60 protein-coding genes, 1 tRNA gene and 1 riboswitch (2 of these 62 cut by a window edge) are annotated in these 54,177 nt (G+C 65.7%); of the genes, 28 read left to right on the top strand and 33 right to left on the bottom strand.

Annotation, left to right across the window (positions count from 1 at the left end; genetic code table 11):
• The 3 genes in view from QQK63_RS02320 to QQK63_RS02310 are tightly spaced (at most 2 nt apart) and all read left to right on the top strand, a layout consistent with a single transcriptional unit that may run on beyond the window.
• Positions 1-1,090: the 3' portion of a M3 family oligoendopeptidase gene (locus QQK63_RS02320; protein ID WP_277826598.1), read on the top strand. Its footprint begins 737 nt before the window's first position; 1,090 of the gene's 1,827 nt are visible here — the last part of the coding sequence; its start codon lies off the left edge, out of view; the stop codon is at positions 1,088-1,090.
• Position 1,091: 1 nt separating this feature from the next.
• Positions 1,092-1,343 (top strand): hypothetical protein, encoded by a 252-nt coding sequence (locus QQK63_RS02315; RefSeq protein ID WP_277826596.1) that lies wholly within the window; start codon positions 1,092-1,094, stop codon positions 1,341-1,343.
• 2 nt (positions 1,344-1,345) lie between these two features.
• A complete protein-coding gene (locus tag QQK63_RS02310; protein WP_277826594.1) occupies positions 1,346-2,281 on the top strand; it encodes a M28 family metallopeptidase in 936 nt (311 codons plus the stop codon).
• A 4-nt stretch (positions 2,282-2,285) separates the two neighbouring features.
• Here the strand turns inward: QQK63_RS02310 and bfr are convergent, their stop codons facing one another.
• From bfr to rpoH, 7 genes are all read right to left on the bottom strand, one after another.
• Positions 2,286-2,771 (bottom strand): bacterioferritin, encoded by a 486-nt coding sequence (bfr, locus tag QQK63_RS02305; RefSeq protein WP_277826592.1) that lies wholly within the window; start codon positions 2,769-2,771, stop codon positions 2,286-2,288.
• Between the two features lie 99 nt (positions 2,772-2,870).
• Entirely contained in the window at positions 2,871-3,107 is a 237-nt protein-coding gene (locus QQK63_RS02300; RefSeq protein ID WP_277826590.1) for a (2Fe-2S)-binding protein, read from the bottom strand.
• Positions 3,104-3,277 (bottom strand): hypothetical protein, encoded by a 174-nt coding sequence (locus QQK63_RS02295; RefSeq protein ID WP_277826588.1) that lies wholly within the window; start codon positions 3,275-3,277, stop codon positions 3,104-3,106. The genes QQK63_RS02300 and QQK63_RS02295 overlap by 4 nt, the downstream gene beginning before the upstream one ends.
• 93 nt (positions 3,278-3,370) lie before the next feature.
• Positions 3,371-3,616, bottom strand: coding sequence for a CDGSH iron-sulfur domain-containing protein (locus QQK63_RS02290; RefSeq protein ID WP_277826586.1), 246 nt, complete (start codon positions 3,614-3,616; stop codon positions 3,371-3,373).
• 57 nt (positions 3,617-3,673) lie between these two features.
• On the bottom strand, positions 3,674-3,979 hold the full coding sequence (locus tag QQK63_RS02285) for a DUF4389 domain-containing protein (protein WP_277827784.1): 306 nt from the start codon (positions 3,977-3,979) through the stop codon (positions 3,674-3,676).
• Positions 3,979-4,956, bottom strand: a complete 978-nt coding sequence (locus QQK63_RS02280) for a Gfo/Idh/MocA family protein (protein ID WP_277826584.1) — start codon at positions 4,954-4,956, stop codon at positions 3,979-3,981. The genes QQK63_RS02285 and QQK63_RS02280 overlap by 1 nt, the downstream gene beginning before the upstream one ends.
• A 187-nt stretch (positions 4,957-5,143) precedes the next feature.
• Positions 5,144-6,040, bottom strand: a complete 897-nt coding sequence (gene rpoH, locus QQK63_RS02275) for an RNA polymerase sigma factor RpoH (protein ID WP_277826582.1) — start codon at positions 6,038-6,040, stop codon at positions 5,144-5,146.
• A gap of 204 nt (positions 6,041-6,244) precedes the next feature.
• On the opposite strand from rpoH, the gene QQK63_RS02270 reads away from it, so the two are divergent.
• Entirely contained in the window at positions 6,245-6,901 is a 657-nt protein-coding gene (locus tag QQK63_RS02270) for a DUF4386 domain-containing protein (protein ID WP_277826581.1), read from the top strand.
• On the opposite strand, the gene QQK63_RS02265 is transcribed toward QQK63_RS02270, so the two are convergent.
• Positions 6,898-7,917 carry an RluA family pseudouridine synthase gene (locus tag QQK63_RS02265; protein ID WP_277826579.1) on the bottom strand — a complete coding sequence of 340 codons (1,020 nt, stop codon included), beginning with the start codon at positions 7,915-7,917 and terminating at the stop codon, positions 6,898-6,900. The genes QQK63_RS02270 and QQK63_RS02265 overlap by 4 nt on opposite strands.
• Between QQK63_RS02265 and QQK63_RS02260 the strand changes: the two genes are divergently transcribed.
• Positions 7,916-8,236: a DUF6476 family protein gene (locus tag QQK63_RS02260; RefSeq protein WP_277826577.1), complete on the top strand. Its 321-nt coding sequence runs from the start codon at positions 7,916-7,918 to the stop codon at positions 8,234-8,236. The two genes, QQK63_RS02265 and QQK63_RS02260, sit on opposite strands and share 2 nt — an antisense overlap.
• Positions 8,237-8,243: 7 nt before the next feature.
• Here QQK63_RS02260 and QQK63_RS02255 read toward each other — a convergent pair.
• Together QQK63_RS02255 and QQK63_RS02250 are read right to left on the bottom strand one after the other, a co-directional pair.
• Positions 8,244-8,320: transfer RNA gene (locus QQK63_RS02255), tRNA-His, on the bottom strand.
• Positions 8,321-8,385: 65 nt separating this feature from the next.
• On the bottom strand, positions 8,386-8,883 hold the full coding sequence (locus QQK63_RS02250) for a GNAT family N-acetyltransferase (protein ID WP_277826575.1): 498 nt from the start codon (positions 8,881-8,883) through the stop codon (positions 8,386-8,388).
• A gap of 40 nt (positions 8,884-8,923) precedes the next feature.
• Between QQK63_RS02250 and QQK63_RS02245 the strand changes: the two genes are divergently transcribed.
• The gene (locus QQK63_RS02245) at positions 8,924-9,121 is read left to right on the top strand and encodes a DUF6324 family protein (RefSeq protein ID WP_277826574.1); all 198 of its coding nucleotides are present in this window, start codon (positions 8,924-8,926) and stop codon (positions 9,119-9,121) included.
• Between the two features lie 3 nt (positions 9,122-9,124).
• Here the strand turns inward: QQK63_RS02245 and QQK63_RS02240 are convergent, their stop codons facing one another.
• From QQK63_RS02240 to QQK63_RS02195, 10 genes are all read right to left on the bottom strand, one after another.
• Complete coding sequence (locus tag QQK63_RS02240; protein ID WP_277826572.1) at positions 9,125-9,583, bottom strand: MmcB family DNA repair protein; 459 nt, start codon at positions 9,581-9,583, stop codon at positions 9,125-9,127.
• A 309-nt stretch (positions 9,584-9,892) separates the two neighbouring features.
• The gene (locus tag QQK63_RS02235) at positions 9,893-10,183 is read right to left on the bottom strand and encodes a hypothetical protein (RefSeq protein ID WP_277826570.1); all 291 of its coding nucleotides are present in this window, start codon (positions 10,181-10,183) and stop codon (positions 9,893-9,895) included.
• 478 nt (positions 10,184-10,661) lie between these two features.
• Entirely contained in the window at positions 10,662-10,970 is a 309-nt protein-coding gene (locus QQK63_RS02230) for a hypothetical protein (protein WP_277826568.1), read from the bottom strand.
• Between the two features lie 111 nt (positions 10,971-11,081).
• Positions 11,082-11,999 (bottom strand): calcium/sodium antiporter, encoded by a 918-nt coding sequence (locus tag QQK63_RS02225; RefSeq protein ID WP_277826566.1) that lies wholly within the window; start codon positions 11,997-11,999, stop codon positions 11,082-11,084.
• Between the two features lie 95 nt (positions 12,000-12,094).
• Positions 12,095-12,634, bottom strand: a complete 540-nt coding sequence (locus QQK63_RS02220; protein ID WP_277826564.1) for a GNAT family N-acetyltransferase — start codon at positions 12,632-12,634, stop codon at positions 12,095-12,097.
• A 16-nt stretch (positions 12,635-12,650) separates the two neighbouring features.
• Positions 12,651-13,154 (bottom strand): transcription antitermination factor NusB, encoded by a 504-nt coding sequence (gene nusB / locus QQK63_RS02215; protein ID WP_277826562.1) that lies wholly within the window; start codon positions 13,152-13,154, stop codon positions 12,651-12,653.
• Positions 13,151-13,699 carry a 6,7-dimethyl-8-ribityllumazine synthase gene (locus tag QQK63_RS02210; RefSeq protein WP_277826560.1) on the bottom strand — a complete coding sequence of 183 codons (549 nt, stop codon included), beginning with the start codon at positions 13,697-13,699 and terminating at the stop codon, positions 13,151-13,153. The genes nusB and QQK63_RS02210 overlap by 4 nt, the downstream gene beginning before the upstream one ends.
• On the bottom strand, positions 13,699-14,829 hold the full coding sequence (gene ribB / locus QQK63_RS02205; protein ID WP_277826558.1) for a 3,4-dihydroxy-2-butanone-4-phosphate synthase: 1,131 nt from the start codon (positions 14,827-14,829) through the stop codon (positions 13,699-13,701). Before ribB ends, QQK63_RS02210 begins: the two co-directional genes overlap by 1 nt.
• Before the next feature lie 111 nt (positions 14,830-14,940).
• Entirely contained in the window at positions 14,941-15,528 is a 588-nt protein-coding gene (locus QQK63_RS02200; protein WP_277826556.1) for a hypothetical protein, read from the bottom strand.
• Positions 15,529-15,598: 70 nt separating this feature from the next.
• Positions 15,599-16,186 (bottom strand): riboflavin synthase, encoded by a 588-nt coding sequence (locus tag QQK63_RS02195; protein ID WP_277826554.1) that lies wholly within the window; start codon positions 16,184-16,186, stop codon positions 15,599-15,601.
• 170 nt (positions 16,187-16,356) lie between these two features.
• On the opposite strand from QQK63_RS02195, the gene QQK63_RS02190 reads away from it, so the two are divergent.
• The 3 genes from QQK63_RS02190 (at position 16,357) to QQK63_RS02180 (ending at position 20,892) form a co-directional block, all read left to right on the top strand.
• Complete coding sequence (locus QQK63_RS02190) at positions 16,357-17,646, top strand: capsule polysaccharide biogenesis protein (RefSeq protein WP_277826552.1); 1,290 nt, start codon at positions 16,357-16,359, stop codon at positions 17,644-17,646.
• A 93-nt stretch (positions 17,647-17,739) separates the two neighbouring features.
• Positions 17,740-18,864 (top strand): polysaccharide biosynthesis/export family protein, encoded by a 1,125-nt coding sequence (locus QQK63_RS02185; protein WP_277827782.1) that lies wholly within the window; start codon positions 17,740-17,742, stop codon positions 18,862-18,864.
• A 6-nt stretch (positions 18,865-18,870) separates the two neighbouring features.
• Positions 18,871-20,892: a capsule polysaccharide biogenesis protein gene (locus QQK63_RS02180; RefSeq protein ID WP_277826550.1), complete on the top strand. Its 2,022-nt coding sequence runs from the start codon at positions 18,871-18,873 to the stop codon at positions 20,890-20,892.
• Positions 20,893-20,953: 61 nt separating this feature from the next.
• Here QQK63_RS02180 and ribD read toward each other — a convergent pair whose 3' ends face one another.
• The 4 genes from ribD to QQK63_RS02160 all read right to left on the bottom strand — a co-directional run bounded on the left by ribD (position 20,954) and on the right by QQK63_RS02160 (position 23,750).
• On the bottom strand, positions 20,954-22,051 hold the full coding sequence (gene ribD / locus QQK63_RS02175) for a bifunctional diaminohydroxyphosphoribosylaminopyrimidine deaminase/5-amino-6-(5-phosphoribosylamino)uracil reductase RibD (protein WP_277826548.1): 1,098 nt from the start codon (positions 22,049-22,051) through the stop codon (positions 20,954-20,956).
• A 3-nt stretch (positions 22,052-22,054) separates the two neighbouring features.
• Complete coding sequence (nrdR, locus tag QQK63_RS02170; RefSeq protein ID WP_277826545.1) at positions 22,055-22,525, bottom strand: transcriptional regulator NrdR; 471 nt, start codon at positions 22,523-22,525, stop codon at positions 22,055-22,057.
• Positions 22,526-22,683: 158 nt separating this feature from the next.
• Positions 22,684-23,103, bottom strand: coding sequence for a secondary thiamine-phosphate synthase enzyme YjbQ (locus tag QQK63_RS02165; protein ID WP_277826543.1), 420 nt, complete (start codon positions 23,101-23,103; stop codon positions 22,684-22,686).
• Complete coding sequence (locus QQK63_RS02160) at positions 23,085-23,750, bottom strand: DUF2161 domain-containing phosphodiesterase (RefSeq protein ID WP_277826541.1); 666 nt, start codon at positions 23,748-23,750, stop codon at positions 23,085-23,087. Before QQK63_RS02160 ends, QQK63_RS02165 begins: the two co-directional genes overlap by 19 nt.
• A 201-nt stretch (positions 23,751-23,951) precedes the next feature.
• Here QQK63_RS02160 and rpmB point away from each other — a divergent pair, with 201 nt between their 5' ends.
• Positions 23,952-24,242, top strand: a complete 291-nt coding sequence (gene rpmB / locus QQK63_RS02155; protein ID WP_277826539.1) for a 50S ribosomal protein L28 — start codon at positions 23,952-23,954, stop codon at positions 24,240-24,242.
• Positions 24,243-24,400: 158 nt separating this feature from the next.
• On the top strand, positions 24,401-25,717 hold the full coding sequence (locus QQK63_RS02150; protein ID WP_277826537.1) for an acetamidase/formamidase family protein: 1,317 nt from the start codon (positions 24,401-24,403) through the stop codon (positions 25,715-25,717).
• Positions 25,718-25,752: 35 nt separating this feature from the next.
• Here QQK63_RS02150 and QQK63_RS02145 read toward each other — a convergent pair whose 3' ends face one another.
• Positions 25,753-26,697: a DMT family transporter gene (locus QQK63_RS02145; protein ID WP_277826535.1), complete on the bottom strand. Its 945-nt coding sequence runs from the start codon at positions 26,695-26,697 to the stop codon at positions 25,753-25,755.
• A gap of 90 nt (positions 26,698-26,787) precedes the next feature.
• Positions 26,788-26,883: riboswitch (TPP riboswitch) on the top strand.
• A gap of 75 nt (positions 26,884-26,958) precedes the next feature.
• On the opposite strand from QQK63_RS02145, the gene thiM reads away from it, so the two are divergent.
• The 7 genes from thiM to QQK63_RS02110 all read left to right on the top strand — a co-directional run bounded on the left by thiM (position 26,959) and on the right by QQK63_RS02110 (position 35,493).
• Complete coding sequence (gene thiM / locus QQK63_RS02140; protein ID WP_277826533.1) at positions 26,959-27,747, top strand: hydroxyethylthiazole kinase; 789 nt, start codon at positions 26,959-26,961, stop codon at positions 27,745-27,747.
• Positions 27,747-28,355, top strand: coding sequence for a thiamine phosphate synthase (thiE, locus tag QQK63_RS02135; protein WP_277827780.1), 609 nt, complete (start codon positions 27,747-27,749; stop codon positions 28,353-28,355). Before thiM ends, thiE begins: the two co-directional genes overlap by 1 nt.
• Positions 28,352-29,158 carry a bifunctional hydroxymethylpyrimidine kinase/phosphomethylpyrimidine kinase gene (gene thiD, locus QQK63_RS02130; protein WP_277826531.1) on the top strand — a complete coding sequence of 269 codons (807 nt, stop codon included), beginning with the start codon at positions 28,352-28,354 and terminating at the stop codon, positions 29,156-29,158. Before thiE ends, thiD begins: the two co-directional genes overlap by 4 nt.
• Positions 29,155-29,919 carry a 3-oxoacyl-ACP reductase gene (locus QQK63_RS02125; protein ID WP_277826529.1) on the top strand — a complete coding sequence of 255 codons (765 nt, stop codon included), beginning with the start codon at positions 29,155-29,157 and terminating at the stop codon, positions 29,917-29,919. Before thiD ends, QQK63_RS02125 begins: the two co-directional genes overlap by 4 nt.
• Positions 29,920-30,112: 193 nt before the next feature.
• Positions 30,113-34,462, top strand: coding sequence for a Hint domain-containing protein (locus tag QQK63_RS02120; RefSeq protein ID WP_277826527.1), 4,350 nt, complete (start codon positions 30,113-30,115; stop codon positions 34,460-34,462).
• Positions 34,463-34,540: 78 nt separating this feature from the next.
• Positions 34,541-34,957, top strand: coding sequence for a hypothetical protein (locus QQK63_RS02115; protein WP_277826525.1), 417 nt, complete (start codon positions 34,541-34,543; stop codon positions 34,955-34,957).
• Between the two features lie 44 nt (positions 34,958-35,001).
• Positions 35,002-35,493, top strand: coding sequence for a copper chaperone PCu(A)C (locus tag QQK63_RS02110; RefSeq protein WP_277826523.1), 492 nt, complete (start codon positions 35,002-35,004; stop codon positions 35,491-35,493).
• A gap of 25 nt (positions 35,494-35,518) precedes the next feature.
• Here the strand turns inward: QQK63_RS02110 and QQK63_RS02105 are convergent, their stop codons facing one another.
• Positions 35,519-36,202 carry an NAD-dependent deacylase gene (locus QQK63_RS02105; RefSeq protein ID WP_277826521.1) on the bottom strand — a complete coding sequence of 228 codons (684 nt, stop codon included), beginning with the start codon at positions 36,200-36,202 and terminating at the stop codon, positions 35,519-35,521.
• A gap of 110 nt (positions 36,203-36,312) precedes the next feature.
• Here QQK63_RS02105 and QQK63_RS02100 point away from each other — a divergent pair, with 110 nt between their 5' ends.
• Positions 36,313-36,747 (top strand): low molecular weight protein-tyrosine-phosphatase, encoded by a 435-nt coding sequence (locus QQK63_RS02100; protein ID WP_277826519.1) that lies wholly within the window; start codon positions 36,313-36,315, stop codon positions 36,745-36,747.
• Positions 36,748-36,779: 32 nt separating this feature from the next.
• Here the strand turns inward: QQK63_RS02100 and QQK63_RS02095 are convergent, their stop codons facing one another.
• Together QQK63_RS02095 and QQK63_RS02090 are read right to left on the bottom strand one after the other, a co-directional pair.
• Entirely contained in the window at positions 36,780-37,100 is a 321-nt protein-coding gene (locus QQK63_RS02095) for a hypothetical protein (protein WP_277826517.1), read from the bottom strand.
• A 303-nt stretch (positions 37,101-37,403) separates the two neighbouring features.
• On the bottom strand, positions 37,404-38,510 hold the full coding sequence (locus QQK63_RS02090) for a hypothetical protein (protein ID WP_277826515.1): 1,107 nt from the start codon (positions 38,508-38,510) through the stop codon (positions 37,404-37,406).
• A gap of 202 nt (positions 38,511-38,712) precedes the next feature.
• On the opposite strand from QQK63_RS02090, the gene lepA reads away from it, so the two are divergent.
• Complete coding sequence (gene lepA / locus QQK63_RS02085; RefSeq protein WP_277826513.1) at positions 38,713-40,512, top strand: translation elongation factor 4; 1,800 nt, start codon at positions 38,713-38,715, stop codon at positions 40,510-40,512.
• A 210-nt stretch (positions 40,513-40,722) separates the two neighbouring features.
• Here lepA and QQK63_RS02080 read toward each other — a convergent pair whose 3' ends face one another.
• From QQK63_RS02080 to QQK63_RS02070, 3 genes are all read right to left on the bottom strand, one after another.
• Positions 40,723-41,712, bottom strand: coding sequence for a P63C domain-containing protein (locus tag QQK63_RS02080; RefSeq protein ID WP_277826511.1), 990 nt, complete (start codon positions 41,710-41,712; stop codon positions 40,723-40,725).
• A 55-nt stretch (positions 41,713-41,767) separates the two neighbouring features.
• Positions 41,768-42,481 carry a transposase gene (locus QQK63_RS02075; RefSeq protein ID WP_277826509.1) on the bottom strand — a complete coding sequence of 238 codons (714 nt, stop codon included), beginning with the start codon at positions 42,479-42,481 and terminating at the stop codon, positions 41,768-41,770.
• Between the two features lie 140 nt (positions 42,482-42,621).
• A complete protein-coding gene (locus tag QQK63_RS02070) occupies positions 42,622-43,386 on the bottom strand; it encodes an alpha/beta fold hydrolase (protein WP_277827778.1) in 765 nt (254 codons plus the stop codon).
• A 113-nt stretch (positions 43,387-43,499) separates the two neighbouring features.
• Between QQK63_RS02070 and QQK63_RS02065 the strand changes: the two genes are divergently transcribed.
• Positions 43,500-43,871 carry a hypothetical protein gene (locus QQK63_RS02065; RefSeq protein ID WP_277826507.1) on the top strand — a complete coding sequence of 124 codons (372 nt, stop codon included), beginning with the start codon at positions 43,500-43,502 and terminating at the stop codon, positions 43,869-43,871.
• Between the two features lie 9 nt (positions 43,872-43,880).
• On the opposite strand, the gene QQK63_RS02060 is transcribed toward QQK63_RS02065, so the two are convergent.
• Positions 43,881-44,792, bottom strand: a complete 912-nt coding sequence (locus QQK63_RS02060; protein ID WP_277826505.1) for a pirin family protein — start codon at positions 44,790-44,792, stop codon at positions 43,881-43,883.
• A gap of 180 nt (positions 44,793-44,972) precedes the next feature.
• Here QQK63_RS02060 and QQK63_RS02055 point away from each other — a divergent pair, with 180 nt between their 5' ends.
• On the top strand, positions 44,973-45,497 hold the full coding sequence (locus QQK63_RS02055) for a hypothetical protein (protein WP_277826503.1): 525 nt from the start codon (positions 44,973-44,975) through the stop codon (positions 45,495-45,497).
• A gap of 6 nt (positions 45,498-45,503) precedes the next feature.
• Here the strand turns inward: QQK63_RS02055 and QQK63_RS02050 are convergent, their stop codons facing one another.
• Entirely contained in the window at positions 45,504-46,937 is a 1,434-nt protein-coding gene (locus QQK63_RS02050; RefSeq protein WP_277826501.1) for a Glu/Leu/Phe/Val family dehydrogenase, read from the bottom strand.
• A gap of 241 nt (positions 46,938-47,178) precedes the next feature.
• Here QQK63_RS02050 and QQK63_RS02045 point away from each other — a divergent pair, with 241 nt between their 5' ends.
• From QQK63_RS02045 to QQK63_RS02020, 6 genes are all read left to right on the top strand, one after another.
• Positions 47,179-48,843: a TadE/TadG family type IV pilus assembly protein gene (locus QQK63_RS02045; protein WP_277826499.1), complete on the top strand. Its 1,665-nt coding sequence runs from the start codon at positions 47,179-47,181 to the stop codon at positions 48,841-48,843.
• 14 nt (positions 48,844-48,857) lie between these two features.
• Entirely contained in the window at positions 48,858-49,421 is a 564-nt protein-coding gene (locus tag QQK63_RS02040) for a TadE/TadG family type IV pilus assembly protein (RefSeq protein ID WP_277826497.1), read from the top strand.
• Entirely contained in the window at positions 49,418-49,984 is a 567-nt protein-coding gene (locus QQK63_RS02035; RefSeq protein ID WP_277826495.1) for a TadE/TadG family type IV pilus assembly protein, read from the top strand. Before QQK63_RS02040 ends, QQK63_RS02035 begins: the two co-directional genes overlap by 4 nt.
• A 106-nt stretch (positions 49,985-50,090) precedes the next feature.
• Complete coding sequence (locus QQK63_RS02030; RefSeq protein ID WP_277826493.1) at positions 50,091-51,344, top strand: sarcosine oxidase subunit beta family protein; 1,254 nt, start codon at positions 50,091-50,093, stop codon at positions 51,342-51,344.
• Positions 51,345-51,356: 12 nt separating this feature from the next.
• Positions 51,357-51,620, top strand: a complete 264-nt coding sequence (locus tag QQK63_RS02025) for a sarcosine oxidase subunit delta (RefSeq protein ID WP_277826491.1) — start codon at positions 51,357-51,359, stop codon at positions 51,618-51,620.
• Positions 51,617-54,177 carry the 5' portion of a sarcosine oxidase subunit alpha family protein gene (locus tag QQK63_RS02020; protein ID WP_277826489.1) on the top strand. Its footprint extends 373 nt past the window's final position, so only the first 2,561 of its 2,934 coding nucleotides appear in the window; it begins with the start codon at positions 51,617-51,619; its stop codon lies beyond the right edge, outside the window. The genes QQK63_RS02025 and QQK63_RS02020 overlap by 4 nt, the downstream gene beginning before the upstream one ends.

Below are 54,177 nucleotides of genomic sequence, written 5' to 3'. Positions count from 1 at the left end.
GCTGGCCAAGGACAAGGAAATCTCGGACCGCTGGCGAAAGCTGCCCACGCCGCAGATGGGGCGGCACCTGTCCAACCATGTCGAGCCCGAAGTGGTCGAGGCGCTGCGCAATGCCGTCGTTGCCGCCTACCCGCGCCTGTCGCACCGCTATTACGCGCTCAAGGCAAAGTGGCTGGGGCTGGAGCGGTTGCAGGTCTGGGATCGCAACGCGCCGCTGCCCATGGAGGAGAACCGCGTTTTCGGCTGGGAGGAGGCGCGCAAGCTCGTGACCGAGGCCTATGCCGGGTTCGATCCCCGCATGGCGGAGCTGTCGGAGCCGTTTTTCACCCAAGGCTGGATCGATGCCGGCGTGAAGGAGGGCAAGGCGCCCGGTGCCTTTGCCCATCCGACGGTGGCGGAGGTGCATCCCTACGTGATGCTCAACTATCTCGGCAAACCGCGGGACGTCATGACGCTGGCCCATGAGCTGGGCCATGGTGTCCACCAGCGGCTGGCGGCGGGTCAGGGGGAATTGTTGTCCTCCACGCCCCTGACGCTGGCAGAAACGGCGAGCGTGTTCGGCGAGATGCTGACCTTCCGCAAGATGCTGGCCGAGGCCAAGGACGATGCCGCGCGCAAGGTGCTGCTGGCAGGCAAGGTCGAGGACATGATCAACACGGTCGTGCGCCAGATCGCGTTTTACGATTTCGAATGCAAGCTGCACGCCGCCCGCCGCGAGGGCGAACTGACGCCCGAGGATATCAACGCGCTGTGGATGTCGGTGCAGGCGCAAAGCCTCGGGCCGGTGTTCGACTTCATGGACGGATACGAGACCTTCTGGGCCTATATCCCGCATTTCGTGCATTCGCCCTTCTACGTCTATGCCTATGCCTTCGGCGATGGATTGGTGAACGCGCTTTACGCGGTTTATGCGGAAGGCACGCCGGGCTTTCAGGAGAAGTATTTCGAGATGCTGAAGGCAGGCGGGTCCAAGCACCACAAGGACTTGCTCGCGCCCTTCGGGCTTGATGCCAGCGACCCGGCCTTCTGGGACAAGGGCTTGAGCATGATCGAAGGCTTCATCGACGAGTTGGAGGCGATGGAAGACTGAGATGGGCCTTAGCCGCATCCCCTTCGTGTCGGACCAAGAGCTTTTGCGCTGGAAAACGCGTGCGCGGCGGTTTCTGGTCCGCGTTCGGCAGGTCGTGCCACCGGGGGGCCGCCTGATCCTTGGCGTTTTGCTGATGGCGGGCGGGCTATTGGCGTTTTTGCCTGTCCTGGGGCTGTGGATGCTGCCGCTGGGGCTGGCGGTTGCCTCGCTCGATGTGGTGCCGGCGCTGCGATGGCTGCGCGGAGGGCGCTAGACGTGCCTTTGCGCCTGACGCGGCGGGATACCATCGCGGGGGCGCTGGCCTGTCTTGCGCCGCGGCTGGGCAGGGCCGAGGGCGACGGCGTGGCAGAGCTTGTGGCGCAGGTGTCGCAAGAGCGACTGCGCGCCATGGTCGTGGCGCTGGCCGGGTTTCCGACGCGCTACACGCTCCATCCCGATTTCCCGCAGGTCGAGGCGCGCGTGGCCCAAGCTTTTCGCGACATCGGGGTCACCCCCGGCGGGCTGGCGCTTTTGCCGTTCACGATGCCGGGGGGATTGATCCGGCACAACGTGGTCGCGGGATCGCCTGCCGATCCGCGCGGGGTGATTGTGATGGGCGCGCATATGGACAGCCTTTCAGAAACACCGATGCGACTGGCACCCGGCGCCAATGACAATGCGACGGGTGTTGCCGCGATGATCGAGGCGCATCGCATCCTGGCCGGGGCCGGCCTGCCCTGCGGAATTGTCTCGGCGGGCTTTGCAGGCGAGGAACAGGGCCTTCGCGGGTCCACCGCGCTGGCCGCGCTGGCGCGGACCAAGGGGTGGCGGGTGCGGCTGATGGTGAATCTCGACATGCTGGGCCGTAGCCATCCGGGGCCCGGCGCGCCCTTCTGGATCGAGGCGGACGCGGGGAATACGCGGCCCGAGAACGACGCGGCGGCGCAGGCTGCGGGCGACATCGCCGCGCGGATGGCGGCGGCGCACACGGGGCTTTCCATCGCGCGATCCGACATCTGGGGCAGCGATTACATGCCCTTCGAGGCCGAAGGTTTTCCGGCGATCGGGTTCTACGACGGTGCGGCGGTCGAGGGCGCGCCGGGCTATCATTCGACCAGCGACACGGTCGACCGGATCGATTTCGCGCGGTTGACCGAGGCGACGCGGCTGACCGTCGCCACGGTGGCGACGGTCGCGCGTCAGGCGAGGTGACGGATCACTCGGCCTCGTTCGCGGGCTTGGCCTGCAACAGGCCGTAATTGGCCTCACCCAGACGGTCGAAGAGGTCGATCTGGGTTTCGAGAAAGTCGATATGCCCTTCCTCGTCGGCGATCAGCTCTTCGAAGAGCGCCTTGGAGACGTAATCCTTGACGCTTTCGCAATGATCGCGCGCCTCGATGTAGAGGGTGCGGGCATCGTGTTCGGCGGCAAGATCGGCGTCGAGCGTTTCGCGCAAAGTCTGACCGATCCGCAACGGATCGAGCTTTTGCAGGTTCGGGTGGCCGCCCAGAAAGATGATGCGCTCGATCAGGCGGTCAGCGTGGTGCATTTCCTCCACGCTTTCCTCGCGCGACTTGGCGGCGATGCGGCCATAACCCCAGTCTTCCTGAAGCCGGTAGTGGAGCCAATACTGGCTGACCGCCGTCAATTCGCTGCGCAGCGCCGCGTTGAGATATTCGATGACCTTGGCGTCGCCTTTCATGGCTGGAGCCTCCTTCTTTCTGGCCGGGGGCGTTGGCCCCATACGGCTGGTGACGGTGCAAACCTATGTGTTCATGCCCGAAATTGCACGGTTTCCGGGTCAGAAACGCGCTTTTCGGCGGCGCAGACCGCGCAATTCCGCGGGCACGCCCAACGCGGGAGAGGCCTGCATCGTGGAGAGAAAAAGCGGCAGGCACGTGCCGCAATCGGCCTTGTGTCCAAGCGCGCGGTAGACCTTGCCGGGGGTGATGATCGTGTCGGGATCGGCGGCGCGCATCCAGTCGATGGCGCTATGGATGTCGGCGTCGCTGATGCCGGTGCAGGAACAAACGATCATCGGCGCTGTCCCCGGCTTGCGGGATGCGCCTGCCGGTCGATCAGCCGCTCCAGCATGGCCGCAATGGAGGGACAACAGGCCGCGCCGAATTCGGACATGAGGTCTGCCGCAAGCGCAACCGGGGCGGAACCAGTGGCAGGTCGCGGCGCTGAGATCGTGGGACGGGTCATGGGCCACCTCGCAACGGGATGGCCCAAATCTGACAAATTCAGTCGGACGCGTCAATCCTTACTAAAAAGATCGGCTAATTATTGCGCCTGTCCCTACAGCCTGTTATGCGAACCGTCGCAGAGCGGCTGGCGCTGGCTGGCCTTGCAGCCGCAAAAGAAGACCTTTCCGTCCTTTTCGGCGGTCCATTTCTGCGGCTGAAAGCCCGTATCCTTATGGGATCCGTCGCAAAACGGCTGCTTCTGCGATCTGCCGCAGGCGCACCAGAAATAGGTTTTTCCTTCCGTCACCTCGACGGGGAACGGGCCTTTTTGTGCGATGATGGGGGCGTTGTCGGACATCTGGCGGGGTTCCTTGGCTGGATGTTTGACCCCAACGTGGCGCTGTTATGGCCTGCGTCAATCCAGATCGGTCCAGGGCCAGGGTTTCACGTCAGAGGCCGCCGATTGATAGCGCGCGGCCTTGGCCATCCAGATGCCCAGATCGGTACCAAAATCGGCAAGTCTTTGATTTCGTTCGCCGGTATTGATCAGCATCACCACGAATTGCACCACGGTCAAAAGCGTCAGAACCGTCTGACCGAGGCTGAGCATGACGGCGATGATCACCATGTGAACAAGGCGCAAGGCCATGCTTTCACGGGGAGATTCCGGTTGGTCACCGTTCAGGCGGCCAGCGATTCTTTCGTCGTCGTTGCGATCCATCATCGTGACATCCCCAATTTGTCGAACACCGCGTCGATGGCGATCTGGGTGCCGCGCGCGGTTTCCAGAGGATAGGGGAAATCCGCGCCGTCGAGAAGGGTTGCGGCCATCGCCTCGACCTGAAGCGCGTATTGGCGCGTCTCGGGGAAGGAATGGATCTCAACCGGCTGGCCATCGCGGGCGAGGATCAGATCGGCCTGCGCATATTGGCCCGCGTTGAACGGGGCGGTGAGGGTCATGCGGCCCGCGCTGCCCTGAAAAACCATTGATTGATAACGGGTTGCGCGCATCGAGACGTGGAAGGAAAAGCGGATGTCGCCTGCGCGCGCCTGCACCCAAGTTGAGGTGTCGACGCCGTTTTCGACGGTCGCATCGGCCCAGAGAATCGTAGGCTCCTGCCCGGTGGCGAAGCGGAAGGCGCCGATCGGATAGACGCCCACATCGCGCAGCGCGCCGCCCGCAAGATCCGGGGAGAGGCGAATATTTGCAGGATCTTCAAGCCCATAGGTGAAAGCGCCCGTGACAGTATGGAGCCGTCCCAGCGCGCCATTTGCGATCAGGTCGCGCGCCTTGTGCCATTGGGGGTGATGGGCGGGCATCCAGGCTTCGGCGATGATCTGGCCGCTTTTGTCGCGGGCAGCGATCAAGTCTTTGAAATCGCTTGATTTCAGTGCGATGGGCTTTTCGCAGAGCACGGCTTTTCCCGCCTCGGCGGCGCGGATCGACCAGTCCACATGGAGCGCGTTGGGCAGCGGGATATAGACGGCGTCAATCTCAGGATCGGCCAGAAGGGCCTCATAAGATTGATGAATTTTGAGACCGGGCGCGATGGCGGCAAAGGGCGCGGCGCGGGCCGGGTCGCGGGTGGCGATGGCGGCAAGGCGCGACCGGCGCGCCTCGTTGATCGCGGGGGCCATGGTCTTGCGGGCAAAGCCCGAGGCGCCAAGGATGCCCCATCGGATGTGATCGCGTGTCATGGCAACAGGGCTAGCGCGGGGCGGCAGGTGTTGAAAAGGCCCCGAATGTCTTGCCGAAAGGTTAAATTTTCCGGGCAAACATGAACAGTCCCTCAAGACGCTGGTTAATCGTTCACGTCTTGGAAACAAAACCGCCGCCCGCGGGGGGAGGACCCGGGGCGGCGGCATGTCGGGCAGAAGGCGACCGTCAGGCGGTGGCCAACATGCCCTGTTCGCGGGCGAGGTCGCGCATCCGCTTTTGCAGCTTTTCGAAGGCGCGCACTTCGATCTGGCGGATGCGTTCGCGGCTGACGTTGTAGACCGTGGACAGATCCTCAAGCGTGACGGGTTCATCCTGCAAGCGGCGCTGGGTCAGGATATCGCGCTCGCGTTCGTTCAACACATCGAGCGCCTTGGACATGAGCGCCATGCGCTGGTCGTATTCGTCGCGTTCGGCGTAATCGGACGCCTGATTGGCGCCTTCGTCCTCGAGCCAGTCCTGCCATTGGGCCGACCCGTCGTCATCCGACCCGATGGTGGCGTTGAGCGAGGCGTCGCCGCCCGACAGACGCCGGTTCATCGAGATCACCTCGTCCTCGGTCACGCCGAGATCATGGGCGATGCGCGCGACGTTTTCGGGGCGCAGATCGCCCTCTTCCAGCGCGCCGATGCGGGCCTTGGCCTTGCGCAGGTTGAAGAAGAGTTTTTTCTGCGCGGAGGTCGTGCCGAGTTTCACCAAGGACCAGGACCGCAGGATGTATTCCTGGATCGAGGCGCGGATCCACCACATGGCGTAGGTCGCAAGGCGAAAGCCCTTTTCGGGATCGAAACGCTTGACGGCCTGCATCAGGCCCACGTTCGCCTCGGAAATCACCTCGGCCTGCGGTAGGCCGTAGCCGCGGTAGCCCATGGCAAGCTTGGCGGCCAAGCGCAGGTGGCTCGTGACGAGCTGGTGGGCGGCAGCGGTGTCTTGATCCTCGACCCAACGCTTGGCGAGCATGTATTCCTGCTCGGGTTCCAGCATCGGGAACTTGCGGATCTCCTGAAGATAGCGGTTCAGTCCCTGTTCCGGCGACGGGGCCGGGAGATTTGCATAGGTCGACATGGGCATGGACCCCCTGTTAGGCTCCTCTTGCGGATTATGTAAACCGCATTAACTTTTCGTCAAGAGCCGAAGTGAACGTTTCGGTTCAGAATGTGCATCTTGCGGCTGCGAACAGCAAGTCGCGTTACCGTGATTTCACGTGCATGTGTGCACATGTTTCAAGGCCGATGCGAACGGCGCGGCCCGAATGGGAAAGGAGGCAGGATGCCTGCCAAAACCCAAGCGCGCATCGCCGGATGCCTCTATGTCGTCATCATCTTGTGCGGGATGAGCGCGGAACTGGTGTTTCGTGGTCCTCTGCTTGCGCCCGGCACGGCGGAGGGTGTGTTGGACGCGATCCTTGCTGCGCCGGGGCTGTTGCGGGGGGCGATCTTGCTCGATGTCGGGATGATCGTGGCCGATGTGGCGCTGGCGATCTTGCTGTACCGGCTGTTGCGTTTTGTTTCGGAGCCCGTGGCGCTGGGGGCGATGGTGTTCCGGCTGATGCAGGCGGCGGTGATCGCGGCAAGCCTGCTGGCGCTGGTGGCGGTCGATGCGCTGGCCCTGCGCGGCGGTATGGTGGAGGCCGGGTTGATCCGGGCCCTGATGGAGGTGCATGGCATCGGCTATGACCTTGGGCTGATCCTGTTCGCGGTGAACACCGGGCTGACCGCGTGGCTTTTGGCGCGATCGGGATGGGTGCCACGCGCCCTGCCCTATTTGCTGGCGGCGGCGGCGCTGGTCTATGTCGCAGGCAGCGTCACGCGCATCGCGGCACCTGAGTGGAACGCGATGGTGCAGCCCGCCTATGGCGTGGCGCTGATCGCGGAAAGCTGGTTCGCGCTGGTGCTGCTGTTCGGGGCGCGCATCGCGCGGGATTAGAGCGCGCGCAGCGCCTCGATCAGCTCGGCCATGTCGGTGGGCAGATCGGCCTCGAACGACATCTCATCGCCCGTCACGGGATGGACGAATCCCAGACGTGCGGCATGGAGCGCCTGCCGGGGAAAGCTGTTGATGCGCTCGGCCAGATCCGTCCCCAGCGTCTTGTCCGACACCTTGCGCCGCCCGCCGTAGACCGGATCGCCGACGAGGGCATGGCCGACATGGGCCATGTGGACGCGGATCTGGTGGGTGCGCCCGGTTTCCAGCCGACAGGTCACGCGGGTGACGGGGCCGAGCGGTTCTTCGACCCGGACGCGGGTGACGGCGTGGCGGCCGCCTTGGAACAGAACCGCCTGACGCTGGCGGTCGGTCTTGTGGCGGGCGAGTTGTGTCGTGATCTTGAGGATGGCGCCGGGTTCGAAATTCACGCCCTTGACCCCGTTCAGGCGCGGATCGGCGGCATCGGGCAGACCGTGGCAGAGCGCGGTATATTCGCGGTCGACGGTATGGGCGGCGAATTGATCGGCAAGCCCGTGGTGGGCGGCATCCGATTTCGCCACGACGAGCAGACCCGATGTATCCTTGTCGATGCGATGGACGATGCCGGGGCGTTTTTCACCGCCGACGCCCGAGAGGTTGCCGCCGAAATGATGGAGGAGCGCGTTCACGAGCGTGCCGCCGGGCGAGCCGGGGGCGGGATGGACGACCATGCCCGCGGGCTTGTTGATGACGATCAGGTCGGCGTCTTCGTGGCGGATGTCGAGCGCGATGTTTTCGGGCGCGGTTTCGACATCGACGGATTCCTCGACCGTGATGGCGATCACATCGCCCTCGGCCACCTTGGCGCGGGGGTCGGTGACGGGGGTGCCGTTCAGGCGCACGGCCCCGTCCGCGATCAGGCGCATGAGGCGCGAGCGGCTCAGATGCGCCTCCTCTGGCACATCGCGGGCCAGTGCCTTATCAAGGCGCGGGGCCGGGTCCGGCCCGATTTCGACCGTCACGATATGGGTGGGCATGGGCGTGGAGCCTCCTGAAACCTCGGGCGCCGGGGGCGATCTGCCCCCTCAGCTGCGCTGGCTGAAGCGGCTTGTGACGGTTCTGACCGTGACGATGATCGGCGGGGTTCTAGCGATCAGCGCGGTGCTTGTCATCCGGTTGAACGCGGAAAGCGCACCCGTGGTGATCGCGCCGGGCGATTTCGTGCTGCCCGAGGGGGTCGGATTGGTCGGGATCAGCGTGATCGACGGACGCGTCGTCGTCGTGGGGGATGATGCGGTGATCCGGGTTTTCGACGGCGAAAGCCGGGCGCTGTTGCGCGAGATACCTGTCGAGTGAGGGGGGATGGTACCAGCGCCCCGGCTCGAACGGGGGACCTCCTGATCCACAATCAGGCGCTCTAACCAACTGAGCTACGCCGGCACAACTTGCGTCTGGCGCGGGGGATAGCGCCGGGGGCCGAGGATTGCAAGGGGTCAGGCGCGCCCTCAAAGCGGGCGGGTCCATTCCTGTTCCACGAGGTCCTGCCCGAAGCTGTGAACGGGTTTCGAGGCGATGCAGGCAAAGCCGTTGCGGGCATAAAGCGCGCAAGCGGCACGGTGGCTTTCATGGGTCCAGAGCGTCATCTGGCCATAGCCCGCCCCACGCGCGAATTCCATGCAGGTGTCGAGCAGGCGTTGGCCAAGGCAGATCCCCCGCACCTCGGGTTCCAGCAGGAAGAGGCGCAGTTTGGCGGTATCGGGCGCGGGCCCCTGCACGCAGAAAATGGAGCCGAGGCGGCGGGCACCAATCCGCGCGATCCAGCCGCGTTCGCGGGGCGGGTCGTGATGATCGAGGAAATCGGCCAGGATGCGGGCGACGAGCGGTTCGAAGCTGGCGTCAAAGCCCGCCTCGGTGGCGTAAAGTTCGGCGTGGCGCTGGATCAGCCAGCCCGCATCGCCGATGCGCAGGGTGTCGAGCACCACCTCGCTTGCAGAAAGCGCCATCTGCCGCTACCTCCGGTCCTCAGTCTTGGAGATGGGACCGATGGGCATCAACAGCGAAAGCGATATGGCGGCGAATTTGCAGATCGGGCCGACGACGCTTGGCATGGTCAGGATCTATGTCGAGGGGGACGGGATCGACCTGCCGCTCGATTTCGACCCGGAAGAGGCCGAGGAGATCGCCGAGGAATTGCGCGCGGCGGCGGCGGCGGCCCGCGCGATGGGCAAGAAGTCGCGCTGATCGTTACAGCACCAGACCCGGATCGCGCAGGGATTGCAGGCGTAGCGCCGCGTGGCGGGCGAAGCGCTGGGTCACGGCCTTGCGCCGGGCGGGCGGCAGCTTCACCTCGGGGCCCATGCGCAGGATTTCCGCGTCATAGGCATCGGCGATGATGAGCCCCGTGCCCTCGGGCAATAGATCGGTCGGAAAGCCCTCGTCCACCGCCCAGAAATACCGGTCGCCCCATTCCAGATACCCTTCCCACTTGGCGTCCGAGGTGAAATCGGCGCGGGAGGATTTGCATTCGATCACCCAAAGCTCCCCCTTGGGGCCGAGCGCCATCACGTCGAGCCGCTTGCCGCGTTCGGGGGTGAATTCGGGGAGTGTCACGAAATCATGACCGCGCAAGTGACGGCAGACGCCCCGCGCCAAAAGCTGGCCGGGGGCGAGCGCGTCGGGGGCATGGGGGGGCGGGTCGAACATAGGGCACCTTACGAGTGGCCCGAGAACGGGCCGAGGAGCAGATGGGAGCAACACAAGCGGAGCATGGGGCAGGAGCCACCTCTGGCGCCTGTGGATGCCGGTTTCTACCTCGTGACGGCTGGACCGATCTGGGGCGGATAGAGATCATTCCTGGCTTGGGCATTGGCCCATTGCGGTTTGCGGAGATCGGGGCGGGCTGTCCATGGACGACAGAGGCAGAGCGCCGGTTGGTTCGAGACATGTCGGAAGCGTATCTGACGGGGCTTCGGATTGGCCGGGACGTTTTGGGGATCGCGCCGTGGGATGTGGTCAGTTCCTGACGCAGCCGGAACGCTGGACGATGGCCATAGCCTGTTCCATGGCGTCTGCCATGGTGGTGGCTACCGTTGTCGCCCTTTCAACAACAACGGCCATCCGTTCGGTCTCGCCATCAAGTAAGCGGTCGACACTGGCAGCGTTTCCGGCCTCACGGGCAGCTTCAAGGACTGTCGTGCCACTTGTGGCAAGCAGCATAGCCAAGTCGCGCACCGCTTCGCACGGCTCGTTCTGAGCCGCCGCCGGTGAAGCCGCCAAGATCGCGGCCAAGATCACAAATCGCATCGATCCTCCGAGGTTGAGCATGCTCGATATTGCAACCCTAGCCATTGCCGTGGACAGCCGCCAGCTTGTGCAGGGCGAGCAGGCGCTGACGATTTGGCTCTTGGAGCCTGTAGCGCACGAGCCGCCACAGTTCCCGCGATGTAAAAGGCGCAAATTCATTCAAGGCTGTTGTCAATCTTGCTCGCAAGCATGGAACATTTGCGGAACAAAGGCAAGGCGAGGCCTTGGTCTTGCCAGAATCCCCGACCGACCCTATCTGCGGTGGTGACGGATCTGCTCGTCCCGTGCCTGTGGCAAAATTCCGGTGGCCTTAAGCATTTCCGAGGGAGCTGGCTCTGATCGGATCCTGGTTCGATTACCTGGCGCCCACCTGTATAAACAGGTCCTCGGGAATTAACGCCTCCACGGATGCTGCGGTCCCCGTCACATGAAAACGCCGCCCTGAGAGGGGCGGCGTTTTTCGTCATTGCGGGGTGGTTCAGCGGCGGCGGTCGTCGATGCGCACCGGGATCGGGATCGCGTCGCGGGTGCGGGCCATGTCACGCTTGCCGCCGCGATCATCGTCATCCTCGCCCATGGTCATGATCTTGTAACCGATCTGGGCCGAGCCGAAGGTGATGGTGCACAAGACCACAAGGATCAGGAGAGCGATCGGACCCTCGACGGTGTGGGTCACGAGATGCCAGAGCCCGCCCACGTCGAAGGCCAGAAGCATCCCCACGAAGGTGAGCGCGATGACGAAGCCAAAGGCGGCGTGACGCAGGATGAAACGGATATGGTCGGGCATGGACGACTCCTGTTGGTTACCATTGAGTGTATGCCGCGCCCGCAACCTTGCAAGGGGGCGCGACATCCGGCCCCCCTGCCCGCCCGCGACCGGCGCGGTATTGCCTGAAAATCAGGCAGCGCCCAGCGCCAACCAGCCGATGTAGCCCGCGTAGACCGCGATGAAGCCTGCGCCCGCGCCGCGCCCGATCCGCCCCGTTGCGAGACAGAGCAGCAGGAGCGCGACCGATCCTGCGACAAGCGCCAGATCGACGAGCGACAGCGCATCGGGCACCGGGATCGGCACGATCACGGCGGTCAGGCCGAGAATGGCGAGGATGTTGAACACGTTCGAGCCAAGGATATTGCCAAGCGCGAGACCCGCCTCGCCCCGGCGGGCGGCGATGACGGAGGTGGCCAGTTCCGGCAGGGAGGTGCCGACGGCCACCACGGTCAGGCCGATCACGGTCTCGCTGATGCCGATGGCGCGTGCGATGCCTGTCGCGCCCTCGACCAGAAGCCATGCGCCCGCGATCAGCGTGGCCAGCCCGCCAAGGATGTAGACCAGCATCGGGGCCACACCCATCACGATCTCGGGGACGGGTTCCGCGCTGCCATCGCGCCCCAATTGCCGCCAGATGTAGAGCGCGAGGGCGGCGAGCAGGATCGCCCCTTCGATCCGGCCCACGGTGGCGCCGACAAGGATCACGCCGATCCCCATCAAGGTGGCGAAGATCAGCCAGAGGCGATCTTCCGTCCCGGCCGCCTCGGCGGTCACGGGCGCGATCAGGGCGGCCAGCCCGAGGATCAGGAGGATGTTGGCGATGTTGGAGCCCAGCACATTGCCGATGGCAATGCCCGGCGCACCCGCAAGGGCGGCAGACAGCGAGGTCAGCATCTCGGGCATGGAGGTGCCGAAGCCCAGAACGACCGCACCAACGACCGCCATGGGCAGCCGCATCCGCGTGGCCAGCGCCACGCCGCCGCGCACCAATCCCTCACCCCCGCCCAGAAGCAGGGCAAGGCCAAGCGCCACAAACAGGATATCCATCACGTCCCCATGGTTTCGCGCCGCGTGGCGATGGCTCGGGCGCTGTCGCAACGCAGGTGGGGCGCAGCCGGGCGGGTCGCAATGGCCGCGCCGATTTATATTTGCGGCTGGCCGGAACGCGCCGCGCCGCGCGGGCGCGCCATCAGCCACACCGCCGCCCCGTCGCGCATCACATCGTCGAAACGCGCATAGCCAAACATGGCCGCAAGCCGCAGCGACGGCCCGTTGTCGGGTGTTATCATGCAGACCGTGCGGGGGAGGGCAAGGGCGGTATCGGCCCAGTCGTGCAGGGCCGCCACGGCCTCGGTGCCCAGCCCCCGGCCCTGCGCCGGGGCGGCCAGAACCCACCCCGCCTCGGGCGCGTCGTCGAAGGCGGGGCCAAGCCCACGGCCGAAGCGGGCAAACCCCGCCTCGCCGATGAAACGCCCGGTGGCCCTGTCCTCGATGGCCCAATAGCCGTGGCCATGGGTTGGCCAAAGCGCGCGGTAGCGCGCCAGACGGGCCGCGGTTTCCGCGGCTGTAAAGAGGCGGCCGCCGATATGGCGGACCACGGCGGGGTCTGACCACATGGCAATCATGGCGGGCAGATCGCTGTCGCGGTGAGGACGCAGGCGCAGCCCTGCGGTGTCGATCACCGGCGCGGCCTCCACCTCAGAACGCCTCGGGCTTGGCTTCGCGCGCCATGTGGTCGAGCACGGCATTGACGAATTTCGGCTCTTTCCCCTCGGGGAAAAAGGCGCGGGCGACATCGACATATTCGCTGATCACGACCTTGGGGGGCGCGTCGCCCGCCACAAGCTCGGCCCCGGCGGCGCGGAAGAGCGCGCGCAGCGTCGGATCGATCCGGTTGATCGGCCATTTCGCCACCAACGCGCGGTCGGTCATCTGGTCGATCTTCGCCTGCCAGTTCACCGCATCCTCGAGCGTCTTGGCGAAGAGATCGGGATCGCCCTCGGCCATCTCCTCGCCCTCGTAGATCGCGCCGAAGCGGTGCGTCTCGAATTCACGGCGCACGACCTGCCGGGTCTGGCCCGACGCCTCCATCTGGAACAGCGCCTGCACGGCATAAAGACGCGCGGCCGATTTCATCTGGCGGCGTTCCTCGCGCGTGGGCGGTTTGGGCTGGCGCGGGGTCGTATCGGGGTCGTCGGTCATGCCGTGGTCGGGCCTTTCGTGTCGCCCGCGACCTCGATCACATCGGGGCGGGGCTTGAAACCGACGCCGCCTTTAGGCTGGCCGAACCGGCGCGTCAACGCGATGAGGTGAAGGGCGGCCGCCGCTGCCCCGCCAGCGGTGTTCAGCCGCGCGGCATCGGCGCGTTCCTCGGCCTGTTCGCGGTTTTCGACGGTGATGATGCCATTGCCGATGCAGACCCCCTGCATCCCCAGAAGCGTCAGCGCGCGGCTGCTTTCGTTCACGACCACGTCGTAATGGCTGGTCGCGCCCCGGATCACGCAGCCCAGCGCCACGAAGCCGTCGAAATTCGACAGGCGCTGCGCGATGCCGATGGCGGTCGGGATTTCGAGCGACCCCGGCACCTCGATGGTTTCATGGGTGGCGCCCGCCTGATCCAGCACGGCACGCGCGGCATCAAGCTGCGCCTTTGCGATGGCGGTGTAATAGGGGGCGATGACGATGGCGACCTTGACCGGTTTGTCGAAGGTCGGCAGGCCCATGTCGTTGTCGGAATGTCCGGCCATCATCCAAGCTCCGATATCTTGCGGGTTCCGGTGATCGAGAGGCCATAGGCTTCGAGCCCCACGACGCGCGGTTTGGGCGAATTGGTGAGCAAGATCATCTCGCTGATACCGAGGGAGGACAGGATCTGCGCGCCCAAGCCATATTGGCGCAGGATCTGGGGGCTGACCTCGTCGCCCAAGGCAAGTTTCATGGTCAGGTCGCGCAAGAGGACCAGAACGCCGCGCCCTTCCTCGGCGATGAGGCGCATCGCATCGCCAAATTCGCCCGCCCGGCCACGCGGCCCCGTGCCCACCACATCGAGCAGCGGGTCCATCGCATGCATCCGCACCAGAACCGGGTCGGGGCCGGAAATGTCGCCCTTGACCAGCACGATATGTTCGGCGCCCTGCGTCTCGTCGGTGTAGATGCGCAGGGTCCAGTCGCCGCCGAATTCGCTGGTGATGGTCCGTTCCTCGCGCAGCTTGACGAGGTTGTCGTGGCGGCGGCGATAGGAGATCAGGTCGCTGATCGTGCCGATCTTGAGGTTGTGGCGCTGCGCGAAGGCCACGAGATCGGGCAGACGGGCCATGGTGCCGTCCTCGTTCATGATCTCGCAGATCACGCCCGAGGGGTTGAGGCCCGCAAGGCGGCTGATGTCGACGGCGGCCTCGGTATGGCCCGCACGGACCAGCACGCCGCCGTCGCGGGCGCGCAGCGGAAAGACATGGCCGGGCGTGGCGATATCGGCAGCCCCCCGGCTGGCATCGATGGCCACCTGCACGGTGCGCGCGCGGTCGGCGGCGGAAATGCCGGTGGTCACCCCCTCGCGCGCTTCGATGGAGAGGGTGAAGGCGGTTTCATGGCGCGAAGAATTGTTCGTCGACATGAGCGGCAGGCCCAGTTCGTCGATCCGGGCGCTCGTCATCGACAGGCAGATCAGGCCGCGCCCATGGGTGGCCATGAAATTGATCACATCGGGCGTGGCCCATTGCGCGGGGATCACCAGATCCCCCTCGTTTTCGCGGTCCTCGTGATCGACGAGGATGAACATGTGGCCGTTGCGGGCCTCCTCGAGGATTTCTTCGATGGGGGAAATCGCGTCGGACCAGTCACGCTCGACCGGGCCGGGCTCTTCGTAGGGTTGCGTCATCGTCATCCTCTTGCCGCGTGGCGATTGTGGCGGCAGATAGCCCTTGCCCGGCACAGGCGCAATCCGCGCCACCCCCGCATTGCCGCACATAGACCATGGCCTGCATGATGACTAGGCCGCGCCCTCGGCCCCGAACAGGACGTCGCGGTCCAGAACGCCGCCAAAGCCCGCGACCGCGCCCCAGCCGCGTTCGATGCCTGTCGCGGCGACCAGCACCACGGCATCGGCGGGAAGGCGGCGCGCGGCCATGAGCGCGCGCAGGCTGTCGCGCGTGTCGCGCCAAGGCGCCGTGAACGCGGGGGCGCGGCTGGCGGCCTCGATCAACTCGGGCTGGGCGGCCAGAACGGCCTCGGGCGCGGTCGGGGCATAGATGGCGGCCAGCCGCGTGGCGGCCCCCTCAAGCGCGCCGAGCCTTGCGGCAACGGGTGCGGACAGCCGCGTCTCGCCACGCCGCAGGTCGAGCGCGTTGCCCGAAAACAGGAAGGCCACGATATCCTGCCCCGATGTCGCGCGGATCGTGGCATAGGTCTTGTAGGGCAGGCCCAGACGTTCGGCGCGCTTGACCCTCAGGCGCACCACCTCGAGCGGCAGGCTGGGCAGAAGCGCCGCGCGCGCCTTGCCCCAGGCCAGCTTGCGAAAGCCGAAGCCCGCCTCCATCGTCGGTCCGCCGTTATGCCCCAGCCCGCTCATGATGCGCATACCGCCCGTCTTTGCTTCGAAAATACTCCCGCCGGAGGCATCCGCCACCACGGGCGCGACGCCCGAGGGATCAGCGCCAGTCCTGCAATCTTGCCACGTAGCGGGCCAGCGTGTCGATCTCGAGGTTCACGCGATCGCCCACCTGCGTCGTGCCCCAGGTCGTGGCCGTCTTGGTATGCGGGATCAGGTTGACGCCGAATGTCGTGCCGTCGACCTCGTTCACGGTCAGCGATGTGCCGTTGAGCGCCACCGAACCCTTGGGCGCGATGTAGCGGGCCAGCGCCTCGGGCGCGCGGAAGGTGATGCGGGTCGAATCCCCTTCGTCGGCCATGGCGATGACCTCGGCCAGCCCGTCGACATGGCCCGAAACGATGTGGCCGCCCAGTTCGTCGCCCACGCGCAGCGAGCGTTCGAGGTTGATGCGGCGACCCGGCGCCCAGTCCGAGAGGTTGGTTTTCGAGACAGTTTCGGCCGAGATGTCGACCTCGAACCAATCCTCGCCCAGCGCGGTGGCGGTCAGGCAGACGCCGTCGCAGGCGATGGAGGCGCCGATGGCGATGCCGCTCGTGTCATAGCCCGTGGCGATCCGCGCCTTGAGGTCGCCCGCCTGGTGCAGGGCGCGGATTTCGCCCAGATCGGTCACAATTCCGGTGAACATCGCGGCCTATCCCCTGTTCGTGTCGCGGCACAAAAACCACGCGCGGAGCGGCGCTTCAAGGGTGTGATACGTCACCTTTGCGCCATCATTCCGCCCCGAGGCCGCCGCCTTGGCTTGATTTGCTGATGGGAACCCCGCATTTTCCGGGGGCTTTACGAGTGACCGTACCTATGGCCCCCAGCCACGCACACCGCGTCTTTTTGTTCTTGCAAGGCCCGCATGGGCCGTTCTTCGACCAGTTGGGGCGCATGCTGCGCGCGGCAGGCGCAGGCACGTGGCGGGTGGGGTTCAACCGGGGCGACGCGGCGTTCTGGTCGGAGCGGGCAAGCTATATCGCCCATGTCGATCCGCCCGAGGATTGGGCCGAGCGCGCCGGGCCGTTGATGGATGAAAAGGGTGTCACCGATCTGGTGCTCTACGGCGATACGCGGCCGATCCATGCCGCGGCCATCGCCGCCGCGCGCAGCCGCGGGATCACCGTGCATGTCTTCGAGGAAGGCTATCTGCGGCCCTACTGGATCACCTATGAACGCGGCGGTGCGAACGGCCATTCGCGGATCATGGATATGTCGGTCGACCAGATGCGCCGCGCGCTGGAGGGGTTGGACCTAGACCTGCCCGATGCGCCCGCGCGCTGGGGCGACATGCGCCAGCACGTGTTTTACGGGGCGCTCTACCATTTCTTCGTCTTCGTCCTGAACCGGGCCTATGCCGGGTTCCGCACCCATCGCGCGCTGAGCGTCGGACAGGAATTCCGGCTCTACCTGCGGCGGCTGGCGCTGATGCCGATCCATTGGCTGGAGCGGAGCGTGGCGACATGGCGGGTCAAGACCGGCGGCTTTCCCTATCATCTTGCGCTGTTGCAGCTCGAACATGACGCCAGTTTCCGCGACCATGGGCCGTTTGATCGGATGGAGCAATTTCTGTCCGTTCTGATCGAGGGGTTCGCGCGCGGGGCGCCCGCGCATCATCACCTCGTGTTCAAGGCCCATCCGCTGGAGGACGGGCGCACGCCCTTGCGCGCCGATATCCACCGGATTGCGGCAGCCCATGGCGTCGCGCGGCGCGTGCATTACCTGCGCGGCGGCAAGCTGGCGCGGCTCTTGAACGACGCGCGATCCGCCGTGACGGTCAATTCGACCGCGGCGCAGCAGGCGCTCTGGCGCGGGCTGCCGCTGAAAGCCTTTGGGCAGGCGGTGTATCTGAAGCCCGAATTCGTGTCGGACCAGTCGATCGAGGCGTTTTTCCAGAATCCGACGCGCCCCGACAGCCGCGCCTACCGCGATTACCGGCACTTTCTGCTGGAGACCTCGCAGATCACCGGCAGCTTCTATTCGGCACGGGGGCGGCGGCAATTGCTGCGGCAAGTGGTGGACATGATGCTGTCGGCCGAGGACCCCTACGAGGCGCTGGCGGCGGGACGACCGGCACCACGGCAACACCTTAGACTGGTCACCTGAACAAAAGCTGGCGTCGTAAGTCGAAAATCGTTAGATTGGCAAAAAAAGAATACCGAGGCAGTTCAGGCAATAAGGAGCCACCCCGTGACATCGATGGCTTTTCGCGGCGCGCGCATTGGCGCGCTGTGCATGCTTGTGACGGCGGTCGGGGCCTGCGCCTTGCTGCCGCGTTCCGGCCCGACGCGTAACGAGATCTTTGCAGGATCGGTGCAGCGCGAGGGCGATGCCTTCGTCGTCGAGGTGAACCAGCGCGTGACGGCGGCAACCGCCGTGGTGCCCGCGCTCGGCTTTCCGCCCGAACTGGTGAACGCGGGGATTGCGGACAGCGATGTCATCCGGCCGGGCGACCGGATTTCCTTTACCATCTATGAAAACGTGACCGACGGCCTTCTGGCCGGTCAGGGCGCATCAGCCGCCGTGATCGAAGAGGTGCAGGTCGACAGCGCGGGCTTCATCTTCATCCCCTATGCCGGACGCATCCGCGCCGCGGGCAACACGCCCGAGGCGCTGCGCGGCATCATCACCCGCAATCTCGACGAACAGACGCCCGATCCACAGATCATCGTGCGCCGCGTGGCGGGCGACGGATCGACCGTGACGGTCACAGGCGTCGTCGGTGGACAGGGTGTCTATCCGATCGAACGGCCCACCCGGACGCTGTCGGCCATGCTGGCCGCCGCAGGGGGCGTCACCGTGCCGCCCGAAATCGCGCAAGTGACCGTGGTGCGCGGCCATCATCGCGGCACGATCTGGTTCCAGGACCTGTTCCGCGACCCGACCGTCGACATCGCGCTGCGCGGCGGCGACCGTATCCTTGTCGAGGAGGACGGACGGTCCTTTACCGCGCTGGGGGCGACGGGGGCGCAGACCATCGTGCCCTTCGAAAGCCAGGTGATCTCGGCGATCGAGGCCATCGCATCGGTCGGCGGTCTGAACCCGGTTCTGGCCGATCCCACGGGCGTTTTCGTCCTGCGAAACGAGCCGCAGGATATCGCGCGCGCCGTCCTTGGCCGCGACGATCTGATCGGGGCGCAGCGCATGGTCTATGTTCTGGACCTGACGGCACCGACGGGCATGTTCGAGGCGCGCGATTTCGTGATCCGCGACAGCGACACGGTCTATGTCACCGCAGCCCCGATCACCCAGTGGAACAACGCGATCAGCGCGCTGACCGGCACGCTCGGCGCGGCACAGACCGTGAGCGGCGGCGGGCTTTGACCGGCCATGGCCGGGGCGGGCCCACGGCGGCGCGGCTTTCATTATAACGCGGGCTTTCTGACCAACGCCCGCGTGCGCCGTATCCTGACACTGGCGGGCCATGACCTGAAGCTGGGCAAACCCGGGCCGCACGATGACGTGCTGGTCTGGGGCCATTCGCCCTATGCCGCGCGGGGCGAGGCGGTGGCGCAGGCGACCGGCGCGCAGCTGGTGCGGGTGGAGGATGCGTTCTTGCGCTCGCTCCATCCCGGGCGGTCGGGCGATCCGCCGCTGGGGTTGGTGATCGACCGGAGCGGCCTTTATTTCGATGCGACGCGACCCTCGGATCTGGAGGGGCTGCTTGCGACCCATCCGTTGGACGATACCGCGCTTCTCGACCGGGCGCGGGACGTGCTGGCCCGGATCGCGGAAGCCGATCTGACGAAATACGCCGCGGTCGACCCGACGCTGGAGCCGCCGCCGCCGGGTTATGTGCTGTTGATCGACCAGACGCGCGGCGATGCCTCGATCCGGCTGGGGGAGGCCAATGCCCACAGTTTCGCGGAAATGCTGGCCCATGCGCAGGAGGATCACCCCGGCGCGCCCATCGTGATCAAGACCCATCCCGAGACGCAGGCCGGCCACAGGCCCGGCCATTTCGACGCCGCCACCCTGCCCCCGGGCGTCACGCTGGAGGATCGGCCCATCGCGCCCCGGCGGCTTTTCGAAGGGGCAAGGGCGGTTTACTGCGTCACGTCGCTTTTGGGGTTCGAGGCGATTTTCGCGGGCCACAGGCCGGTGACCTTCGGCGTGCCGTTCTATGCCGGTTGGGGTCTGACCGAGGATCGCCGGCTGGTGCCCGCGCGCCGCCAGCGGCGGTTGACGCGCGCGCAGATGGCGGCGGCGGCGCTGATCCTGCATCCGGTCTGGTACGATCCCTATCGTGACCGGCTGTGCGAGGTGGAGGATGTGGTCGGCACGCTGGAGGCGCGCGCCCATGCGTGGCGGCAAGATCGCGGGGGCCATGTCGCCGTGGGGATGCGGGCCTGGAAACGGCGGCACATGGTGCAAAGTTTCGGGCGTTTGCGGTTTGAAGACGATCCGGAGAAGGCTGCCGCCGACGGCCGCCCCGTGATGGTTTGGGCGGGACGGGAAACAAAGGCGCTGCGCGCGGCCTGCCATGCCGCGAAGCGACCGCTACATCGGGTGGAGGATGGGTTCTTGCGCTCGCGCGGTCTGGGGGCAGACTTGGTGCCGCCCCTGTCGCTGGTTCTGGACGATCTGGGGATCTACTACGACCCGAGCCGAGAAAGCCGTCTGGACCGGCTGATCGCGGAGGCGGCGGGATGGGAGCCCAAGCGATTGGTCCGGGCCGAAAGGCTGGTGGCGCGGTTGGTGGCGCTGGGGCTGACGAAATACAATCTGGGCGGAGATACCCCTGAGCTTGCCGCGCCCGAGGGGCGGGAGGTGATCCTTGTGCCGGGGCAGGTGGAGGATGATGCCTCCATCCTTCTGGGCGCGGGTGCTGTGCGGACGAATGCGGCGCTGCTGGCTGCGGCGCGCGACCTGCATCCGGAGGGTTGGATCCTTTACAAACCGCACCCCGATGTGGTGGCGGGGCTGCGCGCGGGCGCGGTGGGGGCGGAGGGGCTTGCCGATGCCGTGGTGTCCAAGGTGGACAGCGCCGCCTTGCTGCCACAGGTGGACCGGGTCGTCACCATGACCTCGGGCCTCGGGTTCGAGGCGCTGCTCAGGGGGGTGCCGGTGACGACCCTTGGCGCGCCGTTCTATGCCGGGTGGGGATTGACGCGGGACATGGGGCCGGTGCCCGCGCATCGGCGGGCGCGGCCAAGCCTTGCCGCCTTGGCCCATGCCAGTCTGATCGCCTATCCGCGCTACCACGATCCGGTGACGGGCCTGCCCTGCCCTGTCGAGGTGGCGGTGGAACGGCTTGCCAGCGGCGAGGGGCTGCGCGGACGGCCGGGCTTGCGGGCGCTGGCAAAGCTGCAGGGATGGTTCGCGGGGCAAAGCTGGCTCTGGCGGCGGTAGGTAGGGCGCGCGAAACTGCAGTTTCGCGGGACGGAAAACTGCAGTTTTCCATCCTCGCGCGTCAGCGCGACCAGACCGCCACAACATCGCCGCCAAGATTGCGGGTTTCGCGCAAGCGGAACCTCGGGGCTTCGGCCAATGCCGCAATGCCCATCGCGCCCACGGCGGGTGTACCCTCGGCCCCCAGAACGATCCCCGCCTGCATCACCACGAGTTCATCCACCAGATCGGCGGACAAAAGCCCTGCTGCCAGCGTCCCGCCCCCCTCGCAGAACACCCGCGTGAGGCCTGCGGCCCCCAGCGCCGCCATGACCTGCGCAAGGTCGAGCTGCCCGCCCGGACCTGCCGGAACCTCGATCCGGCGCGCGCCGGCACGATCCCACGCCGCGCGGGCGGCTTCGGGCGCGTCGGGGCCGTGGCAGAGCCAGACCGGCACCTGCGCCGCGCTGCGCATCAGCGCGCTGTCCATGGGCAGATCGAGCCTGCGCGACAGGACCACGCGGACAGGTTGATGGGTGGTGCCAAGGCCGCGCACCGTCAGGCTGGGATCATCGGCGCGCGCGGTGCCCGCGCCCACCAGCACGGCATCGTGGCGCGCGCGCATGGCATGGACCTGCCGGCGCGCCTCGGGCCCGGTGATCCACTGGCTTTCGCCGGTCGCGGTGGCGATGCGGCCATCGGCGGAACTGGCGAGTTTCAGGGTCAGCATCGGGCGGGCGTGAAGGATCCGGGTGAGAAAGCCGCGATGGGCGGCGGCGGCCTCGTCGGCGCAGATGCCGGTGACGACCTCGAGCCCGGCATTGCGGAGCGTTTCCAGCCCCCGGCCCGCGACACGGGGGTCGGGATCGCCCATGGCGACGACGATCCGCGCGATGCCGGCGTCGACCAACGCATGGGAACAGGGCGGCGTCAGGCCGTGGTGGTTGCAGGGTTCAAGGCTGACATAAGCGGTGGCCCCGCGCGCGGCCGCCCCCGCCTGCGCCAGCGCCACGGTTTCGGCATGGGGCCGCCCGCCCGGTTGCGTCCAGCCCCGGCCCAGAACACGGCCGCCCGCCACGATCACGCAGCCGACCGCCGGATTGGGCCAGACCCGGCCCAACCCGCGCGCGCCGATATTCAGCGCCAGCCGCATGAAGCGGGCGTCCGCCGAGGACGCCATGGATCAGCTTTCGGTCTTGGGTTGAGGCGGAGCCAGTTCGGCCAGGAAATCCTCGAAATCGTCCGTCGCCTGGAAGTTCTTGTAGACGCTGGCGAAGCGGACGTAGGCGACCGTGTCGATGGCGGCGAGCCGTTCCATCACGATTTCACCGATCTGTTTCGAGGGGATATCGGTTTCGCCCATGCTTTCGAGGCGGCGCACGATGCCCGAGACCATCTGGTCGATCCGTTCGGGTTCGATCGGGCGTTTCTGGAGCGCGATGCGCACCGAGCGTTCCAGCTTGTCGCGATCGAAATCCTCGCGGCGGCCATTGGATTTCACCACGACCAGATCGCGCAACTGGACGCGCTCGTAGGTGGTGAAGCGCCCGCCGCAGGCCGGGCAGAACCGGCGGCGCCGGATCGCGACATGATCCTCGGCCGGACGGCTGTCCTTGACCTGGGTATCGACATTTCCACAAAACGGGCAGCGCATCGGCCTCCCCCTCTCTCGTCCCTCGGGCGGCCCGGCATGGCCTGCCCCTGCCTCATCCATGGGGTCTGGTGCCCCTGTTATCCACAGGCACTATAGGCGAGCCGGCAGGTGTTGGGTAGATGCCAATTCACGCCCACACGATGTGGGGCATGTGCGCCTCACCCCATCGGCTGGAACAGCGCGGCGACGCGGCGGCGGTGGGGGGCAAGCCGATGTTCCACAAGGTAAATCCCCTGCCATGTGCCCAGCCGCATCCGCCCGTCCGCAACCGGGATCTGCAGGCTGACGGGCAAAAGCGCCGCCTTGATATGGGCGGGCATGTCGTCGGGCCCCTCGGCGGTGTGGCGCAGCCATGACATCGACGGATGACCGGCGGGCGGCACATGGCGGCCCAGCCAGTCGATCAGATCCTCCTGCACCTCGGGATCGGCGTTTTCCTGAATGAGCAGGCTGGCCGAGGTATGGCGCACCATCAGCGTCAGAAGCCCGTCGCCCGACCGCGCCAGCCAGCGCGCCACATCGGCGGTGAACTCGACCATGCCGGGGCCGTGGGTGTCGATCACGAATTCGGTTTGCATCCCTCGCCTTCCAGAGCCGCGCGGCCCGTGTCGCTCAGGGCATAAATGCCCGTGCCAAGTTTCTCGAACCAGCCGTAGTGATTGTCGCGCATGAGCGTCGTGGCGCGGTCGACGCCCGTTGCGGTCTTGACCGCCGCCCCGCGTGTCGGACCCGCGCCCAAGAGATGGCGCGCGCAGGCCAGCGCATCCTGACGATAAGCCGTCATCCGCTGGCCATTGGTGCCGCCCATGTTCGGATCGCCCTGCCGCCGCGCGAATTCGGCCATCAAGGCGCGCTGTCGCGGGGCGGATTTGCGCGGCGCGTAGGGGCCGGGATCGCACGCGATCTCGACCAGACCATCGGGCAGGCGCACCACCATCAGGCCAAGGCCCAGACGCCGTGCGAGCCTTGTGTTGTCGCCCAGCGATTTGAGCCAGCGCCGACCCTTGCCGCGCGGCACCGCGAGGTAGACCCGGTCGCTGACGGCGAGCCGCGCGATGCCCTGATGAAACAGCGTCAGCGAAAAGGCGGTCTTCAACTCGACGATCACCGGATCCTCGCCCGCACGCGTCGCCACGACATCGGCGGGACCGATCTCGGCCTTGACCTCGTAGCCCGCGGCTTCGAGAAACGCCTTGACGGGCGGGTAAAGCGCGGTTTCCTGCACGGTATGCCCCCGTTTGTCCGGTCTGGTGCCGGGTCCGGACCATCCTGCCCCCCGGCGCGGGCCACGGCAAGCCGCGCCTGATCGCGACATGCCGATTCCCGGCTTGACTCCGGCAAGTCGCCCCCGTATCCCCCGCCCAGATTTGCGGGCGTGGGCCATGCCACACGCCCTTTCCGTTTCTGAGCTGTCGAGGATCACCCCATGTCGCGCGTCTGCGAATTGACCGGCAAAGGCCCGATGACTGGCAACAATGTCAGCCATGCCAACAACAAGACCCGCCGCCGTTTCCTGCCCAACCTGACCGATGTCACGCTGGGTTCGGACATCCTGAACCGCAGCTTCAAGCTGCGCATCTCGAACGCGGCGCTGCGCACGGTCGACCACCGCGGCGGTCTGGACGCGTTCATGGCCAAGGCCAAGGATGTCGAGCTGTCGGACAAGGCGCTGAAGATCAAGAAAGAGATCGAAAAGGCGCAGGCCGCGCAGGCCTGAGTCCCTTCGACTGTCCGAAAGACGCTTAACGCGCCCTGCGGCATGCCAGCCGGGGCGCTTTGCGTTTTGCACTGCCGCCCACTGCCCGTCTCGAGGATTGCCGCGCCCTGCGGGCGGTCTATGCTCGGATCGAGATGTCTATTCCGAGGGAGGGCAACATGCCGGATGGAAGCAAATCCCCGTCGCGTCGCAGCGTCGTGGTTTCCGAGTTTACCAACAGCGTTCTGGACCCCAACGAGCCCATGCTGGGGCCGGTGGAAAACGGAGGAACGATCATCGCCAATACCGCGCCGGGCTGCTGGGGCCCCATGATCACGCCCCGCCTGCGCGGCGGTCACGAGGTGACGCGGCCCGTTTTCGTGCAAGGGGCCGACGTAGGCGATGCCGTCGCGATCCGCATCCGCGAGATCACCGTGACCTCGGTCGCCACCGCGTCGGGGCATGACAGCTCGCCCGAAGGATTTTGCCTTGGCGATCCCTATGTCGCCGCGCGCTGCCCGGTCTGCGATACCGTCTGGCCCGAAACCCATGTCGAGGGAATCGGTCAGGATGCAGTGAAATGCAACGCCTGCGGGAATGCGGTCAAACCCTTCGAGATCGTGCATGGTTATACCGTCACCTTCGACGAGACGCGGGCGGTGGGCTTGACCCTGCCCAAAGCCGCGGCCGAAACCATCGCCAAGGACGCCGACCACTACGCCGCCCTGCCCGACCAGAGCCGCCAGCATTCCATCCTGACCTTCGCGCCCTCCGACATGCCGGGCACGCTGGTGCGGATGCGGCCCTTCATGGGGCAGTTGGGCACTTGCCCCTCCATGGCCATGCCCGACAGCCACAATGCGGGGGATTTCGGGGCCTTCCTTGTGGGGGCGCCGCATGATTACGCGATCACCGCCGAGCAATTGGCCGAGCACAAAACCGACGGCCACATGGATATCGACGCGGTGCGCGCGGGCGCGATCATCGTCTGCCCGGTCAAGGTGCCGGGCGCGGGCGTCTATATGGGCGACATGCATGCAGGCCAGGGTGACGGGGAAATCGCCGGGCACACGATGGATGTGGCCGGCAGCGTGACGCTGCAGGTCGAGGTGGTGAAGGATTACCCCATCGACGGCCCCGTCCTGTTCCCGCTGGTCGAGGATCTGCCGCCCCTTGCCCGCCCCTTCACCGAGGCGGAAATGGCCAAGGGCCGCCGCCTTGCCGCGAAATGGGGCGTGACCGAGATCGAGGCGCTGGCCCCGGTTTCCGTGATCGGCACGGCCGCCAATCTCAACGCGGCCATCGACAACGGCCTTGCGCGGGCCGCGACCCTTTTGGGGATGAGCGTGGCCGAGGTCCGCAACCGCGCCACGGTCAATGGTGCGATCGAGATCGGGCGTGCGCCCGGCGTGATCCAGGTGACCTTCCTTGCGCCTCTGGCACGGCTCGATGCCGTGGGCCTTGGCGATTTCGCGCGGGAGCAATACGGGCTCTGAGGCCCATGGGGTGGCGGGCCTTTCGGTCCGCCGCCTCAGATCGGGGGGGCGGCGCGTTCGGTGACCAGCCTGCGGGCGGTGACGCGTTCGCGGTGGATCATGTAGAGCCCTGCCGCGATGATGATGGCGATCCCCAGAAGCGCCAAAGCATTGGGGAAATCGCTGAAGACGAGATAGCCGAGCAAGGTCGCCACCGGCAGTTCGAAATACTGCATCGGGGCAAGCGTCGCCGACGGCGCGAGCGACAGCGCATAGGTCATCATCATGTGGCTGAGCGCGGCGAAGAACCCCACCCCGAAGAGCCAGGCCCAAGCCACGCCTTGCGGCCAGACCGGGTCGAGCAGGGGCAATCCGGTGCCGTTTGCCAGCACAAGGATGGGCAGGCAGAGGAGGCTTGCGATCAGGCCGGTGTGGAATTGCAGCGCCACGGGATGGACCCGGCGCGACAGGCCGCGCGTGACCAGCATGTAGAAGGCGAAGAAAACCGCTGTTCCCAGCGGCAACAGAGCCACCGGGCCGAAGGCCGCGAAACTTGGCTGGATCACGAACAGCACACCCACAAAGCCCACGAGCGCCGCCGCCACCCGGCGCGGACCCACGTCTTCGCCAAGGTAGAACTTGCCCACCAGAAGCACGATGAAGGGTGAGACGAAGGCGATGGCGAGCGCGTCGGCCAAGGGCATCACGGCAATCGCAGCGATGAAGCAGAAGGTCGCCACCATCAGGAAGACCGCCCGCAGCACCAGCGCCGACCATTGCGCCCGGGGCACCCGGTAGGACAGGCCCATGAGCCCGACCAAAGGGGCCATCAGCGCGCATTGGACCAAAAATCGCGCCGCCGTGACCTGCCCGACCGGAACGCTGCCCGAGGCCAGTTTCGCAGCCACGTCCAAGAGCGGCGCGGTGACGCAAAAGCCCAGCATCAGGGCCACACCGGCGAGGATGCGATCTTGGCTTGGCGTGTCGGGCGCTTGGGTCATGCGGGATCGGTAGAGCCTCGCCCCTGCGCCGTCCATCCCCCTCGAAGGCCGGAGCGTCCCTTGACAGGGGCGGGCGGGGTTGCAAGGTTCGCCGCGCGACAGGGGCGTCCGGGCAACCGGGCTGAGAAGCACCCTTTGAACCTGAACCAGATCATGCTGGCGTAGGGAGTCCGCGACGGGTGCGCCCCCTTTTCGGTCCTGTCTTTCAGGGACCGCGCGCGCCCGCCCCGGCCCTCCCGCGTTGGCGGGAGGAGACCGAGGATGGAAGATACGGGACATTACCTTGCGGGGATGCGGCAATCGCCCCCCTTGGTCCACTGCATCACAAATTACGTCGCCATGAACATCATGGCCAATGTGCTTTTGGCGGTGGGCGCCTCGCCCGCCATGGTCCATGCGCGCGAGGAGGTGGGCGAATTTGCCGGTCTGGCGCAGGCGCTATCAGTCAATATCGGCACGCTCGACCCCGCATGGGCCGAGGCGATGGCGGAGGCTGCGGGCGTCATGCGGGGCCATGGCCGCCCTTGGGTGCTGGACCCGGTGGGCGTGGGCGCGACGCGGTTCCGGCAAGATGTCTGTGCAAGGCTTCTGGCCGAAGGCCCGACGGTGATCCGGGGGAATTCGTCGGAAATTCTTGCGCTTGCTGGCACGGGGGCAAAGGGGCGCGGCGCGGATGCCGCCGATCCGGTGGAGGCGGCGGAGGCGGCGGCGCGCGATCTTGCGGAACGCAGCGGGGCGGTGGTGGCCGTCTCGGGGCCGGTCGATTTCGTGACGGATGGAACGGCGGCCTATCGCGTGGCCAATGGCGATGCGCTGATGCCGCGTGTGACCGCCTTGGGTTGTTCGCTCAACGGGGTGATCGCGGCCTTCCTGCCGGGGCAAGCGCCCCTGCCCGCGACGGTCGCGGCCATGGCCTGCTACGGGATCGCGGGCGAGCAGGCGGCGCGGCAGGCCGCGGGACCGGGGAGTTTCCAGACCGCCTTTCTCGATGCGCTGGCCGCGCTGACACCCGAGGATTTGAGCGCGGATGCACGGGTGACGCGGGCATGATGGGGCCGGTTTACGTGGTGAGCGACGCGCTGTCCCCCCTGCCCGTCGCAACGCAGGTTCTGGCGGCGGCACGGGGCGGCGCAAGCCTGATCCAGATCCGGGACAAGTCGGCAGCCGACGCCGATGTGGCGGCGCTGGTGGCGCGGCTTTTGCCCGAGGTCGCGGCCCTTGGCGCCAAGCTGATCGTGAATGACCGGGTGGAGGTCGCGATCGCCGTGGGCGCGCATGGTCTTCATCTCGGGCAAGGCGACGGGGATGTGGCCACGATCCGGCGCCGCCTGCCCGAGGGGATGATCCTTGGCCTGTCGGTGGAGAATGCCGCGCAGGCGGCCCGTGTTCCGGGGGGCGTCGATTACATCGGCGCGGGCCCGGTCCGGGCCACGGCGACCAAGCCGGATCACGCGCCCCCGGTGGGCTTCGCCGGGCTGGCGGCGATCGTCGCGGCAACGGGCCTGCCGACATACGCCATCGGCGGGATCGGCCCGGGGGACGCGGCGGCGGTGAAATCTGCCGGGGCCATCGGCCTTGCCGTGGTCAGCGCGGTGACCCGCGCACCCGATCCGGAGGCGGCAACGGCGGCGCTGGTTGCGGAATGGAGGGCGGCATGATCCCCAATATCTTGTCCATCGCAGGCTCGGACCCGTCGGGCGGGGCCGGGATACAGGCCGACATCAAGGCGATCTCGGCCAATGGCGGTTATGCGATGGCCGCGATCACGGCGCTTACCGCGCAAAACACCCAAGGCGTCAGCGCGGTCGAGATGATCGCCCCCGATTTCGTCGCGGCCCAGATCGCATCCTTGCGCGCCGATATCACGATCCACGCGGTCAAGATCGGGATGCTGGGCACCGCCCAGATGGTCGAGACGGTTCTGGGCGCGCTTGACGGGCTTTCAGCCCCCATCGTGCTGGACCCGGTGATGGTCGCCAAAAGCGGCGACCGGCTGTTGCAGGCCGATGCCGTGGCGGCGCTCAGGCTGGGGTTGGCGCGGGCCGCTGTCCTGACGCCGAACCTGCCCGAGGCGGCCGATCTGCTTGAAACCTCCGAAGCCAAGAGCCGCCCCGAGATGGAGGCGCAGGCGGCGGCGCTTTTGGCCATGGGGCCAAGTGCGGTGTTCTTGAAAGGCGGGCATCTGGCGGGGGGCGATTGCCCCGATCTGCTGGCGACGGCAGAGGGGCTGATCTGGTTGCCCGGCGCGCGCCATGTGACGCGCAAGACCCATGGCACCGGCTGCACGCTGTCCTCGGCGCTGGCGACGCTTCTGGGGCGCGGCCTGCCCCTGGCCGAGGCAACACAAGGGGCCAAGACCTATGTCGCGCGCGCCATCGCCCGCGCCGATGCGCTGATTGTCGGCAAGGGGCACGGCCCCACCCATCATTTCCACACCTTCTTCGAGGAACCCCACCCATGACCCGACCGATTTCCGATCTCACCGTTCTCGTCACCGGCGCGGGCCGTGGCCTTGGCGCGGCCATCGCCACGGCTTTTGCCCGTGAGGGGGCGCGGGTGGCCATCAATTACCGCCGAAGCCGCGCCGAGGCCGAAGCCCTTGCGCAAACGCTCGGGCCGCGCGCCGCAGCTTTTCAAGCCGATGTGACCGATGCGGGGGCTGTTGCGAGGATGGTGGACGAGATCACCGGGCGTCTGGGCGCGCCCGATGTGCTGGTGCACAACGCATTGGCCGATTTCTCGTTCAACGGGGAGGCGCGCAGCCATCTTGACCGGCTGACATGGGCCGAGATCGCGGCACAGGCCGAGACAGCGGTGGGAGGGGCCCTGACCTGCCTGAACGCGCTGCGGCCGCATTTCGTGGAGCAGGGGTTTGGACGGGTCGTCACCATCGGCACGAACCTGTTCCAGAACCCGGTCGTGCCCTACCACGATTACACCGCCGCGAAGGGCGCGCTTCTGGCCCTGACCCGGACGGCGGCCAAGGAACTGGGGCCATCGGGCGTGACGGTCAACATGGTCTCGGGCGGGCTATTGCGCAGCACCGATGCCAGCCGCGCGACACCCGAGGCGGTGTTCGACATCGTGGCAGGCCAGACGCCGCTTGGCCGAGTGACGACGCCCGAGGACATGGCCGATGCGGTGCTGTTCTTCGCCTCGCCATGGGCGCGGGCAGTGACGGGGCAGAACATGATCGTCGATGGCGGGCTTGTCTTTGGCTGAGGCGGGATGGATCGGCGTGTCGCGCCGGCCCGTTTGCGTGTCCGAAAAGTCACCATACCCCGTCTTAGCGCCGATTTTGCCCTAAAGATGTCCCAATTCCAATCGTACATCCCCTGAGGCGCGGTGTGTCTCAAGGTTTCACGGACAGGGCCCGTTCCGCAGGCTGCGGATATAGGGACGTACAGGTTTTATCATGGCCACGAGTTTCGAAGTCATCTTCCTCGGCACCCTGCCGCTGATCGATACGACGCAGGGCAACGAGGTGGCCGAAAACGCCGCGGGCATCCTCGGAACCTATGGCAGCACCGCCAACCCGCTGAACAGCAACATCCGCTTCCTGACACCCGAACGCCTGACCGAGGATGCCAACGACACCTATGACACCGACAACGGTGGCGGGTTCGACAGTTTCCGGATCAACGGCGGTGCGCCACAGAATTTCGACGCGGTCGCCACCTACAACGCGATCATCACCTATGTGGACGGCACAACGGCGAATATCACGGCTGTCGTCTTTCAGGATGTCAACGGCAACACCTACCTTGCGCCCGAGATCACGAACAACGCCGACCAAGCCGCGCTGACGCTCGCGCCGATCCTGTCGCTCAACCTTGTGAGCGTCGAGACGAACACCGGCGACATGACCGCCGACCGGTTTCCGGGGGATTTCAAGACCGCCGTCGACGGGACGGCGGGCAACGACAACATGAACCTCGGCTCGGGGTTCACCGATGCACAGGGTGATCAGATCACCACGGGCAACGACTACATCCTCGGCGGGGACGGCAACGATACGATCAACGCCGATGCCGGCAACGACACCGTTCTGGGCGGGGCCGGCAATGACATCATCGACGATTGGGGCGGCAACGACCTTGTCTATGCCGGATCGGGCAATGACCGGGTCGAACTGAGCATCGGCAACGACACCATCTTCCTGGAAGATGGCGACGACACCATCAGGGTCTGGGACAATGCCGGCAACAACAGCCTGAACGGCGGCACCGGCAACGACCTGCTGGACTTCACCAATTTTCAAAGCAGCACCGGGGCCAACGTCGACATCAACGCGGGCGGTTCGGGCACGTTCAGCCATTACTCGGGCGCCACGACCGGCAGTTTTACCGGGTTCGAGGTGTTCTCGGGGACGGCGAACAACGACATCCTCGACGGGGGCGACAGCAACACCGCCCTGTCGCTGAATGGCGAAGAGGGCAATGACCGCATCAGCGGCGGCACAGCCAACGACACGATCAACGCAGGCACAGGTACGGACACCGCGGCGGGCGGGGCCGGGAACGACTCGATCTCGGGCGGCGACGGCAACGATTTGCTCAGCGGGGATTTCGTCACTCCGACGATCGTGAACGGCACGTTTTCGTCCGGCATGACCGGATGGACCGGTACCGATCCCGAGATCAACGTCGAAAGCAACTACCTCCCCGGTGGCAGCACGACGAACAACGTCTTCGAGATGGACGGAAATGCCGGTCCCATCACGGTGCTGCAACAAAGCTTTACCGTCACCGAACCCGGCGTGGCGCGGTTGTCCGTCGATGCGGTCACGCGTCCCGCGGGCACCGTGGGCGTCGATGGGTTCACGATCCAGATCCTGAACGGATCCGGCACGGTGATCGATTCGCGGACTATCATCCCGACCTCGAACACGGTCTGGGAAACCTTTTCGCTGGACGTGGCCCTGCCCACCACCGGCACCTACACGGTCCGCTTCACCGAGATCGGCAACAACAACTCCTCGGGCACGCTTCTCGACAACGTGCGGTTTGTTGCAGCGACGGGCGACGACACGGTCGATGGCGGTGCGGGCGACGACCTGATCAATGGCGGCGCAGGCAATGACAGCCTGATCGGCGGCAGCGGCAACGACACGGTCTATGGCGGCCTTGGCGCTGACACGATCACGGGGGGTGACGGAAACGACAGCGTTCTGGGCGGCGACGGCAACGACACGATCAACGCGGGCGAAGGGTCGGATACCGTCGATGCTGGCGGCGGCAACGACGTCGTCATCGTCGATGGCACCTTTGCCGGCGACGATACGCTGAACGGCGGGGCGGGCAACGACACGCTGGTGCTGGACCCGGCCGATGACCGCAACCTGACGGTCAACATGGTGAGCGGGGTCGTTGCGGACGGCCAGCCGGGCGCACAGAATTTCACCAATTTCGAGAACCTGTTCACCGCCGACGGCAATGACAGTCTGACCGGCGCGGCGGATGCCAACCTGATCCGCGCCGGGGGCGGCAACGACACGGTCACCGGCGGCGGCGGCAACGACACGATCGAGGGCGGTGCCGGGGCCGACAGCCTGACGGGGGGCACGGGCAACGATTCGATCCTTGGCGGCGACGGCAACGACACGATCGCGGGCGGGTCGCCCACCACGGCCGCCGGGCCGAACCTGTTGACGAACGGCTCGTTCGAAGCGGGCGTGCCCAACGGCAACTGGCAGTATTTCAACAACGGCACGCTCGCGGGCTGGAGGTCGGACAGCGGCATCATCGAGGTGCAGGGCAATGGCGCCGCAGGGGTCAATGCCGCCGATGGGTCCAACTATGCCGAGATCGACGCCGATAGCGCCGTCGACAACATCTACCAGGACGTGGCCACCCCCGCAGGCGAGCCCCTGACGCTGAGCTTCCAGGCGCAGCAGCGTTTTGCGGGCGCGACGGACAGCTTCCAGGTCTGGTTCGGCGGGCGGCTGATCGACACGGTCACGCCCACCACCAACAGCTGGCAGACCTTCACCTACACCGTCACGGGCAGCGGCGGCACCGACCGGCTCGAATTCCGCGAAGTGACCTCGACCGCGGATGCCAACGGCCCCTTCATCGACAACGTGTCGCTGAGGACGCAGGCCGGGTTGAGCAGCAACGACACCCTGTCGGGTGGCGCAGGCGACGACGTGATCCTGGGCGAAGGGGGCAACGACCTGCTGTCGGGCGATGACGGCAACGATTCACTCTCGGGCGGCGATGGCGACGACACCCTGCTCGGCGGTGAGGGCAACGACACGCTGGTCGCGGGCAACAACACCGGCGCGGGCGACAGCCTGTCGGGGGGCGCGGGCAACGACTACCTGATCGACACCACCGGCAACGCCACGCTGGACGGCGGCACCGGGTCGGACACGTTCGAGGTCGGCTATGGCAATGCCACGATCATCGGCGGCGAGGATGTGGACGGCACGGATGTCGACCTGCTCGACTTCTCGGTCGCGGATGATGCCGTCAACGTCCTGTTCGACGGCTCCGAAAGCGGCAGCTACACCGACAGCGACGGCGACACCGGCGAGTTCAGCGAGATCGAGCGCCTGCGCCTGACCAACCAGGCCGACACGGTGGACGCGACCGCCGACGGCGCGGGCGTCACGCTCGACGGCCTGGGCGGCGACGACATCCTGACCGGCGGCTCGGGCGACGACAGCATCGACGGCGGCGCGGATGACGACAGCATCGCGGGCGGGCTGGGCAACGACACGCTGATCGGCGGCAGCGGGGCCGACACGCTGACGGGCGGGGCCGGGCCGGATGTCTTCGTGGTCGACGACGGCGGCGACATCATCACCGATTTCGACACCTCGACGGGCATCGAGGGCGGCGGAACCCCCGACCAGACGGACAATGATTTCGTCGATCTTTCCGCCTATTACAACGAAACCACGCTGGCCGCGTGGAATGCCGCCAATCCCGGCAACACCTACCTGCGCCCCATCGATTGGCTGCGCGCCGATCATGCCGATGACGGCGCGCTGGCCGAGGTGGGCGGGCTTCAGATCCGCGGTGCGGACGGCCAACCGGTCAACGCAAACCAGCTCTATTTCGAGAATACGGGCGTGATCTGTTTCGCCAGCGGCACGCGGATCGCAACCCCGCGCGGCGAGATCGCGGTCGAGGATCTGGCGGTGGGCGATCTTGTCACCACGCTCGACCAGGGCGCGCGCCCGCTTGTCTGGACGGGGGCCACGGCGCGCGATTGGTCCCGCGCCCCGCATCCCGAGAAACCGATCCTGCTCAAGGCGGGATGTCTGGGGCCGGGGCGGCCGGAGCGCGACCTGATCGTGTCACCGCAACACCGGGTGCTGCTGGCGGCACCGGGCGAAGCCGGGGGTATCCTCGTTCCGGCGAAAAGCCTGCTGGGCCAACCGGGCGTGCGCCAGATGGGCGGCTGCCGGTCGGTTGTCTATCACCATATCATGCTCGACCGGCACCATGTGCTGATCTCGAACGGCGTCCTGACCGAAAGCTTCTATCCCGGCACGATGGCGCTGCGGATGATGGCACCTGACCAATCCGCGGCCGCGCGCGCGTTGTTGTCGCGGGTGACCGACGGGAAGGGGCTGTCGGGCTATCCCGCGGCGCGTCCGATCCTGTGTGTGCGGGCGGCGCAAAAGGCGCTGCGCGAGGGGACGCTGCTGTTCCAGCCCCCCTGCCCGTCCACGGCCGCGCGCACCGCCGCCCGCCGCATCACCCGTCCGGCGCGGGCAACGGCCGAGCGGGGCGCGGCGCTGGCCTCGCTGTGACCTGACGCGGGAGGGCGGGACGGCACCTGTCGTTTTGTCGCGTTCCCCGTCTGCAGGGCTTGGCCCAGATATCGCGGCATGAAGCCCGTGCGTCCCCTGTCCCTGAAGCCCGTGGTTCGCGTGCCGGTCCCGGCCGTGATCCCGGCGTTGATCCCGGCACTCATCCTTGTGCTGGTCCTCACCGGCATCGGGCTGGGCATGGCGCGCGGCGCAATGGCGGCGGATCGGCAGCTGTGTTCGGTCACGGGACCCACGCCCATCGTCCTTGCCCATGACGGCCTGCCGCTGTTCGATGCCGATGGCGCGCCGGTCACGCTGGAGCGCGACATCTGCCTCGATTGCGTGATCGCGGCGGCGGCGCTGCCGCCCGCCCCGCCCGTGGCCCTCGCGCCCGGAATGCATCGGGCCGAGGCGTACCTTTCCCCCCGATCCGACTGGATGGCGACCGGGGCCTGCCCCGGTGGTCCGGCCCGCGCACCGCCCGCCGTGGCGTGACGCGACACCGGACCTTTTTCCAACATCCAGACCGGAGACATTCCATGTCCCTCAAAACCATTCTTTTCGCAGGCGCGCTTGCCGCAGCGCCCATTCTGGCGCTTGCCGAGGTGCAGGTGAGCGACCCCTATGCCCGCGCTGCCAGCCCGATGGCGATCTCGGGCGCGGCCTTCATGGCCGTGACCAATACCGGCGATGCCGATGACCGTATCCTTGGCGCCGTGTCGGAGATCGCCGAACGCGTCGAACTGCATACGCATGTCCAGAACGCGGATGGCGTGATGCAGATGGTGCAGCTGGAAGACGGGGTCGTGCTTCCGGCCGGGGAAACCGTGCTGTTCGACCGCGGCGGGCTGCATGTGATGTTCCTTGGGCTGCGCCAGCCGCTGAACCACGGCGACGAGATCACCGTGACGCTGGAATTCGAGACCGCGCCGCCCCTGACCGTCACCATGCCCGTCGATCTGGAACGGATGCCGGGGCATGGCGGCGGCATGGACCATGGGCAAGGCCACGGCCAGCACCACGGCGGCTGACGGGCTTCGTCTGGGCGGCTCGCTCTCAGCCGCCCAGAACCTCGGCGACCCAGGCCGGCACCGACCGCGTGGCGGGTCCGCCGATCACGCGGTCGAACCGTCCCGGGGCGGAGGGTTCGAGATTGATCTCCAGCGTCTCGGCGCCGAAACCCGCCGCCTCCTCGACGAAACCGGCCGCGGGGTAGACCTCGCCCGAGGTGCCGATGGCCACGAACAGATCGCAGGCGGCCAGCGCCTCGGCGATGCGGTCCATGTGATAGGGAAATTCCCCGAACCAGACGATATCGGGCCGCGTGGCCCGCGCCGCGCAGTTGGGGCAGGCATCGCGCGGGGCCATCTCGCGCGGGGCGTCCCAGCGGTGGTCACAGGCCGCGCAGAGCGCCCGCGTGATCTGCCCGTGCATGTGGATCACCTCGCGCGCGCCGGCCCGTTCATGCAGATCGTCGATGTTCTGCGTCACCAGCGTCACGCCCGCGCGCGCGCCCTGCAACCGGGCCAGGGCGCGATGCGCCTCGTTCGGGGCGGCATCAAGCGCATTGCCGCGGCGTGCATTATAGAAGGCATGGACAAGATCGGGGTCGCGGGCAAAGCCCTCGGGCGTGGCCACCTGCCGAAGGTCGTAGCGGGTCCACAGACCATCCTTGTCACGAAAGGTGCCAAGGCCGCTTTCCGCCGAAATGCCCGCGCCGGTCAGGATGACGATCCGCATCCCGCCCTATCCCCGCCGCGCAACGGGGCAAGACCCCGCTGGCCCGAACGGGACGGGACGGTTAGACAGACAGGATCGCCGCATTCCGAACACCCCCAGGTCGGTATCACATGAGCCATCCCATCCGGATCCTCTGCGTCTGTCTAGGCAATATCTGCCGCTCGCCCACGGCAGAGGCCGCGTTGCGCGCCGAACTGGGCGCGCGGGCAGAGGTGGACAGCGCGGGCACCGGCGGTTGGCATGTGGGCGATGCCCCCTATCCGCCGATGCAGGCGGCGGGGCGGCAGCTGGGACTCGCGATGGCGGAGTTGCGCGCGCGGCAGGTCCGGCCCGCCGATTTCGGCCGTTTCGACCTGATCCTCGCGATGGACAGGCAGAACCTGCGCGACCTTCAGGCGCTCGACCCCGGCGGCGGCGCGCGCCTTGCCCTCTACCTTGACCCCTTGGGGGGCGGCGATGTGCCCGATCCCTATTACACCCGCGATTTCGACGGGGTGGCCGCCCTGATCGTTCAGGCTGCGCAGGCTTGGTCCGAGCAGCTCTAGGCGCCGCACGCGATCAGATCAGAGCTGCGCGATCACCGGCACATGGCCTCGGCGGTTTCGCCGAAATTGCGCCACGCGCGCCACAATTCCTCGTCGTTGCGGCGGTTGGACTGCCGCACATCCTGCGCGCGCTGCGGATCCTGAAAGAACCGCGCGCCCGCGCGCATCTGGCCGCCCGTCAGCGTCTGCTGCGCGGCGCGCCCGATGCAATCGCACAGCGCCCGGTTGGCGGCGGGCCGCCCCGATTGCAGGCAGGCGCGTTCGATCGGGTTCGCCCCGGCGGGTTGCGGAGCGATGGCCATGCCCGCGGCGACCAGCGCCAGCATGGACAGAAAGGATACGGATCTCGTCATCTGGGGGCCTCAATATGGGAAACTGCCTTGGGGTGACGGATCTATCGCCCGCCTATCCCGCCATTTTGCGCCGAATCGCCGCGTCTGTCCACGTGGATGCGCAAAAGCGCCCCGAGGCATGAGCCCGCGCAATCGACGGGCCTGGGATCGGCGATCCAACGGACATTCTAAGCGCTTTATGCCAACCAAGTCCGGACGCAGCTCGAGCGAAGCACCCAGCATCACCAAATCGCCGGGCCCGGGGCAGGCCCGTCGATAGCGCGGCGGGCCCTTGGCCCGCTGTTAACGCGCCGGGGCACAAGATCAGGGTGCAAGAAACGGCAGCCAAGCCTGCGCGGCCTTGAGCACTGCTTCTGCCTTGGCAGGGTTTACTAGGAAATAGCCACCACCGGCAGCAGGCACGCCCCATTTGATGGATGTATCGACAATCAAATCGCCCTTGCGGCCACACCATGCGATGACCGCCTTTAAAGCGGCACCTAGCCGTTCGATCAATGCAGCAACCCGCCGCGTATCAGGCTTGTCCGCCTCAACCTCTTCCTTAAGGCCCGCGATGCTCTCCCAAAGCATGAGGACCTGCTGCGCTGTCTCCGGATCGTGGATTTCCTCGGGCGGATTGTTGCCTCCGATACCCAGACGTTTCTCGGCCTTGTTGGCTTGATCGGCCTCGACCTCCGCAATCCGTTCGCGCAGCTCAAAGGCCGCCTCGATCCGCGCGATCTCCTCCGCTACCGCTTCCGGCCCGGCCTCCCAAATCTCGTTCGGGATCAGCGCGATTTGTTCTTGCAAGTCCCATGGCAAAGGATCGCCCGCCATGGCCCGGTCATACCACTTGGTCCAGAAGGTCCACAGCAGATCCGAAGAACGCGAGAACCTGATGAACTCTTCATACGCTTGAGAGAATTCCGGCGGGTGCTCGAATTGCGACCAGAGAGGCGCACGAGACAGGTGTTCTGGGCCAGTTTGCTCGACAACAAGCACGTCTGCTTCGACTTCCCGCCACAAATGATGCAACCAACTCAACGTATTATTCTGATCGTCATCCGCAGAGTATCCTTCAGCACGCTCGCGTGTAGACGCATGAACAGCGCTCGCGGCCGCGGTATCAGGCTTGTCATCGAATGTAGCGAAATGGGCAGAGAATGCTGCATCCGCGAATGAAGAAAAAGTGTCCGCCGCCGCCGCATAAAAGGAGTCAGAAAGGAAAGACTTATCAAAGGAACCTGGTCGAACCACAAAGCAGGCAGTGACGATCAAAGATCTTGCCATCCTCAGATAAAGAACCGCAGAAGGACTCTGGCCAACACGTGGAAAAACCCGCATCGCCGCGCGATAGGCAATGGCGGTGCAAACCGCCCTAGGCTGCTCCTCCAGCCACGCCCGAAACTCCTCGTCATTCTTTACCGGCACGCACTTACACTCACTCTTCTACGCCTTCACCTTACCCCGCCATACCCCTCCCGCAATCGCAAACCCCAGCCTCCGCCCGTTCCCCGCCCGGAAGCATCACCGGGGCCATCACCCCGCCGACCGCCTCAATCGCCGCATCCCCTTCCCCTGCCCCCACCCTTCCGCTATCTCCCCCTGCAACCCATACCCGATGCAGGCCGCCATGACCGACCTCAACCGTATCCGCAACTTCTCCATCGTCGCCCATATCGACCACGGCAAATCCACCCTCGCCGACCGGCTGATCCAGCTGACCGGCACGGTGGCCGAACGCGACATGCAGGAACAGATGCTCGACAGCATGGATATCGAGCGCGAGCGCGGCATCACGATCAAGGCCAACACCGTCCGCATCGAATACCCGGCCAAGGACGGCCACACCTATGTCCTGAACCTGATCGACACCCCCGGCCATGTCGATTTCGCCTACGAGGTCAGCCGCTCCATGCAGGCCGTCGAAGGCTCGCTTCTGGTCGTCGACGCCTCCCAGGGGGTCGAGGCGCAGACGCTTGCCAATGTCTACCAGGCCATCGACGCCAACCACGAGATCGTGCCGGTTCTGAACAAGATCGACCTGCCCGCCGCCGAACCCGACCGCGTCAAGGAACAGATCGAGGATGTGATCGGCATCGACGCCTCGGACGCCGTGCCGATCTCGGCCAAGACGGGCCTCGGCATCCCCGAGGTGCTGGAGGCCATCGTCACCCGCCTGCCCGCCCCCAAGGGCGAACGCGACGCGCCCCTCAAGGCGATGCTGGTCGACAGCTATTACGACCCCTATCTCGGCGTCGTCGTCCTGATCCGCGTCATCGACGGCGTGGTGAAAAAGGGCGACCGCATCCGCATGATGAAAACCGGCGGCACCTACCAGATCGACCGCCTGGGCGTCTTCAAACCCGCCATGCAGGATATCGCGGAGCTTGGGCCGGGCGAGATCGGGTTTTTCACAGCCCAGATCAAGCAGGTCCGCGACACCCGCGTGGGCGACACGGTCACGCATGAGAAAAAGCAATGCGCCACCGCGCTGCCGGGCTTCAAACCGTCGATCCCCGTGGTCTTCTGCGGCCTCTTCCCCGTCGATGCGAATGATTTCGAAGACCTCCGCGACGCGATGGAAAAACTCGCGCTCAACGACGCCTCCTTCACCTTCGAGATGGAAACCTCCGCCGCGCTTGGCTTCGGCTTCCGCTGCGGCTTCCTCGGGCTTTTGCACCTCGAGGTCATCCGCGACCGGCTCGAGCGCGAATATGACATCGACCTGATCACCACCGCGCCCTCGGTCATCTACCATGTCCACATGCGCGACGGCTCCATGGTCGAGCTGCACAACCCCGCCGACATGCCCGACCTCACCCATGTCGACCATATCGAGGAGCCGCGGATCAAGGCGACCATCCTTGTCCCCGACGAATACCTCGGCGACGTGCTGAAGCTCTGCCAGGACCGGCGCGGCGAACAGCTCGACCTCACCTATGCGGGCTCGCGCGCCATGGTCGTCTATGACCTGCCGCTGAACGAGGTGGTCTTCGATTTCTACGACCGGCTGAAATCCGTGACCAAGGGCTATGCCTCCTTCGATTACCAGATGATCGGCTACCGCGAGGATTACCTCGTCAAGATGCAGATCCTCGTGAATGACGAACCGGTCGATGCGCTCTCGATCATGGTCCACCGCGACCGGGCCGAGATGCGGGGCCGCGCCATGTGCGAGAAACTCAAGGACCTGATCCCGCGCCACATGTTCAAGATCCCGATCCAGGCAGCCATCGGCGGCCGCGTCATCGCGCGCGAGACGATTGCCGCGCTGAGGAAGGACGTGACGGCCAAATGCTACGGCGGCGACGCGACCCGCAAGCGGAAGTTGTTGGACAAGCAAAAGGCCGGGAAGAAGAAGATGCGCCAGTTCGGCAAGGTCGAGATCCCGCAGAGCGCGTTTATCAATGCGTTGAAGATGGATGGGTAACACCCATGGTCAGCATGTGCTGACCATGGGTGTTAACGGTGGGCGAAAGCGACTTTTGCCTGCAAAAGTCTGCGGGCCCACTCGGTGGAAAGCTGGGCGCTGGCGGCGAAATCAGCGTTCACCAATGCGCTAAAGAGGCGAGGGATTTGTGCTACGCGTACGCCCACTGTGCCAGCAAAGTAGCACTGGCTATTGGTAAGCTAGGGGGCTTTATTGTCCGCCAAAATCCATCGGAATAGTATCTCCAAACCGTGGATGAACCCGATCCAGCTTTCTGACGAAATCACTGTAGTCATCGCTTAGTTTCATAATCGTGGTTACAGATGCCAAATGCTCACGGAGCTTCGGGTGCCCAAGGTCAGGTGTCAGCTTCCTGTGCATCTGATGCTTGCGTCGGCCAGATGGAAGCTTTGGGGTCGTTCTCCCTAGTTCCTCCTTAACTCCCGGTGCTAATCGACTGTAGACAATATCGTTTGTCAGATGTCCAAAGTATTGCGGACGCTTCACCGTTTCGCCGTAGTTGTTGATCCCACGAAGGCGAAAAAGCTCCTCATAGAATTCTTCGGGAAATGTCTTCATCCACGGTTGAAGTTCTTTCGCGATGAATTTCTCAAGGACCTGCGCAAGAGCATTGGCAGCTCGAAACTTCTGGTAGCCGGTTGCTTCATCTACAAGCCCAATAATCCCGACACGCGTGAGGCCACGGCTGAGGATCCTGCAGGCTTCTGCGATGTGCATTTGGTTGGCTCGCAGTACGCCAGCACGTTCAGCATCCGCAAAGATATCACAGACATCCGGAAGCAACTCAGCCCGGTACCCGATCATCTCCATGCCGTTGTGGGTAAAGAGAATTGGCTTTGCATTCTCTACTAAGTCTGAAGGAAAGAAAGTTCGCAAATTCTCCGCTGAGAGGAATACAGGTGTTTGGAATTCATCATCGAACTTCCTGCCACCCTTTACCTTTCCAGTGCGCCCTATAGCCCGAACAAAACTTGCCCGAGAGAGCACCCTTGTTTCATCGTCCAACACATAGCAGGCAAGTTCAGCACCCCCGATTGTAAGTGACCCTTCGTGCCCAATCGCCTCTCGAAGATTTCCCCATCGCGCTGCTGCAGCTTTTCGAGCGATCTCTGCCCGGCGTTCCGGGGAAAGGTTCTCTGCTCGAGATCGCCCGCCTTTTGAATGATGACCGTCCATCATGATACACAGCATCCTTCTTGCACTTTCTTGGTGCAAGCATGTGCTTGCATCCAAATTAATGCAAGCATAAATTTAGTGACAACCCGCAGGTTGGAGTTCCACCCCACAACCACAAATCCATCCCCGGCACATACCGCCCATCCCGATGGATCGAGGAAAACGGCCAATCCTCCGGCCGCGCGACGAAGCCGTGTTTCACTGGGTTCATCCAACAATACCGCACATGCGCCCAGTAATCGGCCTCGTCGCGGATGTGGTGTTCCCAGAACCGGCGTTGCCACACGGCCTGTTCGCGTTTCTCACGCCGTAGGCCGGGCTTCAGCCCGGCATATCTGCCCGACCGAACGACGGGGAGATCGGTGGGGTATGTGTATGGCGGTGGTGCGGGTGGTGCCGGGCTGAAGCCCGGCCTACATACCGGCCCATACCCCGGCCCGTCCCGCGCGCCATCGGTGGGGTAAAACCCCACCCTACATCCCGATTCATCCGACCCGTATTTTTCCCGCACCGCGCGGGTGAACCGCGCCTTGATCGCGCCCCATCGCACGCCGTACGCCCGGTCCCCCGGCGGCATCTGCCACACCGCGTGGATATGATCGGGCAGAACCACAAATGCCTCGATGCCAAAAGGCCGCTCGGCTCGCGTCACCCGCACCGCCTCCCGCAACAGATCCACCTCGCGCACCAACACATCCCCGCCCCGCGCGGCGAGCGTGACGGTGAAGAACACGAGTGCCCCGGTCACGGGCGGGCGGCGATACTCCGACATCGGGACCAGCCTGTCCGAAACAGGATTAAACCGAAGTAAACGGGTGCGGCCCGACCCGTGCGGCCCAGCCCCGCACTTGTACCTACGACTTCACGACAGGAACCCTACGTGAAACCTACTGCGTCCCTACCGGCCCGCTGTTAGTCCCCGGCCCCGAAAAACGCGCGGATCGTGGCTTCGAATTCGCGCGGGCGGTCGGCATGAAGCCAGTGGCCCGCGCCGGGGATCTTGGCGAATTTCGCGCTTGGAAAAAGCGTCTTGATCGTCGGACGATGCTCGGGCTTCACGTAGTCGGACTCTGCGCCCGACAAGAACAGCGCAGGCCCGTCATAGGCCCCGGGCAGGTCGGGCCAGCCGAGAATCTCGGGCATGAACCGTTCCAAGACATCCAGGTTCAAGCGCCATTTTTTCGCTTTGACATCAAGAGATTGCAGCAAGAACGCGCGCACCCCCGCCGTCTGCACATGCACGGCCAATTGCCGGTCCGCATCCCCCCGCGTCTCGACCCGGGACAGGTCGATCGCCCGCATCGCATCGATCAGATGCTGCTGCGTGTGGCCATAAGCGACCGGCGCGATATCGGCCACGATCAACCGGCGCACCGCCGAAGACTGCAACAAACTCAAGGCCATGGCCGCCTTGCCGCCCATGGAATGGCCCAGCACATCCGCCTGCCCGCCATTGGCCGCGATCACTTCGGCCAGATCTTCGGCCAGATCGGGGTAGGCGTGGCTGTCGGTCCACGGGCTTTCGCCATGGTTGCGCATGTCGACCATGATCACCCGCCGCGTGTCGGAGAGGCGCTTGGCGATCACGCCCCAGTTCCGGGCAGAGCCGAAGAGACCATGGGCGATCAGAATGGGCGGGTGGGCGGTATCAAGGCCCTCGGTCAGTGTGCGCAGCATGGCGCAGGGATAGGGCAAGGCGCGGGTCCGTGGCCAGAGAAATCCGGAGGGTTGAGCGATCCGGCCGCTGTCGACTAGGGTCTGAGGGTCATGACAGCCGGGGGGCCGATTCCATGGACGAACGTGCACTTGCGACGCTGCACGCGGAATTGCGGGATGAAATCTCCCAGCGTCTGAACGTGCGGGGCAAGAGCCTTGGCCATGCGGTGCGCCGCGCCGGTCGCCTGATGCCGGCCGAGGCGCGCGCGGCGGCGCGCGATCTGGCCGCTTTGGAGGCACGGCTGGTCCATCCCACGCTTGCGGCGCGCACAGATCCCGCCTTGATCCGGCAAGCGGCGGGGCGTCTGCGGGCAGGCCTTTCCCGCTACGAACCCGGCGCCCGCGCTGCGCGCGACCGGGCGTTCCTGATGGCGGAAATCGGGTTCAAACTGGCGCTGCTGATCGGTGCGGGCCTCGCGCTCCTGCATTGGCAGGGGGGCGTGTGACCCACCCGCTCAATGCGCGGGCTTGATGAAGGTCCCGTTCCTGAGATCGCGCATCGCTTGCTGGATTTCGGCCTGTGTGTTCATCACGATCGGGCCGTGCCATGCAACCGGCTCCTCGATGGGCGCGCCCGAGATCAAAAGGAACCGCACCCCTTGCGGCCCGGCCTGAACCGTCACCTCGTCCCCTGAGCCGAAGCGGACGAGCGTGCGGTCGCCCGACATATCGCGGATGTTCACCTCGCGGCCCCGGACCTCCTTTTCGAGCAGGACGCCCTGGGGGCGGGAGGCATCGGAAAAGGACCCTGCTCCTTCGAAGACATACGCGAAGGCGCGGCGATAGGTGTCGATGCGGAACGTCTTGCGGAGGCCGGCGGGCACGGTCACGTCGAGGTATTGCGGATCGGCGGCAATGCCGTCGACCGGGCCACGCTTGCCCCAGAATTCGCCGGTGATCACGCGCACATGGGTGCCGTCGTCATCCGTCACCTCGGGGATTTCGGCACCCTGGATGTCTTGGTAGCGCGGCGCGGTCATCTTCTGGCTGCCGGGCAGGTTGCCCCAAAGCTGGAAGCCGTGCATCTGCCCGTGCTTGTTTCCGAGCGGCATTTCCTGATGCAAGATGCCCGATCCGGCGGTCATCCATTGCACCGATCCCGCGCCCAGACGCCCGCGGTTGCCAAGGCTGTCGGCATGTTCGACCGTTCCCGCCAGCACATAGGTGATGGTCTCGATCCCCCGATGCGGGTGCCATGGAAAGCCATCGCGGTAGAAATCGGGGTGGTCGTTGCGGAAATCGTCGAAAAGCAGGAACGGATCCAGTTCGGAGGGATCCTGAAAACCGAAGGCGCGGTGCAGGTGGACGCCTGCGCCCTCCATCGTCGGACGGGCCTTGCGGGTTTCGAGAACGGGGCGGATCGACATGGCATCATCCCTTCAATGGCGTGATGGTGCAGATGTAGCAGGCGCAGGAAGGCGCGCAATGCGGGCGGCCACACCGATCCTGTGCAACGGTGCAGGGATGCGGCGGGTGGGGGGACGGCCAACCCCTCGCCAAGGGCCGGCTGACACGCTAAGGGGCGGGAAAGCGCAAGGCGGAGCGACATGGCGAAACGCGACAAGACCCCCGACCCGAACGAGGTGCTGGCCACCATCGACCCGCATCCGATCCGGCGCGTGTTCACAACGGGTGTCGTCGGCCTTTTAGGGCTGTTGCTGGTCTATGTGGCGGCCGCGACGCCCCCGGCCGATCCGGGTTGGTTATTGTTTCTCATCGTGATGGGCGTGGGGGCGCTGTACCTGTCATGGCGGGTCTGGATGGCGACGGGCGTGACGCTGGAATTGACCCGCAGCTCGCTCCGCGAGGCGGGGGGGCGCATCTTGTTCACCCATGACGAGGTCGACAGCGTCGACCGTTCAGTCTTTGCCTTCAAGCCTGCGGGCGGGTTCCTTGTGCGGTTGAAGGCACCGACGACACGGGGACGGGTCTATGCGCCCGCGCTCTGGTACCGGTCGGGGCGGCGCGTGGCCGTGGGCGGGGCGACGGCAGGAAGCCAGGCCAAGCCCGTGGCCGACCTGATCCGGATCATCCTCGCCGAACAGCGGGGCGAATTGCCCCGCCGCGGTTGAGCCGCCTCAGATCCCCTTGGCGGTGTAGCTTTTCGCCACCCGGTCGATGCTGACGAGGAACGCCGCCGTGCGCAGGTCGGTCACCTTGTCATGGGTCCACCAGACCTCGCGCATCGACTGGTAGGCGGCGCGCATCGTATCGTCGAGGCCCGAGCGGACCAATTCCAGTTCACCGGCCCCGCGCAGGTATTTCTCCTTGAAGCCGGGCGACAGCGTCCAGTTGATAGAACTGTCGCGGCTGATGCGTTCCAATTCGTCCACGATAAGCTGGTGCCGCGCCTCTTCCTGACGGCGCTGCATCCGGCCGAAGCGGATGTGGGACAGGTTCTTGACCCATTCGAAATAGCTGACCGTCACGCCGCCCGCATTGGCGTAAAGATCGGGGATGATGACCGTGCCCTTGTGGCGCAGGATTTCATCGGCACCCGCCGTCACAGGTCCGTTGGCCGCCTCGATGATCAGCGAGGCCTTGATGGCGGCGGCATTGTGCATGTTGATCACGCCTTCCATCGCGGCGGGGATCAGGATGTCGCAGTCTTCCTCCAGCAGCTTGGCGCCGTTTTCATGATAGGTGCCCAAGGGGCAATCCCTGACGCCGCCGTGCGTCACGATCCAGTCGCGCAGCGCCACGATGTCGAGCCCGTCCGGGTTCGACAGCCCACCGTCGTGCTCGATCACATGGGTGACCTGGCAGCCATCTTCGGTGCTCAGAAAGAGCGCCGCGTGATAGCCGACGTTGCCCAGGCCCTGCACGATCACGCGCTTGCCGTCGAGCGTGCCGGAGAGGCCCGCCTTGGCCACATCCTCGGGATGGCGGAAGAATTCCTGTAGCGCGTATTGCACGCCGCGGCCTGTCGCCTCGACCCGGCCCTGGATGCCGCCCGCGTGGATCGGCTTGCCGGTGACACAGGCCCGGGCGTTGATATCGGTGGTGTTCATCCGTGCATATTGATCGGCAATGATGGCCATCTCGCGTTCGCCCGTGCCCATGTCGGGGGCGGGCACGTTCTGCGCCGGGTGGATGAGGTCGCGCTTGATAAGTTCATAGGCGAAGCGGCGGGTGATCTTTTCGATCTCGTCCTGATCCCATTGGCGGGGATCGATGCAAAGCCCGCCCTTGGACCCGCCGAAGGGCGCTTCGACCAGCGCGCATTTGTAGGTCATCAGCGCGGCCAGCGCCTCCACCTCGTCTTGGTTGACGGACAGGGCATAGCGGATGCCGCCCTTGACCGGTTCGGTATGTTCGGAATGGACCGACCGGTAGCCGGTGAACGTGTGGATCTCGCCGCGCAGGCGCACGCCGAAGCGCACGGTATAGGTCGAGTTGCAGACCCGGATCTTTTCCTCCAGCCCCGGGGGCAGATCCATCAGCGCCGCGGCACGGGTGAACATCAGGTCGACGGATTGTCGGAAACTCGGTTCGCCGTTGCGCGGGTTCATTGGCATCTCCTCCCATTGTCGGTGGGTCGACCGGTCAGGCCCGCGCCGACTCGCCCATAACAAGGGCACAGGAGGGCACGCGTCTCAACCCATTGCGTGGTCCGGCCCCTGACACCGGAAGGTGACCTTCCTGTTTACAGCAAGAAGATGCCCAATTTTCGCCGTGCTTGGGGGTAACACAGAGGGTCGGAGCCGTGGGCCACCCGCGGCAAGGATCAGCAGTTTTGTCGGAGCGTGCAGGATGCACAGCGTCACAGACCAAGCCCACCCGACGTCGCCGCGCGGCCTGAGCGGCCTTGCCCGACGATTCTGGACGCGTGATGACGGGTCGACCACCGTGTTCGCCACCGTGGTTTTCGTCCTCATGGTGGGGATCGGCGGGATCGCCATCGACGTGATGCGTTACGAATCTCAGCGGGTTCAATTGCAATACACGCTGGACCGCGCGGTTCTGGCCGCGGCATCCCTTGGCCAAACCCAGAACCCCCGGGCAGTCGTCGAGAACTATTTCGAGACCGCAGGGTTCGAAGGGTATCGCTTGCGGGTGAATGTCGAGCAGGGGGTCAATTTCCGCCGCGTCGAGGCGCGGGCCGAGATGGAAACGCAGACGCTGTTCATGAACCTGTTCGGCCAGCCGATGCTGACCTCGCCCGCAGCGGGTGCCGCCGAGGAACGGGTCCGTAACGTCGAAGTTTCGCTTGTGATCGACAATTCGGGGTCGATGAACCTGAGCCCCACCTTCCGCATCAACGACTTGCGGCCCGCTGCGCGGGATTTCGTCACGACCGTGATGGAAGCCAACAACAACGCCACCGGCGAACAGTTCGTTTCGGTGTCACTGATCCCCTATGATTTCACGGTCAACATGGGCCCGACGCTCGCCTCGGTCTTTTCGCTGACGAACGAACACACCTATTCGACCTGCGCGCGCTTCTACGATGCCGATTTCAATTTCTCCGGTTCCAACCCGTTCATCGGGATCGATCCAACCGTGCCGCTCCAACGGCTGGGGCATTTTGATGCCGTAACGGCCTCAGCCCCGATCGACTGGCCCGTGTGCCGGGAAGGCACGTCGGGGCAGATCCTGCCCTGGTCCAACAACATCGCGCAGTTGCACGGCGCCATCAACGCGCTGTCGCCCCAAGGCGCGACGGCAAGCGACGTGGGCATGAGATGGGCGGTGGCGCTTCTGGATCCCGCCGCGCGTCCGGCGCTTGCCGGGCTGGTCACGAACGGAATGGTGCACGCGGATTTCAATGGACGCCCGGCTGCCTACAACAACCCCGAAACACTCAAGATCATCGTGCTGATGACCGACGGGGAAAACACGCAGCAATATGACCTGCGTCCCCAGTTCCGCAGCGGCCCGAGCCCGTTCTGGCGCGACCCGAACACCGGCCGCTTCTCGGTTTATTATCCGTATTGGAACCAGTTTTGGCAGGAGAGCGCCGATTACTGGAGCCACCATCCAGACGGCGGCAGCAATGCGGTCCAGCTGGATTACCGCGACCTCTGGGAGCATATCTCGGTCCGCATGCTGGCGAGCCGGATGTTCCACTCCGATTCATGGAACAAACGCGCGGGCCAGTGGTCGTCGGACAACCACTGGCGGGCCAACCACGTCATCCAAATAAGAAACCAGTTCGAGTTCCACGACATCGTGGATGAATTCGCCAGTGACAACGGCATCGTCGGCGATGCCCGGCTGAACGCGATCTGCCAGGCCGCCAAGAACCAAGGCATCGTGATCTTCACCATCGCCTTCGACGCCCCGCCGCGTGGGCAGTCGGCGATGCGGGCCTGCGCCTCGTCGGACGCGCATTACTATGACGTGGATGGGCTGGATATCAGCATAGCCTTCAATTCGATCGCGCAGACCATCAACCGCCTGCGGTTGGTGCAATGACGGGGGGGCGTATCGTGACCGGCTTGTTGCACCGCATGCGGACCTTCGCGCGCGATGAACACGCGACGGCGACGATGGAATTCCTGATCATGTTCCCCATCGTGATCACCATGTTCATCGCCGTGTTCGAGAATGGCGTGATCCTGACGCGGCAGGTCCTGATGGAACGCTCGTTGGACGAAGGCGTGCGCCTGTTGCGGCTGGTGCGCAACATCACGGACGAGACAACCGGGCAATCCCGGGCCCTGACCTCGGTCGATATCGCGCAGGCGATCTGCGACAACACGCGGGCGATCCCGAATTGCCTGGAGGTTCTGGTGGTGGACCTGCGGGTGATCGACACGACGACCTACGATCTGCCCACCGCCGATGTCGCCTGCGTCGACCGCCGCGACCTGTCGATCCGGCCGGCCAACGAGTTCCGACAGGGTCAGGACAACGAACTGGTCGTGATCCGGGTCTGTGCCATCATCGACCGGATCCTGCCCTTCTCAGGCTTTGGCCTGAACCTTGCGCGGGACGACACGGGCGGTTTGCACATCGTCGCCTCATCCATCTTCGTGAATGAACCGCAATGAGACCCTCCGCGATGCTCAGCCGCATGATCCACCGCTTCTGGCAAGACGAACGCGCCGCCATCGCGATGGAAACGGCGATCATCACACCGGTCCTTGCATGGTGCTATATCTCGAGTTTCGTCTTTTTCGACGCGTTCCGCACCTACGCCTCTTCGGTCAAGGCGACCTATGCAATCGCCGACGTGATCTCGCGGCAGACCAACACCCTGCGCACCCGCGATGTCGACGGCTATTCCAGCCTGCTCGAGAACATGGTGCGCAACGACGGCGGCGTGCGCCTGCGGGTGTCGCAGATCTATTACGACGCGACCACCGATAGCCATTGCGTGGAATGGTCCGACGCCACCAACGGCGAGGCGGTGTTGTTCACCGCCAACCTCGTCGACATGGGCGAGCTTTTGCCCACCATGGTCCATGCCGAGCGGCTGATCCTCGTGCAATCCTTCATCCCCTATCGCCCAGCCTTCAACACCGGCCTCGCCCCGATCACCTTCACGAACTTCACCTTCACGCGACCGCGCTATGCCGGTCAGATCCGGTTCGAGACGCAAAACACCTGCTGACCGGCGCGCAACGCGTCGCCGCCATGCCCGCCAATGTCGCGGCCGGGCTTTCCTTTGCGGGGGCCGCGCCCGATAGTGTTCGCGCAAGGCGGCCACGGGGCGGGACATGCGCTATTCAGGCTGGCAGGTGCTGGCACAGGGGATCACGGGCAATCGCGGCTGGCGCCCGGCATGGCGCGACACCGCGCCGAAACCGGCCTATGACATCGTGATCATCGGCGGCGGCGGCCACGGGCTGGCCACCGCGCATTATCTGGCCAAACGGCATGGGCTGACCAATGTGGCGGTGCTGGAGAAAGGGTATCTGGGCGGCGGCAACGTGGGGCGCAACACCACCATCGTGCGGGCCAATTACGGGCTTCCCGGCAATTCGGAATTCTATTCCCATTCGCTCAAGCTCTGGGAAGGGCTGGAGCAGGACCTGAACTACAACGTGATGCACAGCCAGCGCGGCGTCATCAACCTGTTCCATTCCGACGGACAGCGCGACGCGGCCGCCCGGCGGGGCAACATGATGATCGCCCAGGGCGATGACGCCATCTTGCTCGACCGCGACGGCTGCCGCGAGATCCTACCCTATCTCGATTACGACCAGACCCGGTTCCCCATCTATGGTGGTCTCTACCATCCGCGCGGCGGCACGGCGCGGCATGACGCGGTGGCCTGGGGCTTTGCCCGCGCCGCCGACCGGCGCGGCGTCGACCTGATCCAGAATTGCGAGGTGACGGGGATCGACATCGAAAACGGGCGCGTGACCGGCGTGCAGACGACACGCGGTTCCATCCGGGCGAGAAAGGTCGGGATCGTGGTGGCGGGACGCTCGAGCCAGGTCGCGGCGATGGCCGGCATGCGCCTGCCCATCGAAAGCCATATCCTGCAAGCCTTCGTCACCGAGGGGCTGAAACCCGTGATCGACCATGTGGTGACCTACGGGATGGGCCATTTCTACATCAGCCAATCCGACAAGGGTGGGCTGGTCTTTGGCGGCGATCTGGATTTCTACGCCTCCTATGCCGCGCGCGGCAACCTGCCCATGGCCGAACATGTGGTCGAGGCCGCGATGACCCTGATGCCTGTGATCGGACAGGCGCGGATGCTGCGCAGTTGGGGCGGCATCATGGACATGTCGCCCGACGGCTCGCCCATCATCGACAAAACCCATGTCGAGGGGCTCTACCTGAATTGCGGCTGGTGTTACGGCGGGTTCAAGGCGGTGCCGGGATCGGGCGATTGCTTTGCCCATCTGATCGCCACGGGCCAGCCGCACCCTGCCGCCACGCGCTACCGTCTCGACCGCTTTGCCACGGGCCACGGCCTGATGGACGAAGAGGGCACGGGTAGCCAGCACAACCTGCATTGAGGGGACCCATCCATGCTGATCCCCTGTCCCCAATGCGGCCCGCGCGACATCCGCGAATTCACCTGCAAGGGACATGAAACCTACATGCACCGCCCCAGCCCCGCTGCGCCCCCAGAGGCATGGGACGATCACCTCCACAACCGCGACAACCCGGCAGGCCCGACGCGCGAGATGTGGCACCACGTTGCGGGCTGCGGCGCGTGGCTGGTGGTGGAGCGCAACACCGTGACCCATGCCGTCACCGGCGCGATGCTGGCGCGCGAGGTGGCGAGGTGAGGGTCAGCAGCACATGGCAGGGCGAAAGCGCCGCGAGCGTTACCTTCACTTTCAACGGTCAAAGGGTGACAGGGCGCGCGGGCGATACCGTGGCCTCGGCGCTTCTGGCCAATGATATCCGGCTTGTCGGGCGATCCTTCAAATACCACCGCCCGCGCGGCATCCTGACCGCCGGGTCCGAGGAACCGAACGCGCTGGTGACCGTGGGCACAGGCCCCGACCGGATGCCCAATGTCCGCGCCACGGTGCAGGAGATCTACCAAGGGCTCGAGGTCGTCAGCCAGAACCACATCGGCCCGCTGCACCGCGACCTGATGGCGGTCAATGATGTGCTGCATCCCTTTCTCGGCGCGGGGTTCTATTACAAGACCTTCATGTGGCCGCGCTCCTTCTGGGAACGGGTCTACGAGCCGCTGATCCGACGTGCGGCAGGTCTTGGCGCGCTGTCGGGCGAGGCAGGCGGCGCGACCTCGGAAAAGGCTTATGCGTTTTGCGACGTTCTGGTGATCGGGGCAGGGATCACGGGGATCATGGCCGCACTGACGGCGGCCGAGGCCGGGGCCGACGTGATCCTTGCAGAGGATGCGATGGTCGCGGGCGGCCAGACCGGGCCACAAGATGGCCAGATCGGTGATCTGGCTGCCGGGGATTGGTCGCAGACACGGCTCGACCAGCTGCGGGCCATCCCCAATGTGCGGGTCATGCTGCGCACCGCGGTGACGGGCGTCTATGACGACGGCAGTTTCGCCGCGCTGGAACGCACCGGCCTGCATCTGCCGCCCGGTCCAGACCTCCCGCGCGAAACCTTTTGGCGGATCCGTGCGAAACAGGCGGTTCTGGCGACGGGGGCTCTTGAGCGGCCCATCGCATTCCCCGGCAATGACCGGCCCGGGATCATGATGACCTCTGCGATCGCGACCTATGCCGAACGGTTCGGCGTGGTGCCCGGGCGACGGATCGCGGTCTTTGCCACCTGCGATCACGCGCATCGGACCATCGCGGCCTTGGCCCGGCAGCAAGGGTTTTCCAAGCTGACGGTCATCGACCCGCGCCCCGATGCCGTGGCCTTGGGCGACTATCGCCTGATCGCCGGGGCCGAGGTCATTGGCACGCGCGGGCGGTTGGGGTTGCGCGAAATCACGATCCGCAAGGGCGGGACCGAACAACGGCTGGAGGCGGATTGCCTTGGCCTGTCGGGCGGGTGGAACCCGTCCGTGCATCTGACCTGCCATCTGGGCGCACGACCGGTGTGGGACGAGGCGCGCGCGATGTTCCTGCCCGCGCCCGGCGCGGTTCCGGGTCTGCATCCGGCGGGGGCCTGCAACGGCACCCTGTCGGTCGCAGGCTGCCTGCGCGAGGGGCAGGCGGCGGCGCTGACAGCGCTTCGGGCCATGGGCCGCAAACCCCGCGCCCCTGCCCTGCCCGATGCCAGCGACGACCCGGGGCGGGGCCGTACGCTATGGGCCGTCGCGGCCAAGGGGCGGGCATGGCTCGATTTCGCCAATGACGTGACGACCAAGGACGTGAAACAGGCCGCTCAGGAGGGCTTTACCTCCGTCGAGCATATGAAACGCTACACGACCCAAGGGATGGCGCCCGATCAGGGCAAATCGTCCAATATCGGGGCTTTGGCCATTCTGGCCGACGCGACCGGGCGCACCATCTCGACGACCGGCACCACGACCTTCCGCCCGCCTTTCGTTCCCGTGACGCTCAAGGCGATGGGGGCCGGGGCCGAGGGCAAGGGCTTTGCCCCCGAACGGCTGACCACCAGCCATGCCGCGACGCTGGCGCGTGGCGCGCCGATGATCGAGGCCGGGCTTTGGTATCGTCCCAGCTATTTCCCCGCCAAGGGCGAGACGACATGGCAGCAATCGTGCGACCGCGAGGTCCGGATGGTCCGCGCCACCGTGGGCGTCGTCGATGTCTCGACCTTGGGCAAGATCGAGATCATGGGACAGGATGCGGGAGCCTTCCTTGACTTCTTGTATACGAATACCTTTTCGACCCTGCCCGTGGGCCGCGCGCGCTATGGCCTGATGCTGAGGGAAGACGGTCACGTCATGGATGACGGCACCAGCGCGCGGCTGGCGCCGGAACATTTCGTGATGACCACGACCACGGCCGCCGCCGGGCAGGTCATGGCCCACATGGAGTTTACCGCGCAGGCGCTGCGCCCCGATCTGGACGTGCGGTTCCTGTCGGTGACGGAACAATGGGCGCAGTTTTCGGTCGCAGGGCCACTGTCGCGCGAGCTCATGAACAGCGTTCTGGATGACCCGATCGACGATACGGCCTTTCCCTTCATGGGCTGCGGCGCGGTCAAAGTGCACGGCATCCCCGCCCGGCTTTTCCGGATCTCGTTTTCCGGCGAACGCGCCTACGAGATTGCCGTGCCCGCCCGTTACGGCGATGCGCTATACCGCGATCTGGTCGCGCGGGCCGAGGTTCTGGGCGGCGGTGCCTACGGGATGGAGGCGTTGAACGTCCTGCGCCTGGAAAAAGGGTTCATCACACATGCCGAGATTCACGGACGGGTCACCGCCTTTGACATCGG

This window comes from Roseicyclus marinus, assembly GCF_030163795.1.
Taxonomy (GTDB): Bacteria; Pseudomonadota; Alphaproteobacteria; order Rhodobacterales; family Rhodobacteraceae; genus Roseicyclus; species Roseicyclus marinus.
This window is presented reverse-complemented; position numbering and strand designations above follow the sequence as displayed.

Excerpts from the sequence above, each read along its gene's own strand:
- QQK63_RS02315 (WP_277826596.1), top strand. The coding sequence starts at position 1,092 with ATGGGCCTTAGCCGCATCCCCTTCGTGTCGGACCAAGAGCTTTTGCGC.
- bfr (WP_277826592.1), bottom strand. The coding sequence starts at position 2,771 with ATGAAAGGCGACGCCAAGGTCATCGAATATCTCAACGCGGCGCTGCGC.
- QQK63_RS02300 (WP_277826590.1), bottom strand. The coding sequence starts at position 3,107 with ATGATCGTTTGTTCCTGCACCGGCATCAGCGACGCCGACATCCATAGC.
- QQK63_RS02295 (WP_277826588.1), bottom strand. The coding sequence starts at position 3,277 with ATGACCCGTCCCACGATCTCAGCGCCGCGACCTGCCACTGGTTCCGCC.
- QQK63_RS02290 (WP_277826586.1), bottom strand. The coding sequence starts at position 3,616 with ATGTCCGACAACGCCCCCATCATCGCACAAAAAGGCCCGTTCCCCGTC.
- QQK63_RS02285 (WP_277827784.1), bottom strand. The coding sequence starts at position 3,979 with ATGGATCGCAACGACGACGAAAGAATCGCTGGCCGCCTGAACGGTGAC.
- QQK63_RS02280 (WP_277826584.1), bottom strand. The coding sequence starts at position 4,956 with ATGACACGCGATCACATCCGATGGGGCATCCTTGGCGCCTCGGGCTTT.
- rpoH (WP_277826582.1), bottom strand. The coding sequence starts at position 6,040 with ATGTCGACCTATGCAAATCTCCCGGCCCCGTCGCCGGAACAGGGACTG.
- QQK63_RS02270 (WP_277826581.1), top strand. The coding sequence starts at position 6,245 with ATGCCTGCCAAAACCCAAGCGCGCATCGCCGGATGCCTCTATGTCGTC.
- QQK63_RS02260 (WP_277826577.1), top strand. The coding sequence starts at position 7,916 with ATGGGCGTGGAGCCTCCTGAAACCTCGGGCGCCGGGGGCGATCTGCCC.
- QQK63_RS02265 (WP_277826579.1), bottom strand. The coding sequence starts at position 7,917 with ATGCCCACCCATATCGTGACGGTCGAAATCGGGCCGGACCCGGCCCCG.
- QQK63_RS02250 (WP_277826575.1), bottom strand. The coding sequence starts at position 8,883 with ATGGCGCTTTCTGCAAGCGAGGTGGTGCTCGACACCCTGCGCATCGGC.
- QQK63_RS02245 (WP_277826574.1), top strand. The coding sequence starts at position 8,924 with ATGGGCATCAACAGCGAAAGCGATATGGCGGCGAATTTGCAGATCGGG.
- QQK63_RS02240 (WP_277826572.1), bottom strand. The coding sequence starts at position 9,583 with ATGTTCGACCCGCCCCCCCATGCCCCCGACGCGCTCGCCCCCGGCCAG.
- QQK63_RS02235 (WP_277826570.1), bottom strand. The coding sequence starts at position 10,183 with ATGCGATTTGTGATCTTGGCCGCGATCTTGGCGGCTTCACCGGCGGCG.
- QQK63_RS02230 (WP_277826568.1), bottom strand. The coding sequence starts at position 10,970 with ATGCCCGACCATATCCGTTTCATCCTGCGTCACGCCGCCTTTGGCTTC.
- QQK63_RS02225 (WP_277826566.1), bottom strand. The coding sequence starts at position 11,999 with ATGGATATCCTGTTTGTGGCGCTTGGCCTTGCCCTGCTTCTGGGCGGG.
- nusB (WP_277826562.1), bottom strand. The coding sequence starts at position 13,154 with ATGACCGACGACCCCGATACGACCCCGCGCCAGCCCAAACCGCCCACG.
- QQK63_RS02210 (WP_277826560.1), bottom strand. The coding sequence starts at position 13,699 with ATGGCCGGACATTCCGACAACGACATGGGCCTGCCGACCTTCGACAAA.
- ribB (WP_277826558.1), bottom strand. The coding sequence starts at position 14,829 with ATGACGCAACCCTACGAAGAGCCCGGCCCGGTCGAGCGTGACTGGTCC.
- QQK63_RS02200 (WP_277826556.1), bottom strand. The coding sequence starts at position 15,528 with ATGCGCATCATGAGCGGGCTGGGGCATAACGGCGGACCGACGATGGAG.
- QQK63_RS02195 (WP_277826554.1), bottom strand. The coding sequence starts at position 16,186 with ATGTTCACCGGAATTGTGACCGATCTGGGCGAAATCCGCGCCCTGCAC.
- QQK63_RS02190 (WP_277826552.1), top strand. The coding sequence starts at position 16,357 with ATGGCCCCCAGCCACGCACACCGCGTCTTTTTGTTCTTGCAAGGCCCG.
- QQK63_RS02185 (WP_277827782.1), top strand. The coding sequence starts at position 17,740 with ATGGCTTTTCGCGGCGCGCGCATTGGCGCGCTGTGCATGCTTGTGACG.
- QQK63_RS02180 (WP_277826550.1), top strand. The coding sequence starts at position 18,871 with ATGGCCGGGGCGGGCCCACGGCGGCGCGGCTTTCATTATAACGCGGGC.
- ribD (WP_277826548.1), bottom strand. The coding sequence starts at position 22,051 with ATGGCGTCCTCGGCGGACGCCCGCTTCATGCGGCTGGCGCTGAATATC.
- nrdR (WP_277826545.1), bottom strand. The coding sequence starts at position 22,525 with ATGCGCTGCCCGTTTTGTGGAAATGTCGATACCCAGGTCAAGGACAGC.
- QQK63_RS02165 (WP_277826543.1), bottom strand. The coding sequence starts at position 23,103 with ATGCAAACCGAATTCGTGATCGACACCCACGGCCCCGGCATGGTCGAG.
- rpmB (WP_277826539.1), top strand. The coding sequence starts at position 23,952 with ATGTCGCGCGTCTGCGAATTGACCGGCAAAGGCCCGATGACTGGCAAC.
- QQK63_RS02150 (WP_277826537.1), top strand. The coding sequence starts at position 24,401 with ATGCCGGATGGAAGCAAATCCCCGTCGCGTCGCAGCGTCGTGGTTTCC.
- QQK63_RS02145 (WP_277826535.1), bottom strand. The coding sequence starts at position 26,697 with ATGACCCAAGCGCCCGACACGCCAAGCCAAGATCGCATCCTCGCCGGT.
- thiM (WP_277826533.1), top strand. The coding sequence starts at position 26,959 with ATGGAAGATACGGGACATTACCTTGCGGGGATGCGGCAATCGCCCCCC.
- thiE (WP_277827780.1), top strand. The coding sequence starts at position 27,747 with ATGGGGCCGGTTTACGTGGTGAGCGACGCGCTGTCCCCCCTGCCCGTC.
- thiD (WP_277826531.1), top strand. The coding sequence starts at position 28,352 with ATGATCCCCAATATCTTGTCCATCGCAGGCTCGGACCCGTCGGGCGGG.
- QQK63_RS02125 (WP_277826529.1), top strand. The coding sequence starts at position 29,155 with ATGACCCGACCGATTTCCGATCTCACCGTTCTCGTCACCGGCGCGGGC.
- QQK63_RS02120 (WP_277826527.1), top strand. The coding sequence starts at position 30,113 with ATGGCCACGAGTTTCGAAGTCATCTTCCTCGGCACCCTGCCGCTGATC.
- QQK63_RS02115 (WP_277826525.1), top strand. The coding sequence starts at position 34,541 with ATGAAGCCCGTGCGTCCCCTGTCCCTGAAGCCCGTGGTTCGCGTGCCG.
- QQK63_RS02110 (WP_277826523.1), top strand. The coding sequence starts at position 35,002 with ATGTCCCTCAAAACCATTCTTTTCGCAGGCGCGCTTGCCGCAGCGCCC.
- QQK63_RS02105 (WP_277826521.1), bottom strand. The coding sequence starts at position 36,202 with ATGCGGATCGTCATCCTGACCGGCGCGGGCATTTCGGCGGAAAGCGGC.
- QQK63_RS02100 (WP_277826519.1), top strand. The coding sequence starts at position 36,313 with ATGAGCCATCCCATCCGGATCCTCTGCGTCTGTCTAGGCAATATCTGC.
- QQK63_RS02095 (WP_277826517.1), bottom strand. The coding sequence starts at position 37,100 with ATGACGAGATCCGTATCCTTTCTGTCCATGCTGGCGCTGGTCGCCGCG.
- lepA (WP_277826513.1), top strand. The coding sequence starts at position 38,713 with ATGACCGACCTCAACCGTATCCGCAACTTCTCCATCGTCGCCCATATC.
- QQK63_RS02080 (WP_277826511.1), bottom strand. The coding sequence starts at position 41,712 with ATGATGGACGGTCATCATTCAAAAGGCGGGCGATCTCGAGCAGAGAAC.
- QQK63_RS02075 (WP_277826509.1), bottom strand. The coding sequence starts at position 42,481 with ATGTCGGAGTATCGCCGCCCGCCCGTGACCGGGGCACTCGTGTTCTTC.
- QQK63_RS02070 (WP_277827778.1), bottom strand. The coding sequence starts at position 43,386 with ATGCTGCGCACACTGACCGAGGGCCTTGATACCGCCCACCCGCCCATT.
- QQK63_RS02065 (WP_277826507.1), top strand. The coding sequence starts at position 43,500 with ATGGACGAACGTGCACTTGCGACGCTGCACGCGGAATTGCGGGATGAA.
- QQK63_RS02060 (WP_277826505.1), bottom strand. The coding sequence starts at position 44,792 with ATGTCGATCCGCCCCGTTCTCGAAACCCGCAAGGCCCGTCCGACGATG.
- QQK63_RS02055 (WP_277826503.1), top strand. The coding sequence starts at position 44,973 with ATGGCGAAACGCGACAAGACCCCCGACCCGAACGAGGTGCTGGCCACC.
- QQK63_RS02050 (WP_277826501.1), bottom strand. The coding sequence starts at position 46,937 with ATGAACCCGCGCAACGGCGAACCGAGTTTCCGACAATCCGTCGACCTG.
- QQK63_RS02045 (WP_277826499.1), top strand. The coding sequence starts at position 47,179 with ATGCACAGCGTCACAGACCAAGCCCACCCGACGTCGCCGCGCGGCCTG.
- QQK63_RS02035 (WP_277826495.1), top strand. The coding sequence starts at position 49,418 with ATGAGACCCTCCGCGATGCTCAGCCGCATGATCCACCGCTTCTGGCAA.
- QQK63_RS02030 (WP_277826493.1), top strand. The coding sequence starts at position 50,091 with ATGCGCTATTCAGGCTGGCAGGTGCTGGCACAGGGGATCACGGGCAAT.
- QQK63_RS02025 (WP_277826491.1), top strand. The coding sequence starts at position 51,357 with ATGCTGATCCCCTGTCCCCAATGCGGCCCGCGCGACATCCGCGAATTC.